Consider the following 57061-nt stretch of genomic DNA (forward strand, 5'->3'; position numbering starts at 1 on the left):
CTCGGCCTCGCCGATGAACTCCTGCACCAGGAAATTGGCGTATAGCCCGCGCAGCGCCTCGACCACGCCACGCGAGGCGCTGGCCTTCTCGGTCAGGATCACCCCGGTGCCCTGGGTGCCCTCGTTCAACTTCACCACGTGCGGCGGCGGGCCGAGCATGGACAGCAGATCGCCGGTGTCGTCCGGGTTGTCGCCGAACACGGTCATCGGCATGTCGATGCCCTTGGCCGCCAGCAACTGGTGCGCACGCAGCTTGTCGCGGGCGCGCAGGATCGCGTCGGACGGATTGGGGGTGCAGACCCCCATCATCTCCAGTTGCCGCAGCACCGCGGTGCCGTAGCGGGTCACCGAGTTGCCGATGCGCGGGATCACCGCGTCGTAGCCGGTGATCGGCTTGCCCTTGTAATGCATGGTGAAAGCACCGGCGGCGATGCGCATGTAGCAGCGCAGCGGGTCCAGCACCCGCACCGTGTGCCCGCGTTCGCGGCCGGCCTCGACCAGGCGCCGGGTCGAGTACAGCTTGGTGTTGCGGGACAGGATGGCGAGCTTCATCGAAGGCGGCGGCGGTGGCAGGCCCGGCATCATACGTCGCGCCACCGGCGCTGCGATGCCGCGCGTCGCCGCAGGTGCCGACGGCGCCACAAGGCCAGGATGCGCGGTGATCGCCGTCACCCGCGGTCCGCGCGCTGTCCCACAGCCGACACCGGACCGCCCCGAAACGTTCACAAAACCGTTGCATCGTGGCGGGCGGGCCGCGTACCGGCCCGGTGCCGGCTGCCCGCGCCCCGCGCGGCAGGTCCGGAACGTCTCCCCCTCATGATTGGTGACTTTCGATGACCCCCACTTCCAGATCCTTGCGCCCGCACGCGCTGGTGCTCGCCGTCGTGTCCGCCCTGCCGGCCTTCGCCGCGCTGGCCGAGACCGCGCCGGCCGCCGCCACCGCAACCGCCGATGCGGCGGCCAGCGCGAGCGGCAACGATGCGACGATGCTCGACGCGATCACCGTCGTGTCCAGCGGCACCACCCGCCAGGTGCAGCGCATCACCCGTGAGGACATCGGAATCGCCGCCCCCGGCACCAGCGCGCTGAAGGTGCTGGACAAGTTGCCCGGCGTGCAGTTCCAGTCGGCCGACCCGTTCGGCGCCTACGAATGGTCCACCGCAATCAGCCTGCACGGCTTCGACCAGAGCCGGCTCGGCTTCACCCTGGACGGCGTGCCGCTGGGCAACATGAGCTACGGCGTCACCGATGGCCTGCAGGTGACCCGCGCGATCATTTCCGAGAACGTGGCCTCGGTGGAACTGGCGCAGGGCGCCGGCGGCCTGGGCACACCCTCGAGCAGCAACCTCGGCGGCACCGTGCGCTACTACTCCGCCGATCCGGATGCCGACGCCGGCTTCCGCTTCAGCCAGACCCTCGGCTCCGACAGCACCCGCCGCACCTACCTGCGCGGCGACACCGGCGACATCCACGGCTTCTCCCTGTACACCTCGCTGGTGCACGGCGAAATGGACAAGTGGAAGGGCTACGGCAACAACGAGTACAACCAGGCCAATGCCAAGGCGTTGTACCAGTGGGGCGAAGGCAACCGGGTCAGCCTGTACCTGGACAGCTCGCACCGCAAGGAATACGACATCATGGACCTGTCGCTGACCTCGCAGCGGGTCCTCGGCTGGGACTGGGACTACCTGATGCCGGACTGGAACAGCGCGGTGCAGATCGCCAACGCGCTCAACGGCAAGGGCAGCTACCCGGCCAGCCTCAACGGCCTGCCCGCCGACTACGGCAAGGCCGATGCGTCCTACTACTCCGGCGCCGGCCTGCGCCGCGACAACCTGGCCGCGCTCAGCGGCGTGTTCAACCTCGGCGGCAGCGCCACGCTGAACCTGACCGGCTATTACCACGACAACAACGGCGAAGGCCAGTGGACCACGCCGTACGCCGCGTCCTCGGCCAGCGTGCCGCTGTCGATGCGTACCACCGACTACCGCCTGAACCGCCACGGCGTCACCGGCTCGCTGAACTTCACCGTGGCCGGCAACGAGATCGAGATCGGCGGCTGGTACCAGAACGCCAAGACCGTGCAGGAGCGCAACTACTTCCTGCTCGACGGCCCGTTCACCGAGCTGTACTACTTCAACAAGAACGGCACCCTGTTCGCGCGCGGCTTCGCCCAGCACTACGACACCGACACCACCATGGTCTACGCGCAGGACACGCTGCGCCTGCTCGACGAGCGCCTGACCCTGAACTTCGGCGCCAAGAAGCTGATCGTCGATACCACCGCGCAGTCGCAGGTGCCGTCCGCGTCCAATGCCGCTGGCGAGATCAAGGCCGATTCGGACCTGCTGCCGCAGGTGGGCGTGAACTTCAAGATCGACGAGCACCAGGAGGTCTACGCCTCCTACAACAAGAACATGGCCGGTTTCGGCTTCACCCCGTTCCAGGAATCGCAGGCCGCGTTCAACGCGATCAAGGGCTCGCTGGAGCCGGAGACCGCACAGACCTACGAACTGGGCTACCGCGTGCGTGGCGGCGGCGTGGAAGCGTCGCTGGCGCTGTACCACACCACCTTCGACGACCGCCTGCTGGTGACCTCGCCGTGCAGCGCGATCCAGACCTGCTCGGCCACGCTCAACAACGTCGGTTCGGTGCGCAGCCAGGGCGCCGACCTGGCGGTGATCTGGCGTCCGATCGAACAGCTGCGCTGGCTGAACTCGCTGTCCTACGACGACTCGACCTACCAGGACGACTACCTCAACGGCGGCGTGGTGGCCACCTCCGGCAAGCGCGTGGTCGGCATCCCCGAGTGGATGTTCTCCAGCAGCCTGGCCTACGAGAACGCCGGCTGGCATGCCTCGCTGGACGGCAAGTACACCGGCCGCCGCTACATCAGCTATCTCAACGACTCCTCGGTGCCCAGCTACTGGCGCTTCGACCTGAGCGCCGGCTACGACTTCGGCCAGGTCGGCATGTTCCAGAACCTGGGGCTGAGCGCGAACGTCACCAACCTGTTCGACAAGCGCTACTTCGCCACCGTCGGCACCAATGGCTATGTGGTCTCCGACCCCAACGGCTACAACCAGACGCTGATGGCCGGCGCGCCGCGCCAGTTCTTCGTCACCTTCAGCGGCAAGTTCTGAGCCGACGCGACAGCGCCAGGGAAGGCACCATGCGCCGCCGCTGCTCACGCAGCGGCGGCGTGTGCGCTTTGGGCTAGGCAAATGCGTGTTGCGCGACAGGTAACCAGACAGGATGGACCGGCGTTTCGGATCGCATGGGTTAGAAGCGGTCGCGGGGGGGGGGGGGGGGGGGGGGGGGGGGGGCGGCCCCCCCCCCCCCCCACCCCCCCCCCCCCGCCGACCCCAAAACACCCCCCCCCCCCCGGCGGCGCCGCCCCAAAACCGCGCGCCCCCCCCCCCCCCCCCGGGCCCCCCCCCCCCCCCCCCGCGCCCCCCCCCCCCCCCCCCCGCGCCCCCCCCCCCCCCCCCCCCCCCCCCCCCCCGCGACCATGTACAGCCGGAAACCCGCGTCCGGCGTCGGATTCCCGGGATCGCTACGCGTCGACCGCCCGGCCGATCGCCGGATCGCTCATGCTTGGGCGGCCGGTCTCGATGTGGCCGGCCAGGCGCCGCCGCCATTGCGGCAGAGTCGCACTGTCGATCGTCAGGTCGTACCAGTGGTGCTGCGCCTGCAGCGGCAGACGCAGGACGGTGCGTTCGCCGGCGGCCAGCGTGAGTGCCTGCGCGCCGCCATCGCCGCGATACCCGTCGCGGACCCGCAGCGCGCAGGGCTGCGGGCCGGCATTGGCCAGCGTCAGCAGCAGGCATTGCGCGGCGGCATCGTAGTCGGCCTCGGCCTGCAGACCGGCATCGCCGACACCGTCGCCATGGAACTCGCGCAGGAAGCCGTTGGGCCCGTGCACGCGCAGCGCATAGCCCGTGCCGTTGGCAGCGCCGCGCCACGCACGCGCATCCTGCAGCTCGCTGCCGGCAGCCAACGTGTAGAACCAGGGTCCGGCCACGCCGTCGTCGGCATAGGCATTGAGCGCCACGCCGGCCGCGCCCCGGTTGCGCATGCGCAGGATGCGCGCATCCGCATCCACTTGCAGCCGCACGTCGAAATCGTAGGGCAGCGCGCGCGCCGGGCGCTGCCCGGGTTCCTGCACCGGCAGCCCCTGCTGTGCAGGGCGCTGTGGCGGCGGCAGGGTCGCGGTGGCGTCGATGCGGGCGATGAAGTCGCGTGTGTCCGGCAACGCCACCGGCGCCGGATCGTGGCCGACGAAATCCAGCGTGGAGGTCAGATCGCCAGCGACGGCGCGGCGCCACGGATTGATGTTCGGCTCCATCACCCCGAAACGGCGTTCGAGGAAGCGCAGCACCGAGGTGTGGTCGAACACCTGCGAGTTCACCCAGCCGCCGCGGCTCCATGGCGACACCACCAGCATCGGCACCCGCGGCCCCAGGCCGACCGGTACGCCGTGATAGTCCTCGCCACGCAGGTCCACGTTGCTGGCACCCAGCTCCGGCCGGATCGCCGGCAGCGCCGGCGGCACGTGGTCGAAGAAGCCGTCGTTCTCGTCGTAGTTGATCAGGAACACCGTCTTCGACCAGACCTCCGGCGCGGCGGCCAGCACTTCCAGCAGGCGTGCGCTCAAGGATTCGCCATAGGCAGGCGTCGCCTCGGGATGCTCGCTGAGCAGGTACGGCGCGACGATCCACGACACCTGCGGCAGCGTGCCGGCGCGCACGTCGCGCGCGAACGCCGCCACTAGGTGTTCGCCGCGCGAAGCCTTGGCGTTGTCGGCGGTGGAGCCGGGCACGATGGCTCGGCCACGGCGGTACAGCGGCGACGCACGGTCCAGCTTGCGGAAGTTGGCGAAGTACGGATGGCTGTTGTCGCCGTAGTTGTCGAACTCCTGATACACCTGCCAGCTGATGCCGGCCTGCTGCAGGCGCTCGGAATACGTACTCCAGGTGTAGCCGGAAAAGCGCGGATTGTCGCGCGCCATGTCCGCGGTCCAATTGCCGTCGTCGCGGTTGTTCACCGCCTGCTCGCCATCGTTGCCGACGCTCAGGCCGCTGGTGCCGGTGAACATGTACATGCGGTTCGGATTGGTCGGGCCGAACAGCGAGGCGTGGTAGCCGTCGCAAAGGGTGAACGCGTCGGCCAATGCGTAGTAGAACGGAATGTCCTCGCGCTGGAAGTGGCCCATGCTCATCGCGCTCTTCTGCGCGATCCAGGCGTCGTGGTGCTTCCAGGTCTCGTGCGAGCCCTTCCAGTCGTGGTTGAGATCCTTCATCCACTGCGCACTGCTGGTCTGGCTGTTGAGCCGGAACGGCAGCACATAGCGATCGCTGCCCTTGCGCTCGGGCTGGTACCAGACCGGCTTGCCGCTGGGCAGCCGCAACGGCCGCGGATCGCCATAGCCACGTACCCCGCGCAGGCAGCCGAAGTAATGATCGAAGGAACGGTTCTCCTGCATCAGGATCACCACGTGCTGCACGTCCTGCAGCGTGCCGGTGACCCGCGCCGGCGGCACCGCCAGCGCACTGCGGATGACGCCCGGCAACAGCGGCATGGCCGCGCCGGCCCCCAGGGCCAGAGACGCGCGGGCGAGAAAACGACGACGACTGTGTTCGACCACGGGACGCAGCACCGGCAACGAGCAAATGCTCAGGCGTCGGCCAGCCTAGCGGCTGTGGATGAAGCGGGTTTGACAGTACGTCGGTGGCCGTCGCGACTGGCTCGCGACAAGCCCATCAAGGGCGCGGCACGTCGCATCGCTCAGCGCTGGTTCGACAAGACAATGAGAGAAAGGCGTCATGACCACCCTGATCCTCGCCCGCCATGGGCATGTCGACTGGATTGCACCCGAGCGGTTCCGCGGGCGCGCGGAACTGCCGCTATCGAAGCTTGGCGCACTGCAGGCCGCCGCGCTGGCGGCGCGCGTGGCCCAAAGCTGGGCACCGGATGCGATCTACACCAGCCCGCTGTCGCGGTGCGTGCGGACCGGCGCAGCAATCGCGCAGACGACCGGCGTGCCGGCCAAGATCCTGGACGACCTGTCCGACATCGATTACGGCCAATGGCAGGGGCTGACGCACGAAGAGGTGGCTGCGCGCTGGCCCGATCTCGCACGGGCCTGGTTTGCGACGCCGGATCTTGCCGTGATTCCAGACGGCGAAACGCTGGCGGACGTGCTGGTTCGCGCAATGCGGGTGCTGCACAGGCTCCTGCGCGATCACGGCAGCCAGACCGTCGTCCTGGTTGGCCACGACAGCATCAATCGGGTCATCCTCCTGCAATGCCTCGGGCTGCCGCTGGCGCGCTACTGGCGCATCAAGCAGGAGCCGTGCTGCGTGAATGAAATCGCGATCGAAGCAGGCGACTTCACCCTGCATCGCCTCAACGAAACCCATCACACGCTCGGGCTTCGCGCCTAGTGCCTTCCAACGCCCTTATTTACGGCGTTGGAAGGCATTGCCACAGTTGCTGCTGCCCCTGAGCCAAGCGCAATCCAGGCCGAAACGCCACCAACGGCCCTCTCGCATCATCACGCTCTCGGTCATCCCACTATCGGGCCGCGCGCATCGGGACGACATCGGCCATCGATCGACGCGAGATTGGCAACGGGTGAACTGACAGGCCGGGCCACCGGCCATGAAACAGCGCAGCCCGCGATCTCTAGCCGCCGATGCACAGCAGCAGAGCCATCGCGGCGAGCATGCAGATCCTGACAGGACGGGAACAGTCATCGAGCCAGCCCAATTGGCCGAGCACAGGCGAATTCATCGTCACGACGACGATTTACACCAGGCGCCGCCGTACCCGACCATGAGATTCACCCTCGCTGCTTCGCCAGCGCCGCTGCCTCCGCCACGGCTCTCTCTCGAATGGCAGCCACGTCCCCGAGCGCCGTTCCTTCCGCACGAATCGCTCGCACGTCAGTAAGGCCAATCAGGGACAGGATGGTCTTCAAGTAGGGCAACAGATAATCGTGTTTTGCGCCCTCGCCGTGCGAGTAAACGCCTCCGCTGGCGACGAGCGCGACGACCTGTTTCCCCGCTGGCAAAAGGCCTTGCGACCCCTCTGGCGTATAGCGAAATGTCTTGCCAGCACACACCACGTAGTCGAGCCACGCCTTGACCGAGGCTGGCAACGAGAAGTTGTACATCGACAAGCCCATGACGATGACGTCGGCCTGTTCCACCTCGCGGATCAGTGCATCGCAGAGCGCCGTGGCAGCGACATCGGCCTGTTCCGGCTGCCCCAGATAGAGAGGAAGCATGTCCGGCTGCATCGCCGGCAATGGTTCTTTGACCAGATCACGCTGCACCAACACGGTCGCCGGATGGGCCAGCATGTGTGCTTGCACGTAGGCCGCGACCATTGCACGGGAAATCGAGCCAGACATATTGATGCTGCTGTTGAGAACGAGAAGCCGCGTCATCGGAAAACTCCGTCAGTGGAAGATGCGCTACGCTAACGAAGCGCAAAAACTTAAAAAACTGCTCCCAACCTGATGATGACCATCAAGATTCCAGATGGAGATGCGTTCTCGCTCGACCAGCTGCGCATTTTCATCGCAGCGGCCGACCACGGAAGCTTTTCTGCTGCGGCGCGTGCGCTGGGCAAGGCGCAATCGTTGGTAAGCCACAGCGTGCAACGCATGGAAGAGCAACTGGGCGTGACGCTTTTTGACAGAAGCGCCTACCGCCCTGCGATCACGGTTGCCGGCAGTGCCTTGCTGGCTCGGGCACGTCGCATCTGCGACGAGGTGAATGTGTTCCAGGCACTGTCGAGAGACCTGGCGTCTGGCGCCGAGGCTGAAGTAAGGCTGGCCGTGGACACGCTGTTCCCGATGTGCGACCTCTATCGCGCCCTAGGTGCTTTCAGGGCCGCATGGCCGGCGGTGTCGCCCAGGGTACTGATGCACAACGCAAGCGCGGCGGCGGAAAAGGTGGTGGAACGCCAAGCCACCATCGGCTTGTTGGACGGGACGTCCGAGGTGTACCCCGAACTGGAGGTGGTGACCGTCGCCACCATCCCGATCATTACCGTGGCCTCGACACATCATCCGTTGGCCGCAATTGCGAAAACCGTCGCAGCTGAAGACCTGAAGGATCATGTGCAAATCGCCCTGATCGATCCAGAAGCAAGGTCCAGCGTGGACACGTCCTATCATTCGCCCAATGTCTGGCACATCAACGACCTGGGCGCAGCGTATGGCATGTTACTCGCCGGACTGGGATGGGGCGGAATGCCGCAGCACATGGTGATCAACGATCTCTCATCGGAGCGGTTGGTCGAACTGGCCTCCGAGACCTGGAAATCCGATCAAGCGCTTCGCATCATGGTAGCGAAACGAAAAGACACGGTCCTTCGGCCCGCGGCGGACTGGTTGTGGCGCCGGCTTGCGGGAACTGCGCCCGATCGTCCAGACCCACAAGCGCCCCTGTCCCCATGCATGGAACGCGTTCGATAGCGCCGGCACGCGAGCGCCAACGTGCAGGCGATGGTTTGGTAATCGGCCAGGCCAAGACGGGTCCGAAGCAGCGGATGGAGATCATCGGCAACCTCGCTGCTCGCTTGGACCGCGTCGCGGCCCGCAAAGAAGTCCAATACGCTCCGAAGCACACGACTGATCACCGATGCGAGTGGCATGCCGATCGGACGGGCAGCCCTCCGCCACCGGTTCGACAAGGCACGCCAGGCGGACGTGGCGCAGGGGAGCTCAGTTCCGCGACCTGTGCGCGAAAGCGGGCACGGACAAACCCGATACGACCGGCAACATCCGCCAAGCTCAGGCGCAGTGGCGACACAAGTGGGTCACGAAGGAAGACCGAGATCTACGTGCGCAAGCGCAAGGGCGCGAAGACCAGCCCGACGCGCTGATTGCGGAGCGGACCGGATATTGCGGAGCGGGAAAATTATCCGAGACGCTTGCAAGAGATGGAGCGGGCGATGGGAATCGAACCCACGTCAGTAGCTTGGGAAGCTACAGCTCTACCATTGAGCTACGCCCGCGTTGCCGGTGCAGTCTATGCGCTGGGCCGGGGGTTGCGCAAGAAATCGGCGCGATGCGGGCTGCAGTGCGCGGACGAAAGCGACACGACCCGGCAGGTGCCGTGGAAATGCAGAAGGGCTTCAGTCCCGACGGCTCGAACTCCGAGGCGTCGGGGCTGAAGCCCCTCCCACAACAGGCACTGCTGCCTTTGTACATCCCTCGCCCTACCCTGCCCGGCACGCAGCCGGGCAAGGCGGGGCGGAACCGGGCGGTGCTTAGAAGCTACCGCCGAAGTTCACGAACAGCGAGGTGTCGTGGGCGCGCGACTGGCCGGTGGTGGTGGCGATGCCGACGTTGCTCTCAAAGCCCCACAGCTTGGTCCGTGCGCCCAGCACCACCGACGCGTAGTTGCGGTCGAAGTTGATGCCCGGCACCGCGTACTCACCCAGGTCGGACATGGTCTGCAGCCACGCGGTGGCTTCCTGGTTCTTCTTGAACTCGTGGTCGTAGGTGGCCTGCAGGTACGGCTTCACCGTGCCGGCATCGATGCTGGCCTTCCAGCCGATGCGGCCGACCATCGACTCGACGTCGCGGTCGCTGTAGCCCAGCGCGCTGGAGTTCGGGTTGCTCTCGGTGTAGCCGTCGAGCTTGACCTTCTGCCAGATCGCCGCGGCCACCGGGCCGTGCTTGAAGCTGCCTTCGCCGAACTCGTAGCCGCCCTGCAGCGCCGCGGTCAGGTTGCTGCCGTCCGGCGAGCCCTTGTGCTCGATGGTGGCCGGGCCGAGGTTGACCTTGCGGGTGACGTCGTAGCTCAGCCAGGTGTAGCTGACCTGGGCGTTGACCCAGGCATGCTCGCCGTACCAGCCGGCGAAGCCGCCGAGGGTGCTGTCGTCCTGGGTGTAGTCGCCGCCGCGGTTGCCGAAGTCGGCATCGGTGCGACCGAAGCCGCCGAAGCCGCCGAACACCCACTCGCCACGCGACCAGTCCACGCCGAACAGGCCAGCCGGGGCCATGCCGTCGTACAGGTCGCCGTGCTGGTAGCGCTGCATGTCGCCACGCAGGTTGCCCCACCAGCGCACGCCGTCCGCTTCCGGGCGGCCGTCGACGTGCCAGGCGACCTGGTCGGCGCGCGAGCGGCCGACCATCTGCGCCGAGTGCGTCAGGATCTGCTGGGTGCGCGGACCTTCCAGGATCGACAGCGCGTACTGCGCCAGCAGTTCGTGGGTGCGGCCGGTCGGGTGCACGCCGTCGGCGAACACATAGGTGTCGGCGGCATCGGCGCTGACGTAGCTGGTGGGGTTGCAGGTCAGCGACTGCGCGGTGATCTGCGGCTGGCAGGCGGTGCCGGTGACGTTGGTGAAGCCGTAGGTGCCCGGATTGGCCACCACTTCCTGCAGCAGGTGGAAGGTATCGACCGGGATCACCCGCAGCCCGGCGCTCTTGAGGCCGGAGAACAGCGCGGTGTTGTAGGCGGTGGCCAGGGCGGTGCCCTGCGCCATCGCCACGGCGCCGCCGGCGCGGAAGCGCGGGGTGATGCCGACATCGGGCAGGTTGTTGACCATGACGTAGCGCGCGCCGGCGTTCTGCAGGCTGGCGACGATGCCCACTTCGGCGGTCACGGCATTGCCGATGGTGGTCTGCACCGGCGCACCGCCGGCGATGGCGAACAGGTCGTTGGCACCACCCCACACCGAGTACAGCGCATTCGGATCGGCCTTGCCGCCGTTGGCGGCCAGGTAGTTGCTGGCCTGGGTCGCCAGCGAGGGCGCCACGCCCAGCGCGCTCGGGTTGGCCACGCCGACGCGGGCGTTGCCGGCGGCATAGTCGTCGCCGATCTGGCCGTTGCCGTTGGCGGCGGCGTTGGTGCCGTAGTACTCGGCCACGTACTGCGCCCAGACGAAGTCCGGGTTGGTGGTGAACTGGCCGGTCACCGCACGCACCGAGGCCGGCAGCAGCGGACGGTAGTAGCCGGCGTCGGTCAGGCTGTCGCCGAAGAACACGGTGCGGCTGTAGGTGGACTGCGCGAATGCAGGCGCGGCGGCGAGCACGATCGCGGCGGCGAGCAGCGAGCGGAGCGGACGGATAGACGACGTCATGGAAGCCCTCCCGGGCAGAAATGGAACACGAGAAATGCAGGGAAACGGGGGAGCGGCCGCACCATACGTAGCCGCATGGCCGACATCATTCCACCTCTGCCGGACACGCTCACGTTGCACTGCCGCAAGATTGCGACTCGCACGCCCAAGGCGCGCATTGCACAATGATGGCATGAACATCGAATTGAACGGCAGACAATGCACGCTCGCGCCGGCCACCACCGTGGCTGCACTGCTGCAGGCCGAGGGGCTGGGGCAGCGGCGGGTGGCGGTCGAGGTCAACGGCGAGATCGTGCCGCGCGGCGCGCACGCCGAACACGAACTGCACGCCGGCGACCGGGTCGAGATCGTGCACGCGCTGGGCGGCGGCTGAATCGCGCCGCCGCGCGCAAGTACGCGGACTCGGCAGGGCCGGTGCGATGGGCGATAATCCGCCGATGAACGCTCCCGCCCCCCACGATGCGCTGGTGATCGCCGGCAAACCCTACCGTTCGCGCCTGCTCACCGGCACCGGCAAGTTCGCCGATCTCGAACAGACCCGCCTGGCCACCGAGGCCGCCGCCGCGCAGATCGTCACCGTGGCGATCCGCCGCAGCAACATCGGCCAGAACCCGGGCGAGCCCAACCTGCTCGACGTGCTGCCGCCGGAGCAGTACACCATCCTGCCCAACACCGCCGGCTGCTACACCGCCGAGGACGCGGTACGCACCTGCCGGCTGGCGCGCGAACTGCTCGACGGCCACAACCTCACCAAGCTGGAAGTGCTGGGCGACCAGCGCACCCTGTTCCCGGACGTGGTGCAGACCCTCAAGGCCGCCGAAATCCTGGTCGCCGACGGCTTCGAGGTGATGGTCTATACCAGCGACGACCCGATCCTGGCCAAGCGCCTGGAGGAGATCGGCTGCGTGGCGGTGATGCCGCTGGCCGCGCCGATCGGCTCCGGGCTGGGCATCCAGAACCGCTACAACCTGCTGGAGATCATCGACAACGCCAAGGTGCCGATCATCGTCGACGCCGGCGTCGGCACCGCCTCGGACGCGGCAATCGCGATGGAGCTGGGCTGCGACGGCGTGCTGATGAACACCGCCATCGCCGGCGCGCGCAACCCCGTGCTGATGGCCAGCGCCATGCGCAAGGCGGTCGAGGCCGGCCGCGAGGCGTTCCTGGCCGGACGCATCCCGCGCAAGCGCTACGCCAGCGCCTCCTCGCCGGTCGACGGACTGATCGGGTGAGGCCGCAGGCATGACCGATCCGTTCTCCAGCGCTGGCGCCAAGACTCCGCCGAAACCCTTCACCGTAGAGGAAGGCCACCGCCAGGTGCGCAGCTTCGTGCTGCGCCAGGGCCGCTTCACTCCGGCCCAGCAGCGCGCGTTCGATGCATTGTGGCCGCGCTTCGGCCTGGACTACAGCGGCCAGCCGCGTGACCTGGATGCCACCTTCGGCCGCAACGCGCCCAAGGTGCTGGAGATCGGCTTCGGCAACGGCGCCGCCCTGCGCCACGCCGCGCAGCACGACTCGAGCCGCGACTACATCGGCATCGAGGTGCATGCGCCCGGCGTGGGCCGTCTGCTCAACGCGCTGGCGGAGGACGGTGCCGACCACGTGCGCCTGTACCACCACGACGCGGTGGAGGTGCTGCAGCACGAGATCGCCAACGGCAGCCTGGACGAGGTGCGCATCTACTTCCCCGACCCCTGGCACAAGAAGCGCCACAACAAGCGGCGCCTGCTGCAGCCGGCCTTCGCCGCGCTGCTGGTGCGCAAGCTGCGCGACGGCGGCCGCCTGCACTGCGCCACCGACTGGGCCGACTACGCCGAGCAGATGTGGGACGTGCTCGACGCCACCCCCGGCCTGGTCAACCGCGCCGGCCCGCGCGGCCACGTACCGCGCCCGGACTGGCGCCCGCAGACCCACTTCGAGACCCGCGGCCAGAACCTGGGGCATGGGGTGTGGGATTTGCTGTATGACAAGCCGGGATTGGGGATTGGGGATTAGGGATTGGAGAACCAATCTGCCACCATCCGGATGGGAGGCGTCCGCCATGCGCCACCGCCGCTGACGGCCCCGCTAGACGCCGTCGGCTAATCCCCAATCCCGAATCCCCAATCCCGGCCCCCAATGGATACCGCGCTGACGCTGACCACCGATATGAAGCTCGTGCTCGGGCTGGTCGGCTTCACCATGGCGATGTTCGTGTTCGAGCGGATCCGCGCCGACGTGGTGGCGCTGGTGGTGCTGGTGGTGCTCGGGGTGACCGGCCTGATCGCGCCGGAGGAGCTGTTCAGCGGCTTCTCCGGTAACGCGGTGATGAGCATCATCGCCACCACCATCCTTGGTGCCGGGCTCGAGCGTACCGGCGCGCTGAACCGGCTGGCGTCGTGGCTGCTGCGCCGCGCACGCGGGGTGGAGGAACGGCTGATGCTGCTGACCACCGCCATCGCCGGGCTCAACTCCTCGTTCATGCAGAACCCCTCGGTGATGGCGCTGTACCTGCCGGTGGCCTCGCGCCTGGCCGGGCGCACCGGGCTGACCCTGCAGCGGCTGCTGCTGCCGATCGCCGCGGCGATCGTGATGGGCGGCGCGCTGACCATGGTCGGCAACTCGCCGCTGATCCTGCTCAACGACCTGCTGCAGTCGGCCAACAACAACCTGCCTTCGGGCATGGCTACCATCGAGCCGCTGCGCATGTTCGCGCCGCTGCCGATCGGCGTGGCGCTGCTGCTGGCCTCGCTGATCTACTTCCGCGTGCGCGGCGACAAGGCGCTGGCCGAAGAAGAGCGGCTGATCAACGACGGCGTCACCCCGGCGCGCACCGAGAGCTACTTCGCCCGCACCTACGGCATCGAGGGCGACGTGTTCGAGCTGATCGTCAGCGCCGACAGCCCGCTGGTCGGCATGACCCTGGGCGAGGCCGAGACCGTGCACAACGCACCGCTATTGCTCGCCCTGAAGACCGGCAACGACACCCGCCTGGCGCCGCCGGCGGACATGCGCATCTGGGTCGGCAGCGTGCTCGGGGTGATGGGCGCGCGCCAGCAGGTGGCCGATTTCGCGCAGAACCAGTTCCTGCGCCTGTCCTCGCGCCTGCGCAACCTCGGCGACCTCTTCAACCCCAGCCGCGCCGGCATCTCCGAGGCGGTGATCCCGCCGACCTCGCGCTTCATCGGCAAGAGCGCGGCCGAGCTGCGCCTGCGCAAGCAGGCCGGGATCAGCCTGCTGGCGATCAACCGCGACAAGCAGGTGATCCGCGAGGACGTGCGCAAGGTGCCGCTGCGCGCGGGCGACATGCTGGTGTTCCACAGCATCTGGCAGGACCTGGCGCAGGCCTCGGAGAGCCGCGACTTCGTGGTGGTCACCGACTATCCGAAGGGCGAGCACCGTCCGCACAAGTTCAAGATCGCGATGACGATCTTCGCCCTGACCATCCTGATCGCGCTGACCTCCAGGCTGCCGGTGGCGCTGACCCTGATGACCGGCGTCGCCGGCATGCTGCTGACCGGCGTGCTGCGCATGGACGAGGCTTATGCCTCGATCAACTGGAAGACCGTGTTCCTGATGGCCGGGCTGATCCCGCTGGGCTGGGCGATGGACAGCAGCGGCGCGGCGGCCTGGGTCGCCGGCCACACCATCGCGCGGCTGCCCGAGGGCATTCCGGTGTGGGCGCTGGAGATCGCCCTGGGCTTGCTGACCACCGCGTTCTCGCTGGTGATCAGCCATGTCGGCGCGACCATCGTGATGGTGCCGATCGCGGTCAACCTGGCGTTGGCGGCCGGCGGCAATCCCACCGCATTCGCGCTGATCGTGGCGCTGTCGGCGTCCAACAACCTGATGACCGCCTCCAATCCGGTGATCTCGATGATCACCGGCCCGGCCAACTACCAGCCGCGCGAACTGTGGCGCGTCGGCGGCCCGCTGTCGCTGGTCTACACCCTGGTGGTGGTGCTGATGGTCAACCTGATGTCGATGAGCTGGTGGCACGCGCTGTAGCGCGCCGTCTCGCAAGCCTCTGCCTACGCGTTAGACCAGCACCACCTGCCCTGCCCGCACCTCCACCGGCACCGCATGCAGGCTCTGGCCGCGGCAGGGGCCGGACACGCACTCGCCGCCCTGCAGTTCGAACGCGGCGCCGTGCGCGGCGCACACCACATGGCCCTCGCGGCTCTTCAGGAACTGCCCGGGCGCCCAGTCCAGGCGCCGCCCGGCATGCGGGCACACGTTCAACCACGCGCGCACGCTGTCGCCCTCCCGGTACAGCAGCAGCGACTCGGATTCGCCGCCGATCAGCGCCTCGGCCTCGGCCAGTTCGCCGGAAACGAGGTCGTGCAAGGACGCCAGCACGGCGGAAGATTCGGTCATGGCTTACGGGCACGCACAGCGATGGGGCCGCAATTCTGGCACGGACCCGCATGGCCCGATGCTTCACTCCGCGAGGACATGCAAGCGGTTGAACGCAAAGTGTTAATTTTTCGCTTAACGAAGTTTTCACTCCGTCACATAAAACAGCGCCGATACTGCGCCCCTTCGGTTCAAACTGAAACAGAGTTCTGCCATGCGTGTTCGCCTCTTCAATTTCGACCAATTCCGGCACGTCTTCGCGCCGCGCAAGCCGCGCCATCCGCTGGTCAAGCTGGCGGTCGGCCTGCTCGGCCTGGCGATCCTGGCCGGGCTGGTGTTCGTCAGCGTGTTTGTGGGCGCGGCGATGATCCTGGGCGGCATCGCCATGAAGCTGCTGAGCCAGCGCGGCAAGCGCCCGGCCACCGCGCGCCGCCATGTCGTCGATGGCGAGTACCGCGTGGTGCGCAAGCCGGCCTTGCCGCTGTAAGGCTGGGAATGGGGAATCGGGATTGGGGATTCGCGAAAGCGGCATCCGCATCCCTGTTGGAATCGGGTTGAACCCGACGCGCTAGACTGCGGCATCCCCTTCTCGTTGGATGCACGCCCATGAAAGATCTGTTCGCCGCTGCCGAGGCTCCGCGCGTTCCCGTGCGCGGCCAGGGCCTGTTTCCGGTGCATCGCATCTACTGCGTGGGCCGCAACTTCGCCGACCATGCCCGTGAGATGGGCGCCAGCGCGCCGGCCTCGAAGGCCGAGCGCGGCCAGCCGACCTTCTTCATGAAGCCAGCCGATGCGCTGGTGATCGGCGACGAGGCCATCCCCTACCCGTCCGCGACCGAGGACCTGCACCATGAGGTGGAGCTGGTGGTGGCGCTGGGCCAGGACGCACCCGCTGGCGTGCTGCCGGTGGAAAGCGCCGAGTCGCTGATCCTGGCCTATGGCGTGGGCCTGGACCTGACCCGCCGCGACCTGCAGGCCGCGGCCAAGGCCAAGGGCCTGCCGTGGGACATCGCCAAGGGCTTCGACGCCTCCGCGCCGATCAGCGAACTGATCCCGGCCGGCGAGGTCGGTGCGCTGGAGGCGCTGAACCTGTCGCTGGAAGTCAACGGCGAGGTGCGCCAGCAGTCGCTGCTCGACCAGATGATCTGGAACGTGCCGGAGATCCTGCACGAACTGTCCAAGCTGTTCGCGCTGCGCGCCGGCGACCTGGTGTTCATGGGCACGCCCGCGGGCGTGGCCGCGCTGCGCCCGGGCGACCGCTTCAGCGCACGCCTGGAGAACGTAGCCGAGCGGCATGGCCGCATCGTCGGCTGAGGCGACACACGACGGTCGCGCGGCGTGCGCGTGCCTGTGATCCGAACACCACAGCGACTGCGCTAGGCTAACGCCGCGGCGACAGGCCCGCACTGAAAGAAGAGGAGTTCCGATGAGCATGATCCGCGAATTCAAGGAATTCGCCATGCGCGGCAACGTGCTGGACCTGGCGGTCGGCGTGGTGCTCGGCGCCGCGTTCGGCAAGATCGTCACCGCGCTGGTGGAGAAGATCATCATGCCGCCGATCGGATTGCTCGTGGGCGGCGTGGATTTCTCACGCTGGGCATGGACGCTGAAAGCGGCCACCGTGGACGCCGCCGGCAAGCCGGTGCCGGCGGTGGTGATCGGCATCGGCGATTTCCTCAACACCATTATCCAGTTCGTGATCGTGGCCTTCGCCATCTTCATGCTGGTCAAGGCGATCAACCGCATCGCGCGCAAGGAACCGCCTGCGCCGAAGGCACCGACCGAGGAAGTGCTGTTGCTGCGCGAGATCCGCGATTCGCTCAAGCACGAGCCGCGTCCGGAGTGAGCGCAGCGGTACGCGCGGCCTGCACGCTGCAGGCCGCGCGGTGCAGCGCGGCGAGGCACTGCTAAGCTCCCCGTTCCTGTGTTCGCGGAGTTTTCCATGCGCCGTCTCGCCCTCGTCATCGCTGCCGTCCTCGGCCTGTCCTCCACTGCTGCCATGGCGGCCGACGCCACGCGCATTCCAGAGGCAGCCATGCGTGACGCCGCGACCTTGCGCGAAAGGGCGCTGGCCGACGACACCGGCTGGAAGGTGGTCGAATCGCTGACCACTGAGATCGGCCCGCGCATGGCCGGCAGCGACGCCGATGCGCGCGCGGTGGCCTGGGCCACCGCCAAGTTCAAGGCACTGGGCTTCGACAAGGTGTGGACCGAGCCGGTGACGTTCCCGAAATGGGAGCGGCGCAGCGAACACGCGCAGGTGCTCGGCGCGCACGCGCAACCGCTGACCGTCACCGCGCTGGGCGGCAGCCCCGGCGGCACGGTCGAGGCCGAGGTGGTGCGCTTCGCCGACCTGGCCGCGTTGCAGGCGGCACCGGCCGATGCGCTGCGCGGCAAGATCGCCTTTGTCGATTACCAGATGCTGCGCACCCGCGACGGCAAGGACTACGGCAATGGCGGCGCGGTGCGCAGCAAGGGGCCATCGGAAGCGATCCGCAAGGGCGCCATCGGCTTCGTGATGCGTTCGGCCGGCACCGATTCGCACCGCGTGCCGCATACCGGCATCACCCGCTTCGACGAGGGACTGACGCCGGTGCCGGCGGCGGCGCTGTCGGTGCCCGACGCCAATCAACTCGCGCGCCTGCTCGCACGCGGCCCGGTGCGCCTGCGGCTGGCGCTGGACTGCGGCTGGGACGGCACGGCGACCTCCTACAACGTGATCGGGCAGATCACCGGGCGCACGCTGCCCAACGACGTGGTGCTGATCGGTGGGCACCTGGATTCGTGGGACCTGGGCACCGGCGCGATCGACGACGGTGCCGGCGTCGCCATCAGCATGGCCGCCGGGCATCTGATCGGCCAGCTCAAGCAGCCGCCCAAGCGCAGCATCCGCGTGGTCGCCTTCGCCAACGAAGAGCAGGGCCTGTACGGCGGCAAGGCCTATGCGCAGGCGCATGCCAAGGACGTGGCGCGGCACCAGATCGCCGCCGAGAGCGACTTCGGCGCCGGCCGCATCTACGCCTTCAACACCGGCTCCGGCGACGCCGCCGGTTCGCGCGAAGCGACCCGGCAGATCGCCGAGGCGCTGGCGCCGCTCGGCATCGCCTATGCGCCAGACGCGGGTGGCCCCGGCCCGGATGTCGGCCCGCTTGCCGCCAAGGGCGGCGCCTGGGCCTGGCTGGCGCAGGACGGCAGCGATTACTTCGATTTGCATCACACCGCCGACGACACCCTGGACAAGATCGACCCGAAGGCGCTGGCGCAGAACGTCGCCGCGTATGCGGTGTTCGCGTATCTGGCGGCGCAGGCCGACGGCAGTTTCGGCAGCCAGGCCAAGACAGTGGAACCGCCCAGGGAGTAAAGTGCACCGGACCTGCGCAGGACGCGCGCAGGGGCTTCCCTTCCGCAGCTGCGCCAGGACCTTTGATGGGCATACGGCAACGTCGCGCGGGCTCAGCGGTGACGTTGCTGGATGTGGCCCGCCATGCGGGCGTGTCGCCGATGACTGCTTCGCGCGTGATCAACCGCCACCCGCGCGTGAGCGCGACCATGCGCGAGCGCGTCGAGGCGTCGATCCAGGCGCTCGGCTACCGCCCCAACCTCGCCGGCCGCTCGCTGCGCACCGCAGGACTGGCGCGCATCGGCGTGCTGTACAGCAATCCCAGCGCGGCCTACCTCAATCAGTTCATGCTCGGGGTGCTCGAGCAGAGCAGCCTGGAAGGCTGCCAGGTGCTGGTGGAGAAGAGCGAGGACAGCGACAGCCAGCGCGCCGCCACCGAACGCCTGCTCGAGGCCGGCGCCGATGGCCTGATCCTGCCGCCGCCGCTGTGCGATGCGCGGCAGACCATCGCCGAACTGGACGCGCGCGGCATTCCGCTGGTGGCGGTGGCCACCGGCGCACCGATGCCCGGAGTCAGCTCGGTGCGCATCGACGACTACCAGGCCGCGTGCGCGCTCACCCAGCACCTGCTCGACCTGGGCCACCGCGACATCGGCTTCGTCAGCGGCGATCCCGGCCACACACCCAGCGCGCTGCGCAGCCGCGCGTTCTTCGACACCATGGCCCGGGCCGGACTGACGGTGGCGCCGGAGCGCGTGGCCGAAGGCATGTTCACCTATCGCTCCGGCCTGCTCGCGGCTACCACGCTGCTGCAGGCCACCCCGCGCCCCAGCGCGATCCTGTGCAGCAACGACGACATGGCCGCGGCGGCGCTGGCGATCGCGCACGGGCTGCGCCTGCGCGTGCCGGAAGACCTGTCGATCGCCGGCTTCGACGACACGCCGGTGGCAACGACAATTTGGCCGGAGCTGACCACCATCCACCAGCCGGTCGCGGCAATGGGCGGGGCAGCGGTGACGCTGCTGCTCAGCGAGATCCGCCAGCGCCGCGACGGCCTGCCCAGCCATGGCACCCATCGGGTACTGGACTACACCCTGGTCACGCGCGCCTCCACCGCGCCGCCGCAGCGCTGACAGGAGGCGGCGCGCACATCGCGGCTCAACCGCGCGTCTGCCGGACCACCTCGACCTGGGCCACGCCCAGCAGACCGGTCAACGGCACTGCGGCGCGACGCTGCTGTGGGTCTGCGACCAGATCCTGACCGCGCAACAGGTCCAGCAGCCGCTCCGCCAACGGCATGACCATGTGCCGACCCCAGCACCGTTCGGACGCATGCCCGAACGGCAGGTAGCCGGGCAACGCATCGGGATCCACGCCGTCCCAGCGCTCCGGGCGGAACGCCTCCGGCTCCTCCCACAGCGCCGGGTCGCGATGGCTGAGCAGCGGCAGCACCAGCACGTCGTCGCCGGCGCCGATGCGCGGGTCCAGCGCGCCGTATTCCGGCGAGGCGTTGCGCAGGATGTTCCAGGACGGCGGCAGCAGGCGCAGGGTTTCGTAGAGAAGATGGCGGTTGGAGACGCGCGCGTCGAACGGCGACCCCAGCCACAGCGCGTTGGCGACCAGGGTGGAAATGGTGAAGCACACCGGCGCGGCAGTGCGCCGGTACAGCCCCATCGCATCGCGACGTTCGCGGTAGCTGCCGGCCGCGGACAACAGGGTGGCCAGCGTGGAGGCATCTTCGCCTGGGAGCAGCGGCGCGAGCGCGCCGGCCGCGATCACCGCCCAGGTCAGGCGCGGCGTCAATTCGAGCGTGCGGTCCATGAGCAGGCGCAGTCGCCACGGGTCGCCGCCGAGCAGCAGGTCGCGCAGATAGACATGGCCGACATGCGGCCACGGGCCGGACAGGTCGAGCGTCGCGGGTACGGGACGTTTCAGCGCCTCGCGCACGTCGCGGCCGATTGCCTGCATCAGCTTGGCGGCCTCGCTGCGCGCGATCGAACGGCCGTGCAGCGGTTTGAAGGTCGGCCGTTCGTGTTCGGTGGCCGGTCGCGCCGCGAGTAGCCGCTCGCTCAGCGCGGCGCCAGCGACGCCGACCGTGTCGGCATCCAGGCGGAACGCCTCCTGTCCCACGTGCGTGTGCAGCAACGCCTGCAGACGCGGCGCGAACACCGTAGCGCGCGCATCGCGATCGACCATGATGGCGGACATCCCGACTCTCCTGAAGCATCGGCGCCCGGCGAAGCGCATCCGCCGGACACCGGCCGCACGGCACGCCGTGCGGCGACACACGCGGCGCTCAGTACCAGATGTACCAGGCGTACGACTTCAGCGGCTTCTTCGACGACAGCAGGTGCTTGATGGAGAACAGCAGCTTCATGAGCGACATCTCCGCAGGAGTGACGATGGCCCTTTCGGGAGGGGGACTGCGCGGTCTCGCTGGCGCGCATCGCGTGAGGCGCGATCGCATCGACGAGGCGCGCCTGCACGCTACGCCGCCGACAGCTGCGCCGCAAACCCGAAACCGGCCGCCGCGCACACTATTGCGTAGCCAAATGCAGCCGGCTCTCCGCCCGTGACGCCGTGCTCAGCGCGCAGCGTGCTGGTGCGGATGCCGGCTGCGCCAGGTCCCCAGCAACACCGCCGTGGCCGCGGCGACGTTGAGGCTTTCCACCGCGCCGCTGCCGGGGATGGACAGGCGCAGGTCGCAGGCCTGCGCGAAGTCGCGGTCCATGCCGTCGCTCTCGGCGCCCATCACGTAGACCAGGCGCTGCGGCAAGGTGGTGGCGAACAGATCGTCCCCGCCGTCCACCAACGTCGCCGCGAGGGCGAAGCCCGCACCACGCAATTGCGCTTGCGCCTGCATCGCAGGCGGCAGCCGCACCAGCGGCACCGCCTCGGCGCCGCCCTCGGCCACGCGCGCGGCGGCACCGGACAGCGCCAGTGCGGCCTGCTCCGGCAACAGGATCGCGCCCACGCCGAAGTGCGCCGCCGAGCGCAGGATCGCGCCGAAGTTGTGCGGGTTGCCCACGCCATCCAGCCACAGCGCCATCGCCGGCCCCGGCGCCAGCGTCTGCAGCCAGTCGGCCAGGGCCAGCGGCGCGACGCGCAGCACGTCGGCGACCACACCTTCGTGGTGGCTGCTGGCGGCGAGCTTGTGCAGATCGGCCTCGTCCACCACGCGGTAGCCGACGCGGTTGGCCACGCACCACTTGAGCAGCGGCTGCAGTGCCGGGATCCGCGCCTCGCTCAGGTACAGCTTGCGGATCGCCTCCGGCCGCCGCGCGTACACCGCGCGCACTGCGTTGAGGCCGTACAGGCGCAGTTCGTTGCGGTTGGTCGGTGCCGCCGCACCCTCACCCCCGGCCCCTCTCCCGGGGGGAGAGGGGGGATTCCCACCGCGCGGGCGGTTGCCCCAGGGCGAGGTCATCGGCGCACGCCCGTGGCGCAGGCGCGCCAGGCCGAAGCGGCGCAGCGGGGACGAAGGGCATGACGCATGGGACTCTCCTGGAAAACGCACGGACGCGCGCCAGGGGCGGCACGCTGCGGGCATTTTCGCTCATCCGCGCGGCGCCGGCTGCCCCAACGTGGTCGATCGCGGCGCCGGCACTTGTCTACGTCGCGCCACACGAAGCGCAAACCAGATCGCGGCGACGACCGAGAAACAGTTCACCCTCGCCCCCCACCATGCGGGATTCGCGGCGAGTCATGCGGAAATCCGACAAGCGCACGATGCGCGTTGGGTCCATCGTCGCCGCTCCTTCGGCCACCACGCAGGCATTTATCGAGAGCAGGCACTCCGCGCACCTCGCTTCGCAGGCGGGAGGCAAGCCACGACCGACGGCGCCACAACGCGCCGTGCCGTCGCGCCGCACGGCCTCCCGAGAACGCATTCCGCATTCTCATGACAAGGCGAACTCCCATGCACTCCGACTTCCGTCCTTCTTTCCGGACCGCGCGCCACCGCACCTGCGCCGCGCTGCTGCTGACGCTGGCCCTCTTCGGCCTCGGCGCCAGCGCACTGGCACAAACCGCCGCACCCGATGCGCGCCTGGCCCGGGCCGGCGCCCTGCGCACCGCGCACAAACCCGCCAACGTCCCCGACGACTACATCCAGACGCCTTTCGGCTACTTCGCGCCCGCCTGCGTGCGCCAGGTGCATCGCAACGAACGCATCCTCGGCGATGGCGGCCTGCAGCGCGCCGACGGCGTGCGCGAACAGGCGCAGGCCTGCACCCAGGACAACTTCACGCCCAGCGGCATCCGGGTAAAGCCTGACGGGCGCGGCCTGGATGGCCGGCAGGCCCGCGGCAACGCCGCACTGGTGGTCTCCAGCGCGCGCCGCGCGGTGCCACCACCGATCACCCACGACTGGGTGCAGTCGGCCATCGACGTCACCGGCAACAAGATGGGCCGCATCGTCGCCAGTTGGACGGTGCCGCAGAACCCGACCAATGTGGCGCACCAGACGGTGTACTTCTTCCCCGGCATGCAGAGCGACGATCCGACCATCCTGCAACCGGTGCTAGGCTACCGCGGCGACAGCAATACCTGGGATCTGAGCAGTTGGAACTGTTGCCAGGACGGCATGGTGTGGTACAGCGATTTCATCCCGGCCAAGGCCGGCGACCGGATCGTGGGCGACACCTATGCCACCTGCAACAACGGCAGCCCCTGCTCGAACTGGAACGTCGACACGCGCAACGTGACCAGCGGCCAGAGCGTGCGGCTCAGCACCACCTACGACATCAACTCCCGTACGCACCTGGTGGTGGGCGGCGCGCTTGAGGTGTACGCGGTGGACAGTTGCGACCAGTATCCGCCCGACCGACGCATCACCTTCAGCGCGATCGGCGTGTACGACTACCGCATGCAACGGGTGGCGTCGCCAGCGTGGGTGTCGTACAACGACAGCTCGGGCCTGGACGTGCAATGCAACTACGCGGTGGACACCACCGCCACCTCGGCCACCATTTCCTACTGAGGCCGTGCCTCCTGCGCGTCGCTCCGAACGAGCGACGCGCGGGTCAGGCCGCCGGCCAGGTCCGCGCGAACACCCGCAGGTCGCGCAGTTTCCCGTCGCGTACCGACACCTCGGAGCGTCTGCCGATCTCGGCGAAGTCGTTCTTCTGCAGCACCCGCGCCGAACCCGGATTGTCCGGCAACACCAGCGCCTCGATCCGCTGCAGGCGCAGCGTCGGCACCGCCCAGTCCAGGTACGCGGCGACGATGCGGGTCATCCGCCCCCGCCCCCAATGCGTGCTGCCCAGCCAGTAGCCGAGTTCCGCACAGCCGGGTGCCGGCACTGCCGCCGCATGCAGACCGATGCCGCCACAAGCCTCGCCGCCGATCGCGATCGCCAGCACCGGGTCGTTCAGGTCGATCACCTGCCCGCCCAGGAAGGCCTCGCCGTCGGCCCGCGTGTAGGGATGCGGAAAGCGCCGGCTCAGCCCGCGCGCCACCAGGGCATCGTCTGCGTGGCGGACCAGCGCGTCCAGGTCGTCGGCGCGCCAGCGGCGCAGCACGATGCCGTCCAGCCGCAGCTGCAGATCGCGCCAGGGGGCGGCAGCGGCGGTCTCGGACATCGGCGGTTCCTGCGGCAAGGCAAGCGCAGCATAGCCGCCGGTCGCGGCCTGCGCGGCGGCGTGATCGTCTACGGCTGAGGGTTTTACCCGACAGACCAGCGAAAGCCAGCCCGGGTAGACTCCCGCGCCGCACCTCGCCCTTCCGTCCAAAGAGCCGTTCCCGATGCCTTCCGACACCGCCGCCACGGCCCGCATTCCGATCTTCATGTACCACAACGTGGCCGAGGCGCCGCGTCACCTGCAGGTCTACCGCAGCCTGTACGTGAGCCCGGGCCGTTTCGCCCGGCAGATGCGCCTGCTGCAGCGGTTGGGCTACCGCGGCGTGTCCATGTCCGACGCCATGCCGTACCTGCGCGGCGAACGCCAGGGCAAGGTCGCGGTGGTCACCCTGGACGACGGCTACCTGGACAACCTGCAGGCGGCGCTGCCGGTGCTGCAGCAGTTGGGCTTCACCGCCACGGTGTACATGGTCAGCGGCTGCATCGGCCGCCACAACGTGTGGGATGCGCAGAAGCTCGGCATCGAGAAGCCGTTGATGAACCTCGCCGAGCTGCGCCAGTGGCGCGCCGGCGGCATGGAGATCGGCGCGCATACGCGCTCGCACCCGCACCTGACCGGCTGCAGCGACGCGGCCCTGCGCGAGGAGATCGGCGGCTGCAAGCGCGAGCTGGAGGACTTGCTGGGCGAGGCCGTACCGCAGTTCTGCTACCCCTACGGCGATGTCGACGACCGCGTCGCCGACGTGGTGCGCGAAGCCGGCTACACCGCCGCCACCAGCACCCGCCGCGGCCGCGCGCTGGCCGGCTCGGACCCGATGCGCTACCCGCGCATCCAGGTCGCGCGTCATCACCTGCTGCCGCAATTCGCGCTGCGTGCGCTCACCGCCTACGAGGACCGCCGCGGATGAAATTCCTGTTCGTCGGCACCAATCCCGAGAATACCGGCGCGGCCACGCATTTCGTGGCGCTGGCGCAGGCGCTGGCCGGCGTCGGTCATCAGGTCGAGGTCATCGCCTGCGAGGGCGGCCTGATCGCCGACGAGCTGCGCCGCAGCGGCATCACCGTGCACGTCGGGCATTTCCGCAACGTGCTGGACCCGGACGGCTACCGGCCGCTGCTGCGCGTGGCGCGGCGCAGCCGGCCGGACTGGCTGGTCGGCAACTTCGGCAAGGAGTACTGGCCGCTGCTGCTGGCCGGGCGGGCGCTGGGCATCCCCGTCGCGCTGTTCCGCCACCGCACCCCGGCGATGAGCGCGCTGTCCGGCTATGCGATCCCGCGCCTGGCGGCGCGCTTCTTCGCGGTCTCGCACTACGCGCGGCAGGCCTACCTGGATTGCGGCGTGCCGGAGGCGCTGGTGCAGGTGCTGTACAACCCGGTGACCATGGAGCGGCTGCGCCCGGATCCGGAGCGCGGCCGCGCCATCCGCGCCGCACAGCAGTTGCCCGAGGACGCGATCGTGCTCGGCTACAGCGGGCGCATGCATGCCGGCAAGGGCATCTTTCCGTTGCTGGAAGCAGCTGGGGCGGCGATGGCGCAGGAGCCACGGCTGCACTGCCTGTGGCTGGGCGACGGCCCGGACGCGGCGCAGTTGCAGGCGCAGGCCGCGGCCCAGCCGCACGGCGAACGCCATCGCTTCGTCGGCTGGGTCAACGACACCACGCCGTACTACAACGCGATGTCGATGCTGGCGTTCCCGTCGCTGGCGCCGGAAACCTTCGGCCGGGTCTCGGTGGAAGCGCAGGCCAGCGGCGTGCCGGTGCTGGCCAGCCACGTCGGCGGCACCGCAGAGACGCTGGACCCAGGCGTCAGCGGCGAACTGCTCACGCCCGGCGACGTGGACGGCTGGCGCGATGCTGTCCTGCGCCTATGCGACAGCGAACGCCGCCAGCGCATGGGCCAGGCCGGGCGCGACTTCGTGCAGCGCCATTTCGGCGGCGCGGTGATCGCCGCGCAGTTCGTGCACCTGCTGCAGCAGCCGCGCTGCGCGCCGCAGGCGCTAGCGCCGTCGCGCACCGACCCGGCCTGAGCGCACCAGGGTGCGCGGCCTCGCTCAGGCGTGGCCGCCGACCGAGGGCGTCTGCGCCTCCAGTTGCTGCAGGCGCTGCTGCACCGCATCCGGCGAGCGCGTGTACGGCGCCAGCAACGCATAGAACGCCGGCACCACGAACAGCGACAGCAGCGTGGACACCGATACGCCGAAGATCACCACGATGCCGATGGTGGCGCGGCTGGCCGAACCCGGGCCGCCGGCGACCACCAGCGGGATCGCACCGACCACGGTGGCCAGCGAGGTCATCAGGATCGGCCGCAGGCGCACCGCCGACGCTTCGACGATGGCCTCGCGCACGCTGCGCCCGGCATCGCGCAGCTGGTTGGCGAACTCGACGATCAGGATGCCGTTCTTGGCCGCCAGCCCGACCAGCATCACGATGCCGATCTGGCTGAACAGGTTGAGCGTGCCGCCGCTGATCGCCAGGCCGATCAGCGCGCCGAGCGCGCCCAGCGGCACGGTCAGCATGATCACCAGCGGGTGGATGAAGCTCTCGAACTGCGCCGCCAGCACCAGGTACACGATCAGCAATGCCAGGGCGAAGGTCAGCAGCACCGCGCCGCCGGCCTTCTGGTACTCGCGCGATTCGCCCTTCCAGTCGAGCTGCGCGTAATCGGGCAGTTCCTCGCGCGCCACCTGCTGCGCCCAGGCGATCGCCTCGCCGAGCGGATAGCCCGGGGCCAGGCCGGCATTGATGGTGATCGCGCGCAGGCGGTTGAAGCGGTGCAGGTTGCCCGGCTCGGCGACTTCGCGCAGGGTCACCAGGTTGGACAGCGGGATCAGCTGGCCGCTGTCGGCGCGCACCCGGATCGCCGCCAGGTCGGCCGGATCGGCGCGGCCGTCGCGGCTGGCCTGCAGCATCACGTCGTACTCCTCGCCATTGTCGACGAAGGTGGTGACCTGGCGCGAACCCATCAACGTCTCCAGCGCGCGGCCGATCTCGGTCACCGGTACGCCGAGGTCGGCTGCGCGCTGGCGGTCGATCTCCACGCGCATCTGCGGCCGGGTTTCCTTGTAGTCCGAATCGGCGCCAACCAGGCCGGGGTTGTCGGCGATGCGCGCGAGCAGGCGGTCGCGCCATTGCGCGATCTCGGCGTAGTCGGGGCCACCGAGCACGATCTGGAACGGTTGCCCGCGGCTGTTGACCAGGCCGCCGCCGACCTGGGTACGCGCACGCACGCCGGGCAAAGCGCTCAGTTCGTCCTGCAGCGTCGCGGCGACGTCGGCGGTGGCCACGTCGCGCTCGCTCCAGTCGCGCAGGAACACGCTGACCCGGCCGGTGTGCATCTCCTCGCTGGCGCCGAAGCTGCCTGGCACGCGCGGGTTGGCGCGCGCGATCGGCTGGCCATCGCCGCGGTGGCGGTCGAGGATGGCCTCGACCTGGTGCATCTGCCCCACCGTGTAGTCGAAGCCTGCGCCCTCCGGTGCATCGATCATCACCTGGAACGAGCCGCGGTCCTCGGCCGGCGCCAGTTCCGAGGGGATGATCCGCGCCAGCAGCGCGCTGGCCAGCAGCGCCGCCAGCATCAGCGCACCGAACAGCCAGGCACGGCCGACGTGGCGCTCGAGCACGCGCCGATAGCGCGCGCTCAGCCCCTGCAGCCGCGCCTCGACCCAGCCATGCACGCGGTTGGGCTTCTCGCGCGCATGCGCCTTGAGCAGCTTGGACGACATCATCGGGGTCAGGGTCAGCGCGACGAAGGCGGAGATCGCCACCGCCGCGGCCAGCGCCACCGCCAGTTCGCGGAACAGGCGCCCGGTGTTGCCTTCGAGGAAGCCGACCGGCAGGAACACCGCCACCAGCACCGCGGTGGTGGCGATCACCGCGAAGGCGACTTGCGCGGTGCCGCGCCGCGCCGCCACCAGCGCCGGTTCGCCCAGGTCGACGCGGCGCTGGATGTTCTCCACCACCACGATCGCATCGTCCACCACCAGGCCGATGCACAACACCAACGCGAGCAGCGTCAGCAGGTTGATCGAGAAGCCGAACGCGTACAACGCGATGAACGCGGCCACCAGGCACACCGGCACCGTCACCGCCGGAATCAGCGCCGCGCGCACGCTGCCCAGGAACAGCCAGATCACCACCAGCACCAGCACCACCGCTTCGATCAGGGTGTGGTAGACGCGTTCCACCGAAGCATCGATGAACACGGTGGAATCGAAGGCCACGAAGATCTGCGTGCCCTTGGGCAGGGTCTGCTGGATCTGCTGCGCGGCCGCGCGCGCGGCGCGGGCCACGTCCAGGCTGTTGGCGGTGGAGGTCTTGACGATGCCCAGGCCGACGTTGGGCACGCCGTTGCTGCGGAAGTAGGCGCGGCGTTCGGCCGAGGCCAGTTCCACCTTGGCCACGTCGCCCAGCCGCACCACGTAGCCGTCGCGGCCCTTGCCCAGCGGGATGGCGGCGAAGTCCGCCGGCGTGCGGTAGTTGCGCTCCACGCGCAGGGTGAAGTCGCGGTCGGCCGATTCCAGGCGGCCCGCCGGCAGCTCCACGTTCTCGCGGGCCAGCGCATTCTCCACGTCGGTCACGGTGAGCTCGCGCGCCGCCAGCTGGTCGCGATCCAGCCAGATCCGCATCGCGTAGCGCTGGCGCCCGCCCAGGCGCACCTGGGCGACGCCGTCGATGCTGGACAGGCGATCCACCACGTAGCGTTCGGCGTAGTCGGACAGCTGCAGCGCGTCCATCGTGCTGGAGCTCATGTTGAGCCACAGGATGGCATCTGCATCGGCCTCGACCTTTGCGATCTCCGGCGCGTCGGCCTCGTCGGGCAGGCGGTCGAGCACGCGGCTGACTGCGTCGCGCACATCGTTGGCGGCGGCCTCGATGTCGCGGGTGGCGCGGAACTCCAGGCTGATGTCGGCCACGCCGTTGGAACTGCGCGCCTGGATCGTCTCGATGCCTTCGATACCGGCCAGCGCGTCCTCCAGCACCTGGGTGATGCGGCTTTCCACCACTGCGGCCGAGGCGCCGGGATAGCGCACGTCCACCGACACGATCGGCGGATCGATCGCCGGCAGCTCGCGCAGGGTCAGCCGGCTGTACGCCATCACCCCCAACACCACCAGCAACAGGCTCATCACCGCGGCGAACACCGGCCGGGTGATCGAGACGTCGGACAGCTTCATCGCGCCAGGTCCGCCGCGGCGCTGCCGCTGCGCGCGCCATCGCCGTCAGCGGCGGCGGCATCGACCACCGTCACGCCCGGCCGCAGCTTGCCGGTGCCCTCGACCACGATGCGCTGGCCGGGCTGCAGGCCGTCGACGATCTCGACCAGGCCGTCGCGGCGCGCGCCGGTGCGCACATCGGCGCGCGCCACGGTGGCGTCGGCGCCGACCCGGTACACGAACGCATCGCGCCCCACCTGCACCACCGCGATCTCCGGGATCACCAGCGCCTGCCGGGCAGGCCGATACAGGCGCACGTCCATCAGCATGCCCGGGCGCAGCGCGCGGTCGGCGTTGTCGAACGCGGCGCGCACGGTGACCGCGCGAGTGGCACTGTCCACGCGTGCGTCCACCGTGGCGACCTTGCCTTCGAACGCGCGTCCCGGATAGGCCACGCTGCGGCCGCCGACGGCATCGCCCGCCTTCACCGTCGACAGCGCCGCCTCCGGCACCTGGAAATCCACGTAGACCTGGGCCACGTCGTCGAGCGTGGCGATGGTGGCGTCCGGCGTCAGCAGCGCGCCGGGGCTGACCTGGCGCAAGCCGAGCACGCCGGCGAACGGCGCACGCACGCTGCGGTCGCCGATCTCCGCACGCATCTGCAGCACCCGCGCCTGCGCGGCATCGCGCAGCGCGCGTTGCGTGTCCAGTTGCGCGCGCGACACCAGTTGCCGCCCGACCAGTTCGCTCTGTCGCCGGTACAGTTGCTCGGCCTCGGTGAACGTCGCTTCGGCCTCGCGCAGCGCCGCCTGCTGGCCTTGCCCGCGCAGCGTCACCAGCGGCGCCCCGGCCGCCACTTCCTGCCCACTCTCGAAATGCACGCGCTCCACGATCTCGCTGACCTTGGCGGTCAGCGTCACCGATTCGCGCGCCTTGACCGTGCCCAGCGAGGACAGGCTGTCGTTCCAGTCGCGCGGCTGCACCGTCTGCAGCGTCACCGGAACCGCGGTGCTGGCGCTCGCCGGTGCCGGCGGCTTGCCGCAGCCGGCAAGCACGATCGACGACAACAGGAGACACACCAGGCGGACGCCGGCGCGTGGTCGGTGCGGCATGGAGATCCCGGACGCGTGGAGTTCGACCCAGTCTAACGGCCCGGCGTGACGAGCGTTGACACACCGCGACCATGACCGACGACCCTTGCCGGCCAATGCATGCGCTGCGCGATGAGACGCAGCGCACGCGTGGCGCGGCGTGCGCCGCGCCCGTTCGGCACGATTAGCGCGGCGCGACGGCGAGGTGCTGCCGCTCGCGCAGCGCACTGCACAGGCGAATCGTTTCGGCGGTCTGCGCCAGGCCGCGATCGGCGCCGCTGAGCGTCTTCAGCCGCGGCGTGAAGAACGCCTCCAGCCGATCCGCTTCGGCGGCGTCGCAGCCACCGCTGGCGGCCAGCGCCGGCAAGCGACCGCCGTCGAACGAGCCGGAGCGCGCCACGATGCGTTCGAAGTTGGCGGTGTACCACGGCCACATCGAGGCATGCGTGGCTGGCTCGGCGTGTCCACCCATCAGCAGGCTATTCATCTCGCCAACCTTGATCGCATCGGTCAGGGCGAAATCGCGCACCTTCTGCAACTGCTGCGGATCGCGCACGGCGCCGAGCGCTTCGATCATCGCGTTGCGCTGGGCCGGATCGCCATGAGCACGCAGGACGGCGATCAACGCGTCCACCGCCGGCGCGCCGCGCGCCTGCACCGCCACCGTCAATGCCGCGCCGAGCAGATCGGGATTGGCGGCGGCGAACGCCGGCGCGCCGCCCTTGCCGGCCAGCACCGCATCGCCCTGGGCCAGCAGCGCCTGCCGCACCGCCGGCACGCCCATGGTGACCCCGAGCAGTTCGGCCAGGTTGGAGCGCAGCGCCACGTCGTCGTCGCTGTCGCCGGCGCGGCGCTGATCGCCCAGCGCCTGCAGGCGTGCGCCGAACGCGGCCTCGGTGGCCTGGCGCAGCATGGCGCGCTGCGCGTCGTCGCGCACCAGCACCCGCCAGATCCAGGCGATGCGGTCGTTCATCGCGGTGGCCACCGCCGTGGCCCTGGCCGGCGCCAGCTGCTGCATCGCCGCGATCACGTCGGCGGTGTCGGCATCGCCGGTGCGGAACGCGCTGTCGATGGCATCGGCATAGGCCAGCTTCTCGGCATCGTCGAGCGCATCGAGATGGCGGCCGAGCGCGGCCAGTTGCGGCTTGGGCAGGGCGAAGCGGTAGTAGCCGGTGCCGCCGGCATTGGGCATTACCCAGCTGTCGGCATCGGCGCCGGCTAGCACGAGGCGGCCATCGCTGGCGGACAGCATCTGGCAGGCGCGGCGCACGCCCTGGCGCGTGCCGTACTTGACGCACACCGGCACGCCCCAGGTCTGCGCGGCACTGCCGCGCGAGCCCAGCGGCAGGAAGCGCTGCTGGTGCAGCTGCAGCACCGCAGCGTCCGTTGCCGGCTGCAAACGCGCCTGCAGGTAGGGCACGCCCGGCTGATCGAGGAAGCTGCGGAACGCGGCCTTGAAGTCGGCGCCCTTGCCGGCCGCGGCGGCGATGGCGTCGACCAGATCGTCGGCAGTCGCGTTGCCGAAGCGGTGCGCGCGGATGTAGCGGCGCATGCCGCTGCGGAAGGTGTCCTCGCCGACGAACTGCTCGAACATGCCCAGCACCGCGGCGCCCTTGCGGTAGGTGATGCTGTCGAAGGCGGTCTCGATGTCGCCGTTGCCGGTGATCGGCTGGCGGATCTTGCGCGCGCTGACCAGGCTGTCATTGTTCATCGCATCCTGCGCGGCACTGATGCGGTCCAGGTCGGCGCGGTACTGCGGACGCAGGCGCATGGTGATCTTCTGCTGCATCCACGTGGCAAAGGCTTCGTTGAGCCACAGGTCGTTCCACCAGGCCATGGTCACCGTATCGCCGGTCCACTGGTGCGCCAGTTCGTGCGCGGTAACGTTGAACGAGCCCTCGACGTTGTGCCGCGGCGAATCGTCGTCCAGCAGCAACAGCCAGTCGCGGAAGGTGACGAAGCCGGGGTTCTCCATCGCGCCGGCGGAGAAGTCCGGCGCGGCCACCAGGTCCAGCTTGTCGAACGGATAGCCGAAGTCGTAATAGTCCTCCAGCGCGGCGATGATCTCCGGCGTCTGCTGCAACGCACGCTGGATGTGCGGCCCCTGCCCGTGCGCGGCCACGCCGCGCAGCGGGATCGATTGCGGGCGCTGCGGCGTGGCCGGCAAGGCCGGCCCGTCGACCACGTCCCACGGCCCGACCGCATACGCCACCAGGTAGGTTGGCAGCGGCACGGTCTCGGCGAAGCGCACCGTCTTCCAGCCCTTGCCGGCCGGTTCGGTGGACGCGGCACGGGTATTGGCCAGCGCCTGCTCGCCCTCGGGCACGGTCAGGCGCAGCGCGAACGGCATCTTCAGCGCCGGCTCGTCGAAGCCGGGAAACGCATAGCGCGCACTGATCGGCTCCATCTGCGTCAACGCGTAGGCATGCCCCTGCGCCTTGACCTGGTACAGGCCCTGCAACTGCTGGTTGAACGGCGCGCTGTAGACGATGGTGAGGGTCAGCTCCTGCGGCTGCAGGGTGCGCCCGAAGGCGATGCGGACCACACCGGCCTGCGCGTCGGCCTCGGTGTAGCGCACCGGGAACGACGCGCCATCGGCGGTGCGCAGCGTGGCCTTGTTCACCCGCAATTCCTTGCCGTGCAGCCACAGATGGTCGGACGCGCGCTCCAGGCGCACGCGCAGGGTGGCGGTGCCGTCGAAGTCGGTGCGCTCCGGATCGATCTTCAGGTCCAGCGCATAGTGCTCGGGCACCGCCCAATCCGGCAGACGCCCGGTCGGCACCGCATCGGGCGCCTGCGCGCAGGCCGCGCCGCAGCACAGCGCGAGGGCGGAGAACAGCACGCGACGGGACAGAGCTGGCATGGACGGGCCTTCGCCGATGAGGAGGGCGACGACTTAAGCATGCGCGGCCGCGGCTGTCACTTGATGACGGCCAGTGGGGCAACACTAGCGCTCGCGCGGGGGTGCAGTTCGTCGTAGGAATCACCTGTCATGCAGCCGCGACGAACGATTCCTGCTGTGCCCCCACCCTTGAAAGGCGTCGGGACTGAAGTCCCTCCCACAGTGAACTCAGCCAACATATTGCAAGTCCCGGCAGGAGTCGTTCCGCATGCGCGAACGGCGCCTGCGGCTGCTGCGGAAGCCAGCGTCGGCGCGTGCCCATCACGATCAACAGGCGACGTGGCCACCAAGTGCAGCGCATTCGCTTTGCTATCGCTGTTGCTTCGGCTTTTGACTTGCTGGGTTCTCTTCCGCAGCGGCGGCCATCGCCGGGAAAAACCCGAAGGGCGGCGTACATGGAGGTACGCCGTCCGCGGCAAGGGCAGGATGCCCCTTCCGCGGATCCCCGTGATGGACGCAGACCCGTAGCGCAACGCGCAGAGGGCGCAAGGCAGGGCGTGCTTGGCCAGCCCTCGGCTGTGGTAAAGCGCTTCTTTTGGTTACCTTCCTTTGCGCGAGCAAAGAAGCGCTTCTCAGCAGCCGACGGCTGATCAAAGCAACTCGCCCGCAAGGGCGAAAGCCGTTGCTGTGGCTCATTTTATTGCGGCGGCAGTTGGATTATAGGAGCGGCTTCAGCCGCGACCGGACGTTACCGGGAATGCCTAGTCGCGGCCGAAGCCGCTCCTACACAGGACGCTAGAGGGGGCACGGCGACATGATCGACATCGGCACGCTAGCGGCAACGCCGCGCTCCCTTCATCAGTCCTGCAGCCCCAGCGCCGTCAGTACCTGCGCGGCCAGCGCTTCGGCATTGTCGCCGTCGGCATGCAGATGCAGTTCCGGCTGCTCCGGCGCCTCGTATGGCGAATCGATGCCGGTGAAATTGGGAATCAGGCCGGCGCGCGCCTTGGCGTACAGGCCCTTGATGTCGCGCGCCTCGGCCACCGGCAGCGGCACGTCGACGAACACCTCGAGGAATTCGCCCTCGCTAAAGCGCTCGCGCGCCAGTTGCCGCTCGGCGCGGAATGGTGAGATGAAGCTGACCAGCACGATCAGGCCGGCGTCGGTCATCAGCCTGGCCACTTCGGCGACGCGGCGAATGTTCTCGACGCGGTCCTCGTCGGTGAAGCCCAGGTCGCGGTTCAACCCATGGCGGACGTTGTCGCCGTCGAGGATGAAGGTGTGGTAGCCCAGCGCGTGCAGGCGCTTGTCGACCAGGTTGGCGATGGTCGACTTGCCGGCGCCGGACAGGCCGGTGAACCACAGCACCTTCGGCGTCTGGCCCTTGATCCGCGCGCGCGCGGCCTTGTCCACGTCCAAGTGCTGCCAATGCACGTTGCCGGCGCGGCGCAGCGCGAAATCCAGGGTGCCGGCGGCGACGGTGGCGTTGCTGTGGCGGTCGATCAGGATGAAGCCGCCGAGCGTGCGGTCCTGCGTGTACGGAGCGAAGGGGATCGGCTGGTCCAGCGCCAGGTTGCAGTAGCCGACCTCGTTGAGTTCCAGGCGCTTGGCCGCCAGCCGCTCCTGCGTGTTGACGTCGATGCGGTGCTTGATCTCGGTGATGCTGGCGGCCACGGTGCGTGCGCCGATCTTCAGCCAGTACGGGCGACCGGGCAGCAGCGCGGCATCGTCCATCCATAGCACGTGCGCGGCGAACTGGTCGGCCACCTCCGGCGGATCGCCGGCGGCGGCGATGACGTCGCCGCGGCTGACGTCGATCTCCTCGGTCAGGGTCAGCGTCACCGCCTGCCCGGCCACCGCGCGCGGCACCGGTTCGGCGCCGATCAGCACCTGCGCCACCTGCGCGCGCCGCGCCGACGGCAACACCACCACCGCATCGCCGGGCTGCACCGCGCCTGCCGCCACGGTGCCGGCGAAGCCGCGAAACTGCGCATTCGGGCGGTTGACCCACTGCACCGGCAGACGCAGGCCGCCGTCGCCGCTGCGCGCGTCCAGCTGCACACCTTCCAGATGTTCGAGCAGCGCCGGGCCGGCATACCAGGGCATGCGCGCCGAACGCTGCGACAGGTTGTCGCCCTCCAGCGCCGACAGCGGAATGCACTGCACGTCAGGGATGCCCAACTGCGCGGCGAGCGCGCGGTACTCGGCGGCGATGGCCTCGAACGTCTCCTGCGCGAAGTCGACTAGGTCCATCTTGTTGACCGCCAGCACCACGTGGCGGATGCCCAGCAGCGCGACGATGTAGCTGTGCCGTCGCGTCTGGGTCAACACGCCCTTGGTAGCATCCACCAGCACCACCGCCACGTCGGCGGTGGAGGCGCCGGTGGCCATGTTGCGGGTGTACTGCGCATGCCCCGGGCAGTCGGCGACGATGAACTTGCGCCGGTCGGTATCGAAATAGCGGTAGGCCACGTCGATGGTGATGCCCTGCTCGCGCTCGGCGGCAAGGCCGTCCAGCAGCAACGCATAGTCGATGGCCCCGCCGCGGGTGCCGTGGCGCTTGCTGTCGGCACCGAGCGCGGCCAACTGGTCGTCGAACAGACGCTTGCTGTCGTACAGCAAGCGCCCGATCAGCGTGCTCTTGCCGTCGTCGACGCTGCCGCAGGTGATGAAGCGCAGCAGCGGCTTGTGTTCGTGTTGTTGCAGGTAGGCGGCGACTGCGTCGCCGTCTACGGGATTGGGGAGTCGGGATTGGGGATTCGCAACAGCGTCTCCTCCCGATGCCGCCTCACTCGCGAAACCCCGCTCTTGCGAATCCCGAATCCCGAATCCCGACTCCCGACTCATCAAAAATAGCCCTCCACCTTCTTCTGCTCCATCGACGCACCCGGATCCTTGTCGATGATCCGGCCCTGGCGTTCGGAGGTGGTGGCCTGCAGCATCTCGGCGATGATCTTCTCCAGGGTGTCGGCCTGCGACGCGATCGCGCCGGTCAGCGGGTAGCAGCCGAGGGTACGGAAGCGCACGCGCCGCAGTTGCGGGGTTTCGCCGGGACGCAGCGGCAGGCGCGCGTCGTCGACCATGATCAGCGCGCCGTCGCGTTCCACCACCAGGCGTTCGGCGGCGAAGTACAGCGGCACCACCGGAATCGCCTCGCGGTAGATGTACAGCCAGATGTCCAGTTCGGTCCAGTTGGACAGCGGGAACACGCGCACGCTCTCGCCGGGATGGATCCGCGGGTTGTACAGATTCCACAGCTCCGGACGCTGCTGCTTGGGATCCCAGCGGTGGTGCGCGTTGCGGAACGAGAACACGCGCTCCTTGGCCCGCGCCTTCTCCTCGTCGCGGCGCGCGCCGCCGATGGCGGCATCGAACTTCCACAGGTCCAGCGCCTGCTTCAGCGCCTGCGTCTTCATCACGTCGGTGTGCACGCTGGCGCCGTGGGTGAACGGGCCGATGTCCTGGGCAACGCCGTCGGGATTGATGTGCACGCGCAACTCCACGCCGGTCTCGGCGGCGCGGCGGTCGCGGAAGGCGATCATCTCGCTGAACTTCCAGCGCGTGTCCACGTGCAGCAGCGGGATCGGCGGCGGCGCCGGCGCGAACGCCTTGAGCAGCAGATGCAGTAGCACCGAGCTGTCCTTGCCCACCGAATACAGCAGCACCGGGTTGCGGAACTCGGCAGCGACCTCGCGCAGGATGTGGATGCTCTCGGCCTCGAGGCGGTCGAGGTGGGACAGGACGGGCGAACTCATCGAGACGGCGGCAGCAGCCAGTGGGAGACCGGACCGAAGCGTAGCAGCGGTCGTGGCAGTCGGGGCGGCAGTGTGCGTCGCGCCGGCCGCCCGGCAGAAATAAGCCCCGGGCATGAGCCGATAACCCCTGTTCCTTTCTGCCCCGCGCAACGCTTCCCTAACATCGGTCATCCCTTCCCAACACCCGGACCGGCCATGACCGCCGCCTCGCCCGCGTTGCCGCCCAGCCCCTTGCCCGAGGAGCGCAAGGCACTGCTGGCGCGGACCGTGGAGGGTCTGGATGCGGCCGGCCTGTGGTGGCTGTCCGGCTACGCCGCCGGCCTGGCCCAGGCGCAGGGCCCGGCGACGCCGGCGCTGGCCGTGGTCGCCGGCGCCGCCGCGGCGCCCTCGCCCGCACCGCAACTGAGCATCGTCTACGGCAGCCAGACCGGCAACGCGCGCCGCGCCGCCGAACAGGTGGCCGCCGAGGCCGAGGCCGCCGGCCTGGCGGTGCGCCTGCTGCGCGCCGACGCCTATCCCACGCGCGAGCTGGGCAACGAACGCCTGCTCTACGTGGTCATCAGCACCCAGGGCGAGGGCGACCCGCCGGACGATGCGATCGGCTTCGTCGAGTTCCTGCAGGGCCGGCGCGCGCCAAAGCTACCGCAGCTGCAGTACGCCGTGCTCGGCCTGGGCGATTCCAGCTACGCCGATTTCTGCGGCATCGCCCGGCGCCTGGACGCGCGCCTGGCCGAACTCGGCGCGCAGCGACTGCTGCCGCTGGGCGAGGCCGACCTGGAGATCGAGACGGTGGCGGCGCCATGGCGCGCGCAGGCGCTGGCGCAGGCACGTGACGTGCTGGGCCGCACGCCTGCGGTGCCGTCGGCCACGGTGACCCCGCTGCGTGGCGCGGTGGCCGCGCCGTGGAGCCGCAGCCAGCCGTTCGCCGCCGAGGTGCTGGCCAACCAGCCGATCAGCGGCCGCGACTTCAAGGGGCCGCGCTACGCCGCGCACGGTCCGGCCGACAGGGACGTGCGCCACCTAGAACTGTCGCTGGCCGGCAGCGGCCTGCACTACGAACCCGGCGACGCCCTGGGCGTGCGCCATCGCAACCCGCCCGCGCTGGTCGAGGCGGTGTTGACCGCGACGCGACTGGATGGTCACGTCGAACTCACTGCCGATGGGCAGACTCTGTCCCTGCACGAGTGGCTCGCCGGCCATCGCGAACTGACCCGGGCCTCGCGCCCGTTGCTCAGCGCGGTGGCCGAACGCGCCGGCGCGCCCGCGCTGGCCGAGCTGCTCGACCCCACCCAGACCGCCGGCCTGGCGGCGTTGCTCGCCGATCATCAAGTGATCGACGTGCTGCGCCGCTGGCCGGCGGATTGGGACCACGCCGCGCTGCTGCAGGCGCTGCGGCCGATGGTCCCGCGCCTGTACTCGATCGCCTCCAGCCGCAAGCGGGTCGGCGACGAAGCCCACCTCACCGTCGACGTCCTCGCCTACGACGCCCACGGCCATGCCCATGGTGGCGCCGCCAGCGGCTACCTGGCCGCCCTGGCCGAGGGCGACAGCGCGCCGGTGTACATCGAACCCAACGAGCGCTTCCGGGTGCCGGCCGACGGCAGCCGCGACATCCTGATGATCGGCCCCGGCACAGGCGTGGCGCCGTTCCGCGGCTTCGTGCAGGAACGCGCCGAGAGCGGCGCCAGCGGCCGCAACTGGCTGTTCTTCGGCGCCCGCCACTTCAACCGCGACTTCCTCTACCAGGCCGAGTGGCAGCAGGCGCTGCGCAACGGCGAACTGCACCGGCTGGACCTGGCGTTCTCGCGCGACGTGCAACCGCTGCGCGGCAGCGCTGCCCCGTCCAAGGTGTACGTGCAGCAGCGCCTGCGCGAACACGGCCGCGCCGTCTACGACTGGCTGCAGAACGGCGCCCATCTGTACGTGTGCGGCGCCATCGCCATGGGCAAGGACGTGCACGCCACCCTGCTGGACCTCGTCGCTGAACACGGCGCCCACAGCCCCGAGGACGCCGCCGCCTACCTCAGCCAGCTGCAGCGGGAGGGGCGGTATGCGCGTGATGTCTATTGAGGCGGGGATTCGGGATTCGGGATTGGGGATTCGCAAGAGCCGCTGTTCCTGCGCCTGGTGCTGTCGAAGGTCCTGATCCGTCGGCACACGTCTGCTCGCTTCACTAATCCCGAATCCCCAATCTCGAATCCCGGCCCTTCAATGTCCCATTCCGTCGAAGACATCAAGCACCACAGCCAGCGGCTGCGCGGGTCGCTGCTGCAGAGCCTGGCCGATCCGGTCACCGGGGCGCTGCGCGAGGACGATCAGACGCTGATCAAGTACCACGGCAGCTACCAGCAGGACGACCGTGACCTGCGCGAGGAACGGCGCCGGCAGAAACTCGAACCGGCCTACCAGTTCATGATCCGCACGCGCACCCCGGGCGGGGTGGTCGAGCCGGCGCAGTGGCTCAAGCTCGATGCCATCGCCACCACCTACGGCAACCACTCGCTGCGCGTCACCACGCGCCAGGCGTTCCAGTTCCACGGAGTGATCAAGCGCGAACTGAAGGCGACCATGCAAGCGATCAACGCCGCGCTGATCGATACCCTGGCCGCCTGCGGCGACGTCAACCGCAACGTGCAGGTCGCCGCCAATCCACTGGCCTCGCAGGCGCACGCCACGCTCTATGCCGACGCCGCGCGCGTGTCCGAACACCTGCTGCCCAACACCCGCGCCTACTACGAGATCTGGCTGGACGAAGAGCAGGTCGCCGGCAGCGGCCAGGAGGAGGAGCCGATCTACGGCAACGCCTACCTGCCACGCAAGTTCAAGATCGGCTTCGCGCTGCCGCCGGTCAACGACGTCGACGTGTTCGCCAACGATCTGGGTTTCATCGGTGTGCTCGATGCCGACGGCACGCTGGCCGGCTACAACGTCAGCCTCGGCGGCGGCATGGGCGCCAGCCATGGCGATGCCGAGACCTACCCGCGCGTGGCCAACGTGGTCGGCTTCATCGAGCGCGCGCAGTTGCGCGACGTCGCCACCGCGGTGGTGACCACCCAGCGCGACCTGGGCAACCGGACGGTGCGCAAGCGCGCACGCTTCAAGTACACCATCGACGACCACGGCCTGGACACGGTGGTGGCGGAGATCGAGCGCCGCGCCGGCGTGCGCCTGCAGCCGGTGCGCGACTTCGCCTTCGAGCACAACGGCGACCGCGCCGGCTGGCACGCCGGCGAAGACGGCCGCTGGCACCTGACCCTGTCGCTGCCGGCCGGACGCATCGCCGACCACGCCGACGGCGCACAGCACCTCAGCGGGCTGCGCGCCATCGCGACGCACCTGCGCGAGGCCGGCGACGGCGCGCACTTCCGCATGACCGCCAACCAGAACCTGGTGATCGCTGGCATTCCCGCCACGCAACGCGAGGCGATCGACGCGCTGGTGCGCGCGCATGCGCTGGACGCCGGCAACCGCGCGCCCACCGCCCTGGCGCGCGCGGCGATGGCCTGCGTGGCGCTGCCCACCTGCGGCCTGGCCATGGCCGAGGCGGAACGCTACCTGCCGGCCTTCGCCGCGCAACTGCAGCCGCTGCTGGCCCGCCACGGCCTGGAAGACGCGCCGATCCTGCTGCGCCTGTCCGGCTGCCCGAACGGCTGTTCGCGACCGTACCTGGCCGAGATCGCCCTGGTCGGCAAGGCGCCGGGCCGCTACAACCTGATGCTCGGCGGCGACCACCGCGGCCAGCGCCTCAACACCCTGTACCGCGAGAACATCGCCGAGCCGGAGATTCTCGCCGCGCTGGAGCCGCTGTTCGCGCGCTATGCCAACGAGCGGGACGAGAACGAGCGCTTCGGCGACTTCCTGCACCGCAGCGGCGTGGTCGCCCTGCCCGCCTATCCCACCCACCGCCACCTGATTCCGTCGGAACTGCACGCATGAGCGCTCTGCCCGCCGCCTCCCAAGACGCCTCCGCCAACGCACCGGTGCCCGCCCTGGATCTCGACGCCGCCAATGCGCTGCTGGCGACGCTGTCCGCGTCGGAGCGCGTGGCCTGGGCCCTGCAGCACGGCCCGGCCGAAGCCGCGCTGTCGTCCAGCTTCGGCGCGCAGTCGGCGGCCACCTTGCACCTGCTGACCCGGCAGCGCCCGGACATCCCGGTGATCCTGATCGACACCGGCTACCTGTTCGCCGAGACCTATCGTTTCGCCGACGCGCTGACCGAGCGGCTCAAGCTCAATCTCAAGATCTACCGCCCGCTGGTCAGCCGCGCCTGGATGGAAGCACGCCACGGTCGCTTGTGGGAACAGGGCATGGTCGGCATCGAGCAGTACAACAACCTGCGCAAGGTCGAGCCGATGCGCCGCGCCCTGGACGAGCTGAAGGTCGGCACCTGGTTCACCGGTCTGCGCCGCAGCCAGTCCGACAGCCGCGCGCAGACCCCGTTCGTGCAGAAGCGCGGCGAACGCTACAAGATCAACCCGATCGCCGACTGGAGCGATCGCGACCTGTGGCAATACATGCAGCAGCACGACCTGCCCTATCACCCGCTGTGGGAACAGGGCTATGTCTCCATCGGCGATTTCCACACCACCCGCCGCTGGGAACCGGGCATGCGCGAGGAAGACACCCGCTTCTTCGGCCTCAAGCGCGAGTGCGGGATCCACGAGGATCTGTGAGGCGCCCGAATACGCGCCCGGCCTTTTTGGGCGCGGTTCTTGTCTCGTTTGCGGGATCGGCCGCGACGCACGTTGCCGCAGCGCAACCGGACATGTCGTTACACCCTCGCAGGAGCGGCTTCAGCCGCGACGGGCGTTCCCGATAGAGCCCGGTCGCGGCTGAAGCCGCTCCTACAAGGGCAGCCACGTGTCTCCTGTACAAATCCGGACGCCAGAGCTGACCAAAGGCCCCGTCTTGTGGGAGGGACTTCAGTCCCGACTGCAACCAAGTCGGACGCTTCGCTGGCTGGATTGTCGCGGCGTAACAACAGTGCATTTCTGCGCCGACGTCCTAAGCCGCCACCACCGGCTCGCGCCGCAGCACCAGCGCCCAGTCCAGCGACAGCATCAGCAGCAACGAAACACCGACCAGCGGAAACAGCAGCCCGCCCAGCACCAGCAGCGCGACCACGCCGCGCAGCGTGCGCCGGTCCGCCGGTAGCGGCGGCACGCCGAGCCCGCCCTGCGGGCGCCGCTTCCACCACATCACCGCCGCGCTCACGCACAACAGCACGATGCCCAGGCAGGCGCCGATCAGGACGAGCTGGTTGAGCACGCCGTACTCCTGGCCCAGGTGCACGTTGATGCCCCACTCCAGCGCCTTGGCCAGCGGGCCGTAGTCGGCATAGCGCATGTCCAGCAGTACCTGGCCGCTGTACTGGTCCAGGTGGATCACCCGTTGTTGCGTCAGGTCCGGCGGATACACCGAGGCGGTAAAGACCCCGCGCACGCCGCGTGGCAGCGCCACGCTGTAGCCCGGCGCGATGCCGCGCGCCTGGAACCGCGCCACCGCCGCATCCAGCCCGATCGCGCCGGCCACCGGCGCGACCTCCGGCATGCCGGCTATGCCGCCGTGTGCGCCGTGCTCGTCATGCGCGCCATGAGCCGCATGCACGTCCGCGGCCGGCAGCGACGACTGCGGCAGGCGCGCCTGCCGCAACGACCACGCCGGCACTTCACTTTCGCTCAGCCGCTGCGTCGACATCGGCACATCCACCCGCAACCCGGACGGATAGCCGTAATGATGGCCATTGGCCAGGCGATTGACCTGCGCACCCCAGAACCACGACCACGGCATGCCGGTCAGCGCCAGGAACAGCAGCAGCACTCCGACCACGCTGCCGGTGAGCGCGTGCAGGTCGCGCCAGAACACGCGCTGCGCCGGCCTCCCCCGCACCGTGGTCACGCCGCCGCGGCGCCCGCGCGGCCACCACAGGTATACGCCGGTGAACACCAGCAGGATCGCCCAGCCCGCGGCCACTTCGATCAGCGCGTTGGCGAACCAGCCGACGTAGTCGAGGCTGTGCAGGCGGCGGATCGTCCAGGCCACGGTGCCGTGCTCGGGCAACTGGCCCAGCACCCGCGCTTGGTACGGGTCCACGTACACGACCGCGTGGCGACCATCGGCGGTGGCGACGGTCACCTCCGCCGACGCATCGCGCCGCGGCGGCGTGGTGTAGCGCAGCGCCTGGCCCGGTTGCGCGGCCAACGCCGCGTCCAGCAGCCGCTGCGGCGCCAGCGTCTGCGCGTGCTCCGGCACCGGCACGGTCTTCAGTGCGTGGTGGAAGTAGCGGTCGATCGGCTGCTGGTAGACGAAGGCCGCACCGGTCAGCGCCAGCCAGACCAGCAGTGGCAGCACCAGCAGGCCGGCATAGAAATGCCAGCGCCACACCGCGCGGTAGAAGCGTGCCGGCGCGGTATCGGACGTGAGCGCGCGCGCGGCCATCACCAGCCCCAGCTCAGCGTGGCGTACAGCGCGCGGCCATCGCCGGGCGAGTAGCCGGAGGATCCGCTGTCGTACCAGGAGTAGACATAGTGCCGGTCGGTCAGATTCTTCAATTGCAGCGATACCTCGCGCTGCGCGCGCCAGCGCCAGGTCGCACCGAGATTCGCCAGCGCATAGCCACCGTAGCGCCCCAGGGCATTCGTGCGCTCCACGTAGTAGTCGCCCTGCGCATTGCCCCAGGCCGACAGCGTCAGCCGCGGCGTCGCCTGCCAGTCGGCTCCAGCGGTGGCCAGGTAGTGCGGCACGTTCTCGATTTCCTTGCCACGTGTGGCAGGCGCACTCGGGTCGGGCGTGACGATGAGCGCGCGTTGCCGGGAATACGCCAACCACAGCGTCCAGCGCTCATCCGGACGCAGGTTCAGTTGCGCATCCCAGCCGCGACGCAAGGTCTTGCCGACGTTGCCGACCTCGCCAGTGCCGACGCTGCCGTTCACGCCGAGGATGGTGGCCACTTCGTCGGAGGCGCGCTGTTCCCAGTAGGCCACGCGCGCGTCCCAGCGCTGCTGCGCGCCAGCGAACTTGAGGCCGGTCTCCCAGCCATCGTTGTAGGACGGCGCCAGGTTGCGTGCCTGCGTGCGATAGGCGCCGTTGCCGCTGCCGATCTGGAAGGTGCGGCCGATGTTGGCGTACAGGCTGGCCTGCGCGGTCAGCGCATACACCGCGCTGAACTTGGGTTGGCGGATCGTGCCGTAGGCATAGGCGGGATAGCGTGCGCCGCTGGCGAGGTCGCGGAACTGCCCCCCGACGCGATCCACCCGGTAGCCGGGGACCAGTTGCAGGCGCGCGGTCGGGCGCAGCACCGCCTGCACGTAGGCGCCTTCGGTATGCAGATCGAAGTTCCAGTCGCGCAGCGGCGCGGTGCGCACGCGCGCCACCGTGCGGTAGCGTTGCGAGCCGTTGTCCTGCCACTGCGCATCGACCCCGCCCTCCAGCGCGAACGCGTCGGCACGGGCCAGCGCCGGGCGCCAGCTGAGCTTGGCCAGCACGCCGCGCTGGCGCTCGTCGGTATCGCGTTCCTGCTGCGCGCCGGCGGCGGTGAAGCGCACCCAGCGCTGGTTGTCGTAGCGGTTCCAGTAGGCCTTGGCGCTGCCCTGGATGGTCTCGGCCAGGCGCGCATCCAGGTGCAGCGACACCTGCGTGGTGTGGCGTTGGCTGCGGTCGTCGCGCGCGTAATCGGGGGAACTGCGCGGCGCACGCTGCGCGGTGACCTCGTCCAGATACCCCGCCTCCAGCGCCGTGTTGCGGTAGTCGCGCGCACTGAGCCCGGCGCGCCAGCGCCCGTCCGGATCGGTGTAGAACCACTTGCCGGCGAACGCGTGCTTGCGCGCATCGGCGTGGTCGCGGTAGCCATCGCTGTCGCGCCAGGCGGCGAAATAGTTCTGGCTCCAGGCGCCGCGCTCGATGCCCTGCGTCGCCTGCACCTCGCGGGTGCCGAAGCTGCCGACGGTGACGCTGGCGCGGCCGTCGTTGCCGCCGCTGCGGGTCAGCACGTCGACGCTGCCGGCGATCGCGTCCAGCCCGTAGCGTGGGTCGTTGGTGCCGCGCACGATCTCGATCGCGGCGATGTCCAGCGGGAACACCGCATCCAGGTACGGCATGGCGCCGGCATTGTCGTTGCTGGGCACACCGTCGATCAGCAGCTTGACCGCATTGACCCGGCCTTCGCCATTGAAGCCGCGGAAGGAGAAACGCCCGGCGTCGGTGCCCATCTTGAACTGGGTCACCTGCACGCCGGGCGCGCGCATCAGCAGCTCCCAGCTGTAGTCCACATGCTGGTCCTGCAGCAGGTCGCCGCCGAGGATGTCGACGGAACTGAACACGCTGCGCGCATTGGACCCGGCGGCGAGCGGCGAGGTGGCCTGGACCTTGCCCAGGGTCAGCACGGAATCGCCGGCGGCGCCGGGCGGCGCGTCGGCGGCATGGGCGGGAGCGGCCGCCGCGAAACAGACGCAGCAGCACGCCACCACCGGTGGCATGGCAGAAAAGCGGAACATGGCGAAACTCCATCGGCACGAGGACATGCCGCAGCGGCGCCGCGGCACAGGAACTGCAACCCGTGGATCAGGAGAACAACGGCGGTCCGCGTACCGGGTGTGCGCGGCGTGCGGTGGCCGTGACGACGCGGCGGCGCAGCACCGCCACCGGCGCCGGCGGACAGCGCCAGGGCAGCAGCGCCAGCAACAGCGCCACCCACGGCAGCAGCCGCGCGGCGAGCAGGCAGTAGTCGCAGGCTGGCGCATGTGCCAGCCCGGCATCGTCGTGGTGGCCGCCATGCGCTGCAGACATGGCACCTGCCAGCGCCGCCAGGCGCAGGCCGCCACTGGTGCACAGCGTCTGGTCCTGCAGCGCCGTCACTGCGGCCTGCGCCTGCCGCCACTGGCTGATCGGCGGCGCCAGCAGCAACAGGCCGAGCGCCAGCGCGGCGAGCGCAGCCCAACACGACGGCAACTGGCGGAGACGGACCATCGGCGCATTCTAGAGGGTGTGCCGGCCATTGAACCGCTTGCGACGCGGTGTGCGGCGAAGTGACGCACACCCCACGCGGCGGCAATGCAGGACGGAGCGCGTCATCGGTCGGCAGGCGGCGGCCGCCAACAACGGCCGCCACCTCCGTCATGCCCTCAGCGGCCGTCCTGCCGCTGGCCAGGCGCCCGGCAAGGTGGTCCAGCGGTTACCCGGCCAGACCCGCTGTCGCTGCAGATCGACGACCGGCCGGCCTGTCCCGCCCGGCCACGACCGCGACGAGCGCCGCGCACGCGCCGTGTCCGACGCGCGTGGCCCTTGCATGGCGCCGCGAATGCGGCACCATCGGCCGCGGCCGCGCACAGGAGCCCCTTCCGGCCGCCCTTGTCCCGTCCATCCAGCGAGCCGCCTCATGTCGACGATCACGATCTATCACAACCCTGCCTGCGGCACCTCGCGCAACGTGCTCGGGCTGATCCGCAACAGCGGCGTCGAACCGACGGTGATCGAGTACCTGAAGACGCCGCCGGACCGCGCCACCGTGCAGGCGCTGGCGGCGGCCAGCGGCCAGCCGCTGCGCGCGCTGATCCGCGAGAAGGGCACACCTTACGCGGAGTTGGGACTGGACGATCCGGCGCTGGACGAGGACGCGCTGCTGGACGCCATCGTGCAGTATCCGATCCTGCTCAACCGGCCGATCGTGGTCACCCCGCTGGGCACGCGCCTGTGCAGGCCATCGGAGACGGTGCTGGAGATCCTGCCGTCGCCGCAGCGCGGCGCCTTCGCCAAGGAAGACGGGACGCCGCTGGTCGACGCGCAGGGTCGCTGGGTGGGCTGAACCCAGGGCCCCGCGGCGTCAAGTCGGGTTCGCTAAGCGCGGGTGCAGCCCACGCGAGCGCCGCGTGAACGCCGCGTCGGCAAAAACCGTGACAGGTACCATAAACTGCGCGCCTTCCTGCCCGAGTCGCGCTGCATGTCCACCGTCGAAATCGCCGCCGACCCGGTCTACTGCGCGGCCAAGCCCCGCAACGAAGCGCTGCGCCTGGACGCACTGCACAGCTACGCGATCCTGGACACGCCGCGCGAGCCGGCATTCGACGACATCACCCGGCTGGCCGGGCTGATCTGCCAGGCGCCGATCGCGGTGGTCAACCTGATCGACAGCGAGCGCCAGTGGTTCAAGAGCGAGATCGGGCTGGGCACGCGCGAAACCCCGCTGGCCACCTCGCTGTGCGCGCACGCCCTGCTCGAGGACGACCTGCTGCTGGTGCCGGACACCCGCGAAGACCCGCGCTTCGCCTGCAATCCGCTGGTCACCGGCGACATGCGCCTGCACTTCTACGCCGGCGCGCTGCTGAAGACCTCCGACGGCCTGGCCCTGGGCACCGTGTGCGTGCTGGACCGACGCCCGCGCCAGCTCAGCTACGAACAGATCGAAGCGCTGCGCGCGCTGGCGCGGCAGGCCATGGGCCAGTTGGAGCTGCGCAAGGCACTGCACATGGCGCAGGAATCCAACCACTACCGCAGCCGGCTGATGGCCATCGCCGGCCACGACCTGAAGGCGCCGCTGCGCACCGCGTCCTACGCGCTGAGCAAGCTGCAGCGCCAGCGCGACGCCGCGCAGGATGGTTCGCTGGAGACCGCCCGCGCGGCCTTGAACCAGGTCGCCAGCGGGCTCGACCAGCTCGCCACCAACGCCGCCGCCGGTGAGCTGCGCCTGCCGGCGCTGCAGGACCTGGCCCTGGCTGACGTGCTGGCGCCGATCCTGGCCACCTGGCAGCCACAGGCCGCGGCCAAGGGCGTGCAGTTGCGCAGCGTCCCGACCTCCTTGCACGTGCGCAGCAGCGCGGCCTTGCTGTCCACCTTGCTCGGCAACCTGCTGGGCAATGCGGTCAAGTACACCGCGCACGGCAAGGTGCTGATCGGCTGCCGCCGCCGCGGACACCAGGTGGCGGTGGATATCATCGACCGCGGCATCGGCATGGACGAAGACGGACTGCGCACGCTGTTCCAGGCCTTCCGCCAGGCCGACCCGCGCAGCGACGGCCTCGGCCTGGGCCTGTGGATCGTGCGCCGCGCCGCCGAGACCCTGGGCTGCACCGTCGAAGTGCGCAGCCAGCCCGGCCACGGCAGCCGCTTCACCGTGCTGCTGCCGGCGGCGGCGGACGCCTGAACTGCACTGGGCGCGGCTGCTGGCGCCCGTACCCTCATCCGCCCCTTCGGGGCACCTTCTCCCGAAGGGAGAAGGGAGCGGGCCTGCATGGCCGCGGCGGCGGCGGCGGCGGCGGAGCGCGCGATGAGCCAGCGGAAGCGACGCGTTTCAGGGAATGCCCATCGCGGCTGAAGCCGCTCCTACGGGCAATCGCGCACTGGGCTAGGCCTCGGCAGCAACAAGCGAAGCACCGAGGTCTTCCGGCACCATGCAGTCGGGACTGAAGTCCCTCCCACAACAGCCGCTCCGCTCAGCGTGGAGGAGCGAGGGTGGAGCCGCCGCGGGAATCCCGCTTTTGCGAATCCCCAATCCCGACTCCCGATTCACGGCTTCACCGCCAATCCCGACTCCCCATTCCCGGCTCTTCGGCCGTCACTCCTTCAACACCATATCGATGCACAGCACCGCCGCCATGATCAGGATCCGCCGCGGATCCTCGGCCGGCACGCTGTCGGCGATCGCCAGCATGTAGTTGTCGGCGCTGGTGAACAGTTCCTTGCCCAGCCCGGCCCACTTCTTGGACACCTGCGCCAGTTCGCGCTCGCCCTGCACGAAGCGGAAATCCCAGCTGGTCCACTTGCCGCGCAGCGTGCACACCGGCGCGCCCTGGGCATCGAGCACATCGAACTTGCCGCCGATGGAGAAGAATTTCTGGCTGAAGGAACCAACCAGCCGGTCGTGCTCGTCCAGTACCTCGACCTTGGACAGGAACAGCGAGAACCCGCGCTTGACCGTCAGGACCTTCTGCCCGTCCGGGCTGCGCACTTCCACCTGGAACGGGGTCATGCGCTTGTAGTCGCTGAAACGAAAGATCTTGGTGAACACGCCCAGGTTCGGCTCGCGGCATTCCAGCAGCTTGCGGTTGCTGTGCGGATCGAACACGTCGTAGTTGTTGGCGGCCTTGAACATGCCGACCTGTTCCTTGACGAAGAACAGGTTGTGCTGGAGAACAGGATGCATCGGGCGTCCTTGCGTTGGGAAAGTCGACGCGCCCAGGACACCGGCCGCACGGTGGCGGCGCAGCGCCGGCAGCCGCCGGCACGTCCAGGGTCGCGGTCTGCCCGGTGGCAGAGGGGGCCGCATGATAGGGGGCGGCTGCGGCCGCGGCAACGCGCGCGGCAGGCAGCTGCGCCACCGCGTGGTCTCCATTCCAGCATCAGCGCAGGCCGCGATGCCGTTACCTTTAACTTCTTTTGCCCGGACGTCTGTCCGAAGCCATCGACGCATCGAGCACGCGGCGCCGCTTTTGCCAATCCCCAATCCCGACTCCCCAATCCCGATTCCCGGCTTCAACTGGTAATGGTCTGGGTCAACGCCTCCCAGCTCGGCGGCGCCGGCCAGTCCGGCTGCTGGTTGCCTTCCATCACCCGGCGCAGGTCCCGCGTGTCGATCTGTGGCGCCAGCACGTGCACCAGCTCCAGCGCGTAGTCGCGCAGTACGCGGTCGCGCGGCAGCACCGCCCAGGCGATGCACTCGGGAATCTCCGGCGGCGCCGGCCACGCGCGCAGGTCGGTGTCGTTGGCGCTCACCGCCATTTCCGCCAGCAGGCCCACGCCGAGCCCGGTGCGCACATAGGTCTTGATCAGGTCCGCGTCCAGCGCGGTCAGCGCGATCCGCGGCTCCAGCCCGAGCCGGCCGAAGGCGCGCTGCAGCGAGGAGCCGGCGCGGGTCGAGGATTCGTAGCTGATCAGCGGCTGCGCCGCCAGCGCGGCCATGTCCGGCACCCGCTTCGGCACGTCCAGCGCGTGCCCGCGCGGCACCAGTACCAGCCGCCGCCAGCGGTACAGCGGCACGGCGATGCCGGCGGCCGGCGCGGTGCCGGCGGTACTAACGATGGCGATGTCGGCATCGCCCTGGCTGAGCAGGTCCAGCGCCGCACTCTCGGCGGCCTGCTGCAGGTGCACGCTGACCTGCGGATAGGCCTGCTTGATCTGCGCCACCGCCGGCGGCAGCACGAAGCGCGCCTGGGTATGGGTGGTGGTGAGGGTCAGCTGGCCCTGGCTCTCGCGGCGCTGGTTGGCGGCATAGGTGCGGATGTTGTTGGCCTCGGCCAGCACCGCGCGCGCGCGTTCGATCACCTCGCGCCCGGCCGGGGTCACCGTCTCCAGGCTGCGGCCCTTGCGCACGAACAGCAGGAAGCCCAGTTCGTCCTCCAGTTGCTTGAGCTGCTTGGACAGCCCCGGCTGGGTGGCATGCACGCGCGCCGCCGCCAGGGTGATGTTCAGATCGGCATCGGCAATGGCGACGAGGTAGCGGAGTTGGGTCAGCGTCATCGGGACGAGGGCGAGGCGCCGCCTGGCGGGGACGCTCGACTGTAGTGGAATTCGGCCTTTCACCTTATAACCGAAAGCTATCTGCCTGGGGCATGAAGTCATTTCCTGGGGCTATGAGCCGGCGCTACGGTCGTCGCTCCCGCCTGCCCCGCGTTGCGAGCCGTCCCTGTGAGCCCAGCCCCGATTGCCCTGTATCCGGACCTGCGCGACCGGGCCGTGCTGGTGATCGGTGGCGGTGTCGCCGCCGAGCGCCAGGTACGGGCGCTGCTCGCCGCCGGCGCCGCGCCGCAGGTGGCGGCACCGGCCCTGACCCCGGCCTTGCACGCGCTGGCCGTGCAAGGGAGGGTGGCCTGGCTGCACGGTGCCTTCGATAGCGCCTGGCTGGAGAACGTGTGGTTCGTGATCGCCGCCAGCGAGGATCCGGCGAACAACCGGCAGGCACTGCAGGCCGCCGCGGCGCGGCGGGTGCTGGCACAAGCCGTGCCGGCCGAACCGGCGTCCGCAGCCGAGGCGACTGACACTGCCGCGAGCCAGGCGCTGCCGCTGCGCCCGGGCAGCGTGACCCTGGTCGGCGCCGGCCCCGGCGATCCCGGCCTGCTCACCGGCCATGCGCTGCGCGCCCTGCGCCAGGCCGACGTGGTCCTGCACGACCGCCTGGTCAGCGCCGCGATCCTGCAGCTTGTGCCAGCGGGCACCGAACGCATCGCCGTCGGCAAGTCGGCCGACGGCCACAGCGTGGCACAGGAACAGATCCACGCGCTGCTGCTGGAACACGCGCGGCGCGGGCGCCGGGTGGTGCGACTGAAGGGCGGCGATCCGTTCGTGTTCGGCCGCGGCGGCGAGGAACTGGAGTATCTGCGCGCCCACGGCGTGGCCTATGCGGTGGTGCCCGGCATCACCGCCGCGCTGGCCTGCGCCGCCTACGCCGGCATCCCGCTGACCCATCGCGATCACGCGCAATCGCTGCGCCTGGTGACCGCGCACTGCAAGGCCTCGCTGGACACGCTGGACTGGGCCGCGCTGGCGCAGGAACGGCAGACCCTGGCGGTGTACATGGGCGTGGCCGGCCTGGACACGGTACGCGCGCGCCTGCTCGCCGCCGGCCGCACCGCCAGCACACCGTTCGCGCTGGTGGAGAACGGCTCGCGCGCCGAGCAGCGGGTGGTGCGCGGCACCCTTGCCGACCTGCCCGACACCGCCCGCGCGCATGCGGTGCGCGCGCCGGCGCTGCTGATCCTCGGCGAGGTGGCCGCGCTGGCCGACATCCTGCACTGGTTCGGCACCGCGCCGCTGCACGCGCCGCCCTCACCTTCCCCGAAGCAGGCGGCGCCTACCCTGGCCCACGCCGCCTGACCCGCACTTTCCGGAGACCCCACGCATGGCCATCTACGACAACATCCTCGACACCATCGGCCACACCCCGATCGTCAAGCTGCAGCGGCTGGCGCCGGCGCACGTGGACCTGTACGTCAAGGTCGAGGCCTTCAATCCCGGCGGCTCAGTCAAGGACCGCCTGGCCCTGGCGATCGTGCTTGACGCCGAAGCGCGCGGCCTGCTCAAGCCCGGCGACACCATCGTCGAAGCCACCTCCGGCAACACCGGCGTGGCCCTGGCGATGGTCGCCGCCGCGCGCGGCTACAAGTTCGTGGCAACGATGGTGGAGACCTTCTCGATCGAGCGCCGCAAGCTGATGCGCGCCTATGGCGCCAAGGTCATCCTGACCCCGGCTGCCGAGCGCGGCAGCGGCATGGTGCGTAAGGCAGAAGAACTGGCCAGGCAGCACGGCTGGTTCCTGGCCCGGCAGTTCGCCAACCCGGCCAACCCGGCCTATCACCGCAGCACCACCGCCGCGGAGATCCTGCGCGATTTCGCCGGCCGCCGGCTGGACCACTTCGTCAGCGGCTGGGGCACCGGCGGCACCCTCACCGGCGTCGGCGAAGTGCTGCGGCTTGCCCGCCCGGAGGTGCGCATCACTGCCACCGAACCGGCCGGCGCGGCCCTGCTGCAGGGCCAGGAGTGGAAGCCGCACAAGATCCAGGGCTGGACCCCGGACTTCGTGCCCGAGGTGCTCAACCGCGAGGTCTACGACGAGGTGCTGAGCGTGGACGACGCCGACGCCATCACGGTGTCGCGGCGCCTCGCCGCCGAGGAAGGCATCTTCACCGGCATCTCCGGCGGCGGCACCGTGGCCACCGCGCTGCGCGTGGCCGAGACCGCGGCGCCCGGCGCGGTGATCCTGGCGATGCTGCCCGATACCGGCGAGCGCTATTTCTCCACGCCGCTGTTCGCCGACATCAACGAAGGCAGCGACGACGACTGGCTGGCGGGCCTGCCGTAAGCGCGCAACGGCACGCCTGCGCGCGCTGGCCGCGCCACATCGGCGCGGTCGCGCTAGTGCGCGTGCGGATCGAAGTACGCCGTCCATGACGCCGGCGCCGCGCGCAAGCCGGCCGCCTGTTGGAACGCGGCCATGGCCTCGGCCTCCTGGCCTACGTTGAGCAAGGCCACGCCGAGGTTGAAGTAGGTAGTGCGATCGTCGGACTGCAGGCGTACCGCGCGTCGCAGTACCGTCAGGGCTTGCCGGTAGTGCCCGCGATCGCACAGCACCGCGCCCAGGCAGGTGAGCACGCCGGGATCGGCAGGCGCGGCCCTGGCCGCGGCGCGCAACAGCGCCTCGGCCTCGGCCAACCGTGCATCCGCATGCTGCGGCTCCTGGAACGCCGACAGGGCCAAGGCCTTCGCTTGCGCAAGACGCTCATCGAACGCGGACGCGCTCATGCCGGCACGCCGCATGCCTGCGCACCGCGCGCAGGCCGCAAGGAGACAATGCGACCGCGCACCACGACGCCGCACCTTGCACCGGACTGCACATCCGCGTGCGCCACGCCTCAGCCCGGCAGCGGCGCGCCCAGCACCGGGGGCTGCGGTGCGGTCAGGCGCTCCACCAGCAGCTGCTCGATCGCTTCCACGTCGACCTCGCGCACCACCTGCTGCGCCTGCTCGCCCAGGCCCGGCTGGTAGCCCGGCGCCCACGACAGGATGTCGCCATAGCCGGCGCCGAACTCGGTGTTGGTGTCCACGTACAGGGTCTCGCTGACGCTGGCCAGCTCCGGGCGCAACCACAACGCGGTGGCCAGTTCGTCCCACATCGGGAAGCCCGGCTCGCGCCGGCGCAGCGCATGGCCGATCGGCGTGTCGGCCGCGCTCATCCGCGCCAGCAGCTGCGGGGTCAGTTCGGTGGCGGTGGACGGATCCACCGGCACCATCACCATGCGCCGCCACGGCGAACGCATCACGATGCTGGCCGCTTCCGGATCCCAGCGGATGTTGAATTCGCGCCGCGGCGAATTGACGAACTCGCGCGCGAACTGCGCCGCCGAGACACTGTCGCGGCGCTGCCGCGGATTGAGGCTGCCGCCCATGTAGACCAGTTCCTTGGCCAGCGAGGCGAATTCCGGATCCAGCCGCTGTGCCAACGCCAGGTTGGTCAACGGCCCGGTGGCGACGATGCTGACCTCGCCGGGGAACTCGCGCACCTTGCGGATCATGAACAAGGCGGCCGGCTCGCTGGCCGCCTGCACCACCGTGGGATTGCCCAGCGGCAGGTCCGGGACCACGTCGTGCGCGTGGTAGCGCGGCGCGCTCTGTACCGTGTCGTGCTCGATCCAGTGACGGGTCCAGGCGCCCTTCCACAGCAACTTGCCGTACAGCGCTTCCCAGCGCTCGGTCGCCACTTCGCTGTTGAGCAGCGGGAACACCGGGCCGGGCAGCACCGGCACCTCGCCGCGCCCGGCGATCTCGAGCAAGCGCCGCGTGTGTGCCAGCGCTTCGTCGCGCCAGATGTTGCCGCTGACCACCGAGATGCCGAGCACCTCGACCTCGGGCGATTGCAGCAGCAACAGCTGCGCCGGGGTGAAGCCGTCGATGTCGTCCTCAAGGATGACCCGGCGGCGCGGGGCGGTGGCGGACGAGGACGCGGGCGTGTGGGCGGTGCTGGTGGAAGCGATCGGCATGAGGCGTGAAAGTGGATGGCGGAACGGGAAACGGAACACGATCGGCGCGCAAGGACAGCGGTCGAGGTGGACGGATCCGGCACGTCGAACCGCAAGCGCGTGCGACGTGCCGCGTGGGCGCTAGGGTAATCGGTTTAGGTGCACGGCCACGCACGCGATACGCCGCCGGGCGCTGTCGGGCCGCGCTCGCGGCATCCGTGACGCGCTCGCGCGTGAACGCCGCGGGCATCCGCGTAAACTTGGGCGGCCGCAACCGAACCAGGGAAGGACTCCATGCACGAACGAACCGACCGCACCGATCCATCGCCCGCGCGCGCGCAGGCGCGCGTGCCGTTGCTGGTGCGCACGACCTCGCCGGCGCATTTCCTGCTGGCGCTGCTGCTCGGCGCCAGCCTGCAGCACGCGCTGCCCCTGCCGCTGCCGCAGGGCGTCACACTGGCCTGGCTGCAACTGGGCGGCGGCGTGATCGCGCTCGCCGGCCTGCTGCTGGCGTGCTGGTGCTTCGTGCTGTTCGCGCGCGACCGCACCACCCTGCTGCCCGAGCGCACGCCCTCGCAGTTGGTCCGCCATGGGCCGTACCGGCATACCCGCAACCCGATGTACGTCAGCCTGACCCTGAGCTACCTCGGCCTGAGCGTACAGATCGGCTGGCCGTGGTCGGCGCTGCTGTTGCCCTTGCCGCTGCTGGCCCTGCAGTGGGTGGTGATCCCCTACGAGGAAGCGCGCCTGCGCGAGCGATTCGGCAGCGCCTACGACCGCTACTGCGCGCAGGTCGCGCGCTGGCTGTAGCCGCCGGCCACGTCGGCGCGCCTCAGCGCACCAGCCACCAGGCCGCCGCGGCGGCCAGCAACAGCGCCGGCAGGACCCAACGCCACGCCCCGCCGCGGTCGCCAGCGGCCACGGTCGCGGCGGCGCCCAGCGTCGGCGCCGAGCGCAGATGCCGCTGCACCATGTCCAGTGCCTCGCGCAGCGACATGTCCGGATAGTGCTCGAACACCAGCTTGGCGGCCTTGCGCCGTTCGCCACGGCGCAGCGCCAGTTCCGCCGCCGGGGGCAGGCGCCGTTCCTCGGTCACCGTCGGCGCATGCGCCGCGGCTGCGGTGTCCGGCCCCGTCCCCGATGTCGGGCCGGAGGCATGGCGGTCCAGCAGCTCCGTCACCGAGCGCGCCGCGCCGGCCAGCAGCCAGGCGTCGACCTGCTCCTTGGCGCTGCGCAGGTCCATGCCGCTGTGCGTCCGCAGCAGCTTGATCGCCTTGATGATCTGGCCCTGCGCGAGGGCATCGGCGACCTGCGGCGGTGGCGGGTTCGGGTTCATGTCGCAGGTGCTGAGATGAGGACGCGACAGTCTTGCCGCTGGCCGGTTAAGCGGCCGTGGCAACGCGCGACGGCGGTCGCCCCACCCTCACGCATCCATCATTCGGCTCCCCTAAAGATCGGGTCATGAAGATCGAAATCTGGCAAGGCGACATCACCCAACTCGACGTGGACGCGATCGTCAACGCCGCCAACGAGTCCTTGCTCGGCGGCGGCGGCGTGGACGGCGCCATCCACCGTGCCGCCGGCCCGGACCTGCTGGAAGAATGCCGGCACCTGCCGGAACTCAAGCCGGGCGTGCGCTGTCCGGTGGGCGAGGTCCGCGCCACAGCGGGGCATCGGCTCAAGGCGCGGCATGTGCTGCACACCGTCGGTCCGGTATGGCGCGACGGCAACCACGACGAACCGGCGCTGCTGGCCAACTGCTACTGGCGCACCTTGCGCATGGCCGAACAGATGGGCCTGCAGTCGGTGGCGTTCCCGGCAATCAGCTGCGGTGTGTACGGGTACCCGCTGCACCAGGCGGCACGCATCGCGGTCGCCGAGACCGATGCCTGGCAGCGCGCGCATGCCGTTCCGAAGCACATCATCCTGGTCGCCTACAACGACGCCACCAGCAAGGCGTATCGGCAGGCGCTGCGCGATGTGCAGTGCGCCACCGCGGCCTGAGCGGGGAACTGCCGGGACGGGGACGGACCACCAGGTGCCGAACACCTGACCAGGCCAGGCCTGCGCTCACCTGATCGCAGGCATCGGTCGATTCGACGAAATGGCGGTCGCGCGCGCCGTGGGGATTCCCCCGACACCCTGTGGGGGAAAGCCGCAAAGAGTGACCGCGCGCTCAGATTTGCTCAGATTGACCCGCGGCAGGAAGGCTACATTGCGCGAGCCTCAATCCTAACGCCGCCTTAACATCATGACGATCTCTTGCCATCCGCGTCCGAACACGCTGGCGAATGCGCTGTTTGTGCTTCCGTGGGCCGCCGGCCTGGCCTTGACCCTGACCTGCGTGCCGGCACTTGCCCAGGAGGCCGCCCCGGCCGCCAGCGCGTCCGCCGACGCAGCGGCGCCGATCGCGGTACA

The 57061-nt window shown here is 69.7% G+C and carries 47 protein-coding genes and 1 tRNA gene (2 of these 48 cut by a window edge); 25 read left to right on the top strand and 23 right to left on the bottom strand.

What is annotated here, in order from left to right; all coding sequences use genetic code 11:
• Window positions 1-552: the 5' portion of a 30S ribosomal protein S6--L-glutamate ligase gene (gene rimK / locus GGR71_RS03330; RefSeq protein WP_160957297.1), read on the bottom strand. 342 nt of this gene lie to the left of the window's left edge; only the first 552 of its 894 coding nucleotides appear in the window; it begins with the start codon at window positions 550-552; its stop codon lies beyond the left edge, outside the window.
• Between the two features lie 281 nt (window positions 553-833).
• On the opposite strand from rimK, the gene GGR71_RS03335 reads away from it, so the two are divergent.
• A complete protein-coding gene (locus GGR71_RS03335; protein WP_160957296.1) occupies window positions 834-3143 on the top strand; it encodes a TonB-dependent receptor family protein in 2310 nt (769 codons plus the stop codon).
• Window positions 3144-3556: 413 nt separating this feature from the next.
• Here GGR71_RS03335 and GGR71_RS03340 read toward each other — a convergent pair whose 3' ends face one another.
• Window positions 3557-5647: a phosphocholine-specific phospholipase C gene (locus GGR71_RS03340; RefSeq protein ID WP_160957295.1), complete on the bottom strand. Its 2091-nt coding sequence runs from the start codon at window positions 5645-5647 to the stop codon at window positions 3557-3559.
• Between the two features lie 178 nt (window positions 5648-5825).
• Here GGR71_RS03340 and GGR71_RS03345 point away from each other — a divergent pair, with 178 nt between their 5' ends.
• Window positions 5826-6446, top strand: coding sequence for a histidine phosphatase family protein (locus GGR71_RS03345; RefSeq protein ID WP_160957294.1), 621 nt, complete (start codon window positions 5826-5828; stop codon window positions 6444-6446).
• A 398-nt stretch (window positions 6447-6844) separates the two neighbouring features.
• Here GGR71_RS03345 and GGR71_RS03350 read toward each other — a convergent pair whose 3' ends face one another.
• The gene (locus tag GGR71_RS03350) at window positions 6845-7453 is read right to left on the bottom strand and encodes an FMN-dependent NADH-azoreductase (protein WP_160957293.1); all 609 of its coding nucleotides are present in this window, start codon (window positions 7451-7453) and stop codon (window positions 6845-6847) included.
• Between the two features lie 75 nt (window positions 7454-7528).
• Between GGR71_RS03350 and GGR71_RS03355 the strand changes: the two genes are divergently transcribed.
• Window positions 7529-8488 carry a LysR family transcriptional regulator gene (locus tag GGR71_RS03355; RefSeq protein WP_160957292.1) on the top strand — a complete coding sequence of 320 codons (960 nt, stop codon included), beginning with the start codon at window positions 7529-7531 and terminating at the stop codon, window positions 8486-8488.
• Window positions 8489-8956: 468 nt separating this feature from the next.
• Here the strand turns inward: GGR71_RS03355 and GGR71_RS03360 are convergent.
• Both GGR71_RS03360 and GGR71_RS03365 read right to left on the bottom strand, forming a co-directional pair.
• Window positions 8957-9030: transfer RNA gene (locus GGR71_RS03360), tRNA-Gly, on the bottom strand.
• Window positions 9031-9285: 255 nt separating this feature from the next.
• A complete protein-coding gene (locus tag GGR71_RS03365; protein WP_160957291.1) occupies window positions 9286-11106 on the bottom strand; it encodes an autotransporter outer membrane beta-barrel domain-containing protein in 1821 nt (606 codons plus the stop codon).
• A 172-nt stretch (window positions 11107-11278) separates the two neighbouring features.
• On the opposite strand from GGR71_RS03365, the gene thiS reads away from it, so the two are divergent.
• From thiS to GGR71_RS03385, 4 genes are all read left to right on the top strand, one after another.
• Window positions 11279-11479 carry a sulfur carrier protein ThiS gene (gene thiS / locus GGR71_RS03370; protein ID WP_017914741.1) on the top strand — a complete coding sequence of 67 codons (201 nt, stop codon included), beginning with the start codon at window positions 11279-11281 and terminating at the stop codon, window positions 11477-11479.
• Between the two features lie 64 nt (window positions 11480-11543).
• Entirely contained in the window at window positions 11544-12338 is a 795-nt protein-coding gene (locus GGR71_RS03375; protein ID WP_017910410.1) for a thiazole synthase, read from the top strand.
• A gap of 10 nt (window positions 12339-12348) precedes the next feature.
• On the top strand, window positions 12349-13101 hold the full coding sequence (trmB, locus tag GGR71_RS03380) for a tRNA (guanosine(46)-N7)-methyltransferase TrmB (RefSeq protein WP_160957289.1): 753 nt from the start codon (window positions 12349-12351) through the stop codon (window positions 13099-13101).
• A 123-nt stretch (window positions 13102-13224) separates the two neighbouring features.
• The gene (locus tag GGR71_RS03385) at window positions 13225-15093 is read left to right on the top strand and encodes an SLC13 family permease (RefSeq protein ID WP_048490337.1); all 1869 of its coding nucleotides are present in this window, start codon (window positions 13225-13227) and stop codon (window positions 15091-15093) included.
• A gap of 30 nt (window positions 15094-15123) precedes the next feature.
• On the opposite strand, the gene GGR71_RS03390 is transcribed toward GGR71_RS03385, so the two are convergent.
• Window positions 15124-15462 carry a Rieske (2Fe-2S) protein gene (locus GGR71_RS03390; protein ID WP_160957288.1) on the bottom strand — a complete coding sequence of 113 codons (339 nt, stop codon included), beginning with the start codon at window positions 15460-15462 and terminating at the stop codon, window positions 15124-15126.
• A gap of 193 nt (window positions 15463-15655) precedes the next feature.
• Here GGR71_RS03390 and GGR71_RS03395 point away from each other — a divergent pair, with 193 nt between their 5' ends.
• The 5 genes from GGR71_RS03395 (at window position 15656) to GGR71_RS03415 (ending at window position 19914) form a co-directional block, all read left to right on the top strand.
• Window positions 15656-15928 (top strand): hypothetical protein, encoded by a 273-nt coding sequence (locus GGR71_RS03395; protein WP_160957287.1) that lies wholly within the window; start codon window positions 15656-15658, stop codon window positions 15926-15928.
• Window positions 15929-16047: 119 nt separating this feature from the next.
• Window positions 16048-16755, top strand: a complete 708-nt coding sequence (locus tag GGR71_RS03400; protein WP_160957286.1) for a fumarylacetoacetate hydrolase family protein — start codon at window positions 16048-16050, stop codon at window positions 16753-16755.
• Window positions 16756-16867: 112 nt separating this feature from the next.
• Complete coding sequence (mscL, locus tag GGR71_RS03405; protein ID WP_017910415.1) at window positions 16868-17287, top strand: large-conductance mechanosensitive channel protein MscL; 420 nt, start codon at window positions 16868-16870, stop codon at window positions 17285-17287.
• 96 nt (window positions 17288-17383) lie between these two features.
• Window positions 17384-18802 (top strand): M28 family peptidase, encoded by a 1419-nt coding sequence (locus tag GGR71_RS03410; protein WP_184451627.1) that lies wholly within the window; start codon window positions 17384-17386, stop codon window positions 18800-18802.
• A 65-nt stretch (window positions 18803-18867) separates the two neighbouring features.
• Window positions 18868-19914: a LacI family DNA-binding transcriptional regulator gene (locus GGR71_RS03415; RefSeq protein ID WP_456362573.1), complete on the top strand. Its 1047-nt coding sequence runs from the start codon at window positions 18868-18870 to the stop codon at window positions 19912-19914.
• A 25-nt stretch (window positions 19915-19939) separates the two neighbouring features.
• Here GGR71_RS03415 and GGR71_RS03420 read toward each other — a convergent pair whose 3' ends face one another.
• From GGR71_RS03420 to GGR71_RS03425, 3 genes are all read right to left on the bottom strand, one after another.
• Window positions 19940-20989 (bottom strand): cytochrome P450, encoded by a 1050-nt coding sequence (locus GGR71_RS03420; protein ID WP_160957283.1) that lies wholly within the window; start codon window positions 20987-20989, stop codon window positions 19940-19942.
• An 88-nt stretch (window positions 20990-21077) separates the two neighbouring features.
• Entirely contained in the window at window positions 21078-21167 is a 90-nt protein-coding gene (locus GGR71_RS20905; RefSeq protein WP_017911958.1) for a tryptorubin family RiPP precursor, read from the bottom strand.
• Between the two features lie 198 nt (window positions 21168-21365).
• Entirely contained in the window at window positions 21366-22208 is an 843-nt protein-coding gene (locus GGR71_RS03425; protein ID WP_160957282.1) for a TrmH family RNA methyltransferase, read from the bottom strand.
• A gap of 492 nt (window positions 22209-22700) precedes the next feature.
• Here GGR71_RS03425 and GGR71_RS03430 point away from each other — a divergent pair, with 492 nt between their 5' ends.
• Entirely contained in the window at window positions 22701-23762 is a 1062-nt protein-coding gene (locus GGR71_RS03430) for a hypothetical protein (RefSeq protein WP_160957281.1), read from the top strand.
• Between the two features lie 43 nt (window positions 23763-23805).
• On the opposite strand, the gene GGR71_RS03435 is transcribed toward GGR71_RS03430, so the two are convergent.
• Window positions 23806-24363: a GNAT family N-acetyltransferase gene (locus tag GGR71_RS03435; RefSeq protein ID WP_160957280.1), complete on the bottom strand. Its 558-nt coding sequence runs from the start codon at window positions 24361-24363 to the stop codon at window positions 23806-23808.
• Window positions 24364-24526: 163 nt separating this feature from the next.
• Between GGR71_RS03435 and GGR71_RS03440 the strand changes: the two genes are divergently transcribed.
• Together GGR71_RS03440 and GGR71_RS03445 are read left to right on the top strand one after the other, a co-directional pair.
• Window positions 24527-25270 (top strand): polysaccharide deacetylase family protein, encoded by a 744-nt coding sequence (locus GGR71_RS03440; protein WP_048490345.1) that lies wholly within the window; start codon window positions 24527-24529, stop codon window positions 25268-25270.
• Window positions 25267-26388, top strand: a complete 1122-nt coding sequence (locus GGR71_RS03445) for a glycosyltransferase family 4 protein (protein WP_160957279.1) — start codon at window positions 25267-25269, stop codon at window positions 26386-26388. Before GGR71_RS03440 ends, GGR71_RS03445 begins: the two co-directional genes overlap by 4 nt.
• Before the next feature lie 24 nt (window positions 26389-26412).
• Here the strand turns inward: GGR71_RS03445 and GGR71_RS03450 are convergent, their stop codons facing one another.
• The 5 genes from GGR71_RS03450 to cysD form a co-directional block, all read right to left on the bottom strand.
• Window positions 26413-29538 (bottom strand): efflux RND transporter permease subunit, encoded by a 3126-nt coding sequence (locus GGR71_RS03450; protein ID WP_160957278.1) that lies wholly within the window; start codon window positions 29536-29538, stop codon window positions 26413-26415.
• Window positions 29535-30629 (bottom strand): efflux RND transporter periplasmic adaptor subunit, encoded by a 1095-nt coding sequence (locus GGR71_RS03455; protein ID WP_160957277.1) that lies wholly within the window; start codon window positions 30627-30629, stop codon window positions 29535-29537. The genes GGR71_RS03450 and GGR71_RS03455 overlap by 4 nt, the downstream gene beginning before the upstream one ends.
• A gap of 163 nt (window positions 30630-30792) precedes the next feature.
• Window positions 30793-33471, bottom strand: coding sequence for a M1 family metallopeptidase (locus GGR71_RS03460; RefSeq protein WP_160957276.1), 2679 nt, complete (start codon window positions 33469-33471; stop codon window positions 30793-30795).
• 837 nt (window positions 33472-34308) lie between these two features.
• Window positions 34309-36297: a sulfate adenylyltransferase subunit CysN gene (cysN, locus tag GGR71_RS03465; RefSeq protein WP_160957275.1), complete on the bottom strand. Its 1989-nt coding sequence runs from the start codon at window positions 36295-36297 to the stop codon at window positions 34309-34311.
• Window positions 36297-37205: a sulfate adenylyltransferase subunit CysD gene (gene cysD, locus GGR71_RS03470; protein ID WP_160957274.1), complete on the bottom strand. Its 909-nt coding sequence runs from the start codon at window positions 37203-37205 to the stop codon at window positions 36297-36299. The genes cysN and cysD overlap by 1 nt, the downstream gene beginning before the upstream one ends.
• A 195-nt stretch (window positions 37206-37400) precedes the next feature.
• Here cysD and GGR71_RS03475 point away from each other — a divergent pair, with 195 nt between their 5' ends.
• The 3 genes from GGR71_RS03475 to GGR71_RS03485 all read left to right on the top strand — a co-directional run bounded on the left by GGR71_RS03475 (window position 37401) and on the right by GGR71_RS03485 (window position 41878).
• Complete coding sequence (locus GGR71_RS03475; RefSeq protein WP_160957273.1) at window positions 37401-39275, top strand: assimilatory sulfite reductase (NADPH) flavoprotein subunit; 1875 nt, start codon at window positions 37401-37403, stop codon at window positions 39273-39275.
• Between the two features lie 141 nt (window positions 39276-39416).
• Entirely contained in the window at window positions 39417-41141 is a 1725-nt protein-coding gene (cysI, locus tag GGR71_RS03480; protein ID WP_160957272.1) for an assimilatory sulfite reductase (NADPH) hemoprotein subunit, read from the top strand.
• Window positions 41138-41878: a phosphoadenylyl-sulfate reductase gene (locus GGR71_RS03485; protein ID WP_160957271.1), complete on the top strand. Its 741-nt coding sequence runs from the start codon at window positions 41138-41140 to the stop codon at window positions 41876-41878. Before cysI ends, GGR71_RS03485 begins: the two co-directional genes overlap by 4 nt.
• Window positions 41879-42209: 331 nt before the next feature.
• On the opposite strand, the gene GGR71_RS03490 is transcribed toward GGR71_RS03485, so the two are convergent.
• The 3 genes from GGR71_RS03490 to GGR71_RS03500 all read right to left on the bottom strand — a co-directional run bounded on the left by GGR71_RS03490 (window position 42210) and on the right by GGR71_RS03500 (window position 46169).
• Window positions 42210-43643: a PepSY-associated TM helix domain-containing protein gene (locus GGR71_RS03490; RefSeq protein ID WP_160957270.1), complete on the bottom strand. Its 1434-nt coding sequence runs from the start codon at window positions 43641-43643 to the stop codon at window positions 42210-42212.
• Window positions 43643-45697 (bottom strand): TonB-dependent receptor, encoded by a 2055-nt coding sequence (locus tag GGR71_RS03495; protein ID WP_160957269.1) that lies wholly within the window; start codon window positions 45695-45697, stop codon window positions 43643-43645. Before GGR71_RS03495 ends, GGR71_RS03490 begins: the two co-directional genes overlap by 1 nt.
• A gap of 67 nt (window positions 45698-45764) precedes the next feature.
• Window positions 45765-46169 (bottom strand): DUF2946 family protein, encoded by a 405-nt coding sequence (locus GGR71_RS03500; RefSeq protein WP_160957268.1) that lies wholly within the window; start codon window positions 46167-46169, stop codon window positions 45765-45767.
• Between the two features lie 409 nt (window positions 46170-46578).
• On the opposite strand from GGR71_RS03500, the gene arsC reads away from it, so the two are divergent.
• Complete coding sequence (arsC, locus tag GGR71_RS03505) at window positions 46579-47004, top strand: arsenate reductase (glutaredoxin) (RefSeq protein WP_160957267.1); 426 nt, start codon at window positions 46579-46581, stop codon at window positions 47002-47004.
• Between the two features lie 135 nt (window positions 47005-47139).
• Window positions 47140-48339 (top strand): GAF domain-containing sensor histidine kinase, encoded by a 1200-nt coding sequence (locus GGR71_RS03510; RefSeq protein ID WP_160957266.1) that lies wholly within the window; start codon window positions 47140-47142, stop codon window positions 48337-48339.
• Between the two features lie 411 nt (window positions 48340-48750).
• Here GGR71_RS03510 and GGR71_RS03515 read toward each other — a convergent pair whose 3' ends face one another.
• Both GGR71_RS03515 and GGR71_RS03520 read right to left on the bottom strand, forming a co-directional pair.
• The gene (locus tag GGR71_RS03515) at window positions 48751-49338 is read right to left on the bottom strand and encodes a phospholipid scramblase-related protein (protein ID WP_048490359.1); all 588 of its coding nucleotides are present in this window, start codon (window positions 49336-49338) and stop codon (window positions 48751-48753) included.
• A 329-nt stretch (window positions 49339-49667) separates the two neighbouring features.
• Window positions 49668-50651, bottom strand: coding sequence for a LysR family transcriptional regulator (locus GGR71_RS03520; protein ID WP_048490360.1), 984 nt, complete (start codon window positions 50649-50651; stop codon window positions 49668-49670).
• Between the two features lie 168 nt (window positions 50652-50819).
• Between GGR71_RS03520 and cobA the strand changes: the two genes are divergently transcribed.
• Together cobA and cysK are read left to right on the top strand one after the other, a co-directional pair.
• Window positions 50820-52004, top strand: a complete 1185-nt coding sequence (gene cobA, locus GGR71_RS03525; protein ID WP_160957265.1) for a uroporphyrinogen-III C-methyltransferase — start codon at window positions 50820-50822, stop codon at window positions 52002-52004.
• 25 nt (window positions 52005-52029) lie between these two features.
• Window positions 52030-52989, top strand: coding sequence for a cysteine synthase A (gene cysK, locus GGR71_RS03530; protein ID WP_048490361.1), 960 nt, complete (start codon window positions 52030-52032; stop codon window positions 52987-52989).
• Between the two features lie 53 nt (window positions 52990-53042).
• Here cysK and GGR71_RS03535 read toward each other — a convergent pair whose 3' ends face one another.
• Together GGR71_RS03535 and GGR71_RS03540 are read right to left on the bottom strand one after the other, a co-directional pair.
• Window positions 53043-53429, bottom strand: a complete 387-nt coding sequence (locus tag GGR71_RS03535; RefSeq protein WP_160957264.1) for a tetratricopeptide repeat protein — start codon at window positions 53427-53429, stop codon at window positions 53043-53045.
• Window positions 53430-53539: 110 nt separating this feature from the next.
• Window positions 53540-54664, bottom strand: coding sequence for a nucleoside hydrolase (locus tag GGR71_RS03540; protein ID WP_160957263.1), 1125 nt, complete (start codon window positions 54662-54664; stop codon window positions 53540-53542).
• A gap of 273 nt (window positions 54665-54937) precedes the next feature.
• Between GGR71_RS03540 and GGR71_RS03545 the strand changes: the two genes are divergently transcribed.
• The gene (locus GGR71_RS03545; RefSeq protein WP_160957262.1) at window positions 54938-55453 is read left to right on the top strand and encodes a methyltransferase family protein; all 516 of its coding nucleotides are present in this window, start codon (window positions 54938-54940) and stop codon (window positions 55451-55453) included.
• A 22-nt stretch (window positions 55454-55475) separates the two neighbouring features.
• Here the strand turns inward: GGR71_RS03545 and GGR71_RS03550 are convergent, their stop codons facing one another.
• A complete protein-coding gene (locus tag GGR71_RS03550) occupies window positions 55476-55979 on the bottom strand; it encodes a hypothetical protein (protein ID WP_160957261.1) in 504 nt (167 codons plus the stop codon).
• Window positions 55980-56104: 125 nt separating this feature from the next.
• Here GGR71_RS03550 and GGR71_RS03555 point away from each other — a divergent pair, with 125 nt between their 5' ends.
• Both GGR71_RS03555 and GGR71_RS03560 read left to right on the top strand, forming a co-directional pair.
• Entirely contained in the window at window positions 56105-56647 is a 543-nt protein-coding gene (locus tag GGR71_RS03555; RefSeq protein ID WP_160957260.1) for an O-acetyl-ADP-ribose deacetylase, read from the top strand.
• 247 nt (window positions 56648-56894) lie between these two features.
• A protein-coding gene (locus GGR71_RS03560; protein WP_160957259.1) for a ShlB/FhaC/HecB family hemolysin secretion/activation protein crosses the window boundary here: on the top strand, window positions 56895-57061 show its 5' portion. The gene runs 1531 nt beyond the window's last position; only the first 167 of its 1698 coding nucleotides appear in the window; its start codon is at window positions 56895-56897; the stop codon falls past the right edge of the window.

The sequence above is a fragment of the Xanthomonas sp. F1 genome (genome assembly GCF_014199855.1).

Coding starts and splice junctions, on each gene's coding strand:
- GGR71_RS03335 (WP_160957296.1), top strand. CDS start 834: ATGACCCCCACTTCCAGATCCTTGCGCCCGCACGCGCTGGTGCTCGCC.
- GGR71_RS03345 (WP_160957294.1), top strand. CDS start 5,826: ATGACCACCCTGATCCTCGCCCGCCATGGGCATGTCGACTGGATTGCA.
- GGR71_RS03350 (WP_160957293.1), bottom strand. CDS start 7,453: ATGACGCGGCTTCTCGTTCTCAACAGCAGCATCAATATGTCTGGCTCG.
- GGR71_RS03355 (WP_160957292.1), top strand. CDS start 7,529: ATGACCATCAAGATTCCAGATGGAGATGCGTTCTCGCTCGACCAGCTG.
- GGR71_RS03365 (WP_160957291.1), bottom strand. CDS start 11,106: ATGACGTCGTCTATCCGTCCGCTCCGCTCGCTGCTCGCCGCCGCGATC.
- thiS (WP_017914741.1), top strand. CDS start 11,279: ATGAACATCGAATTGAACGGCAGACAATGCACGCTCGCGCCGGCCACC.
- GGR71_RS03375 (WP_017910410.1), top strand. CDS start 11,544: ATGAACGCTCCCGCCCCCCACGATGCGCTGGTGATCGCCGGCAAACCC.
- trmB (WP_160957289.1), top strand. CDS start 12,349: ATGACCGATCCGTTCTCCAGCGCTGGCGCCAAGACTCCGCCGAAACCC.
- GGR71_RS03385 (WP_048490337.1), top strand. CDS start 13,225: ATGGATACCGCGCTGACGCTGACCACCGATATGAAGCTCGTGCTCGGG.
- GGR71_RS03390 (WP_160957288.1), bottom strand. CDS start 15,462: ATGACCGAATCTTCCGCCGTGCTGGCGTCCTTGCACGACCTCGTTTCC.
- GGR71_RS03395 (WP_160957287.1), top strand. CDS start 15,656: ATGCGTGTTCGCCTCTTCAATTTCGACCAATTCCGGCACGTCTTCGCG.
- GGR71_RS03400 (WP_160957286.1), top strand. CDS start 16,048: ATGAAAGATCTGTTCGCCGCTGCCGAGGCTCCGCGCGTTCCCGTGCGC.
- mscL (WP_017910415.1), top strand. CDS start 16,868: ATGAGCATGATCCGCGAATTCAAGGAATTCGCCATGCGCGGCAACGTG.
- GGR71_RS03410 (WP_184451627.1), top strand. CDS start 17,384: ATGCGCCGTCTCGCCCTCGTCATCGCTGCCGTCCTCGGCCTGTCCTCC.
- GGR71_RS03415 (WP_456362573.1), top strand. CDS start 18,868: ATGGGCATACGGCAACGTCGCGCGGGCTCAGCGGTGACGTTGCTGGAT.
- GGR71_RS03420 (WP_160957283.1), bottom strand. CDS start 20,989: ATGTCCGCCATCATGGTCGATCGCGATGCGCGCGCTACGGTGTTCGCG.
- GGR71_RS20905 (WP_017911958.1), bottom strand. CDS start 21,167: ATGTCGCTCATGAAGCTGCTGTTCTCCATCAAGCACCTGCTGTCGTCG.
- GGR71_RS03425 (WP_160957282.1), bottom strand. CDS start 22,208: ATGACCTCGCCCTGGGGCAACCGCCCGCGCGGTGGGAATCCCCCCTCT.
- GGR71_RS03430 (WP_160957281.1), top strand. CDS start 22,701: ATGCACTCCGACTTCCGTCCTTCTTTCCGGACCGCGCGCCACCGCACC.
- GGR71_RS03435 (WP_160957280.1), bottom strand. CDS start 24,363: ATGTCCGAGACCGCCGCTGCCGCCCCCTGGCGCGATCTGCAGCTGCGG.
- GGR71_RS03440 (WP_048490345.1), top strand. CDS start 24,527: ATGCCTTCCGACACCGCCGCCACGGCCCGCATTCCGATCTTCATGTAC.
- GGR71_RS03445 (WP_160957279.1), top strand. CDS start 25,267: ATGAAATTCCTGTTCGTCGGCACCAATCCCGAGAATACCGGCGCGGCC.
- GGR71_RS03450 (WP_160957278.1), bottom strand. CDS start 29,538: ATGAAGCTGTCCGACGTCTCGATCACCCGGCCGGTGTTCGCCGCGGTG.
- GGR71_RS03455 (WP_160957277.1), bottom strand. CDS start 30,629: ATGCCGCACCGACCACGCGCCGGCGTCCGCCTGGTGTGTCTCCTGTTG.
- GGR71_RS03460 (WP_160957276.1), bottom strand. CDS start 33,471: ATGCCAGCTCTGTCCCGTCGCGTGCTGTTCTCCGCCCTCGCGCTGTGC.
- cysN (WP_160957275.1), bottom strand. CDS start 36,297: ATGAGTCGGGAGTCGGGATTCGGGATTCGGGATTCGCAAGAGCGGGGT.
- cysD (WP_160957274.1), bottom strand. CDS start 37,205: ATGAGTTCGCCCGTCCTGTCCCACCTCGACCGCCTCGAGGCCGAGAGC.
- GGR71_RS03475 (WP_160957273.1), top strand. CDS start 37,401: ATGACCGCCGCCTCGCCCGCGTTGCCGCCCAGCCCCTTGCCCGAGGAG.
- cysI (WP_160957272.1), top strand. CDS start 39,417: ATGTCCCATTCCGTCGAAGACATCAAGCACCACAGCCAGCGGCTGCGC.
- GGR71_RS03485 (WP_160957271.1), top strand. CDS start 41,138: ATGAGCGCTCTGCCCGCCGCCTCCCAAGACGCCTCCGCCAACGCACCG.
- GGR71_RS03490 (WP_160957270.1), bottom strand. CDS start 43,643: ATGGCCGCGCGCGCGCTCACGTCCGATACCGCGCCGGCACGCTTCTAC.
- GGR71_RS03495 (WP_160957269.1), bottom strand. CDS start 45,697: ATGTTCCGCTTTTCTGCCATGCCACCGGTGGTGGCGTGCTGCTGCGTC.
- GGR71_RS03500 (WP_160957268.1), bottom strand. CDS start 46,169: ATGGTCCGTCTCCGCCAGTTGCCGTCGTGTTGGGCTGCGCTCGCCGCG.
- arsC (WP_160957267.1), top strand. CDS start 46,579: ATGTCGACGATCACGATCTATCACAACCCTGCCTGCGGCACCTCGCGC.
- GGR71_RS03510 (WP_160957266.1), top strand. CDS start 47,140: ATGTCCACCGTCGAAATCGCCGCCGACCCGGTCTACTGCGCGGCCAAG.
- GGR71_RS03515 (WP_048490359.1), bottom strand. CDS start 49,338: ATGCATCCTGTTCTCCAGCACAACCTGTTCTTCGTCAAGGAACAGGTC.
- GGR71_RS03520 (WP_048490360.1), bottom strand. CDS start 50,651: ATGACGCTGACCCAACTCCGCTACCTCGTCGCCATTGCCGATGCCGAT.
- cysK (WP_048490361.1), top strand. CDS start 52,030: ATGGCCATCTACGACAACATCCTCGACACCATCGGCCACACCCCGATC.
- GGR71_RS03535 (WP_160957264.1), bottom strand. CDS start 53,429: ATGAGCGCGTCCGCGTTCGATGAGCGTCTTGCGCAAGCGAAGGCCTTG.
- GGR71_RS03540 (WP_160957263.1), bottom strand. CDS start 54,664: ATGCCGATCGCTTCCACCAGCACCGCCCACACGCCCGCGTCCTCGTCC.
- GGR71_RS03545 (WP_160957262.1), top strand. CDS start 54,938: ATGCACGAACGAACCGACCGCACCGATCCATCGCCCGCGCGCGCGCAG.
- GGR71_RS03550 (WP_160957261.1), bottom strand. CDS start 55,979: ATGAACCCGAACCCGCCACCGCCGCAGGTCGCCGATGCCCTCGCGCAG.
- GGR71_RS03555 (WP_160957260.1), top strand. CDS start 56,105: ATGAAGATCGAAATCTGGCAAGGCGACATCACCCAACTCGACGTGGAC.